56 protein-coding genes and 4 tRNA genes (1 of these 60 only partly in view) are annotated in these 55,074 nt (G+C 66.9%); 32 read left to right on the top strand and 28 right to left on the bottom strand.

What is annotated here, in order from left to right:
• Positions 1-387: the start of a glutamine--tRNA ligase/YqeY domain fusion protein gene (locus CKY51_RS16145; RefSeq protein ID WP_022972045.1), read on the bottom strand. It extends 1,353 nt beyond the left edge of the window; the window shows 387 of its 1,740 coding nt (coding positions 1-387); it begins with the start codon at positions 385-387; the stop codon falls past the left edge of the window.
• A gap of 408 nt (positions 388-795) precedes the next feature.
• Between CKY51_RS16145 and CKY51_RS16140 the strand changes: the two genes are divergently transcribed.
• A complete protein-coding gene (locus CKY51_RS16140; protein WP_022972044.1) occupies positions 796-1,026 on the top strand; it encodes a putative signal transducing protein in 231 nt (76 codons plus the stop codon).
• A gap of 6 nt (positions 1,027-1,032) precedes the next feature.
• Here CKY51_RS16140 and CKY51_RS16135 read toward each other — a convergent pair whose 3' ends face one another.
• The 3 genes from CKY51_RS16135 to CKY51_RS16125 are packed head-to-tail and all read right to left on the bottom strand — an operon-like array spanning position 1,033 to position 4,123.
• Positions 1,033-1,512 (bottom strand): response regulator, encoded by a 480-nt coding sequence (locus CKY51_RS16135; RefSeq protein ID WP_022972043.1) that lies wholly within the window; start codon positions 1,510-1,512, stop codon positions 1,033-1,035.
• On the bottom strand, positions 1,509-3,419 hold the full coding sequence (locus tag CKY51_RS16130) for a hybrid sensor histidine kinase/response regulator (protein WP_022972042.1): 1,911 nt from the start codon (positions 3,417-3,419) through the stop codon (positions 1,509-1,511). The genes CKY51_RS16135 and CKY51_RS16130 overlap by 4 nt, the downstream gene beginning before the upstream one ends.
• Complete coding sequence (locus CKY51_RS16125; RefSeq protein WP_022972041.1) at positions 3,416-4,123, bottom strand: helix-turn-helix transcriptional regulator; 708 nt, start codon at positions 4,121-4,123, stop codon at positions 3,416-3,418. Before CKY51_RS16125 ends, CKY51_RS16130 begins: the two co-directional genes overlap by 4 nt.
• 125 nt (positions 4,124-4,248) lie before the next feature.
• On the opposite strand from CKY51_RS16125, the gene CKY51_RS16120 reads away from it, so the two are divergent.
• Positions 4,249-4,761: an SgcJ/EcaC family oxidoreductase gene (locus CKY51_RS16120; RefSeq protein ID WP_152249496.1), complete on the top strand. Its 513-nt coding sequence runs from the start codon at positions 4,249-4,251 to the stop codon at positions 4,759-4,761.
• 93 nt (positions 4,762-4,854) lie between these two features.
• On the top strand, positions 4,855-5,505 hold the full coding sequence (msrA, locus tag CKY51_RS16115; RefSeq protein WP_022972038.1) for a peptide-methionine (S)-S-oxide reductase MsrA: 651 nt from the start codon (positions 4,855-4,857) through the stop codon (positions 5,503-5,505).
• Positions 5,506-5,692: 187 nt separating this feature from the next.
• Here msrA and CKY51_RS16110 read toward each other — a convergent pair whose 3' ends face one another.
• The 6 genes from CKY51_RS16110 to ahpC form a co-directional block, all read right to left on the bottom strand.
• Complete coding sequence (locus CKY51_RS16110; RefSeq protein ID WP_022972037.1) at positions 5,693-6,262, bottom strand: type 1 glutamine amidotransferase family protein; 570 nt, start codon at positions 6,260-6,262, stop codon at positions 5,693-5,695.
• Positions 6,263-6,705: 443 nt separating this feature from the next.
• On the bottom strand, positions 6,706-7,674 hold the full coding sequence (locus tag CKY51_RS16100) for a transaldolase (protein WP_022972036.1): 969 nt from the start codon (positions 7,672-7,674) through the stop codon (positions 6,706-6,708).
• Positions 7,675-7,726: 52 nt separating this feature from the next.
• Complete coding sequence (rnk, locus tag CKY51_RS16095; protein WP_022972035.1) at positions 7,727-8,164, bottom strand: nucleoside diphosphate kinase regulator; 438 nt, start codon at positions 8,162-8,164, stop codon at positions 7,727-7,729.
• Between the two features lie 106 nt (positions 8,165-8,270).
• Positions 8,271-9,212 carry a DNA-binding transcriptional regulator OxyR gene (gene oxyR / locus CKY51_RS16090; RefSeq protein ID WP_022972034.1) on the bottom strand — a complete coding sequence of 314 codons (942 nt, stop codon included), beginning with the start codon at positions 9,210-9,212 and terminating at the stop codon, positions 8,271-8,273.
• 83 nt (positions 9,213-9,295) lie between these two features.
• Positions 9,296-10,888, bottom strand: coding sequence for an alkyl hydroperoxide reductase subunit F (gene ahpF, locus CKY51_RS16085; protein ID WP_022972033.1), 1,593 nt, complete (start codon positions 10,886-10,888; stop codon positions 9,296-9,298).
• Positions 10,889-11,065: 177 nt separating this feature from the next.
• Entirely contained in the window at positions 11,066-11,629 is a 564-nt protein-coding gene (gene ahpC, locus CKY51_RS16080) for an alkyl hydroperoxide reductase subunit C (protein WP_022972032.1), read from the bottom strand.
• A gap of 195 nt (positions 11,630-11,824) precedes the next feature.
• Between ahpC and prmC the strand changes: the two genes are divergently transcribed.
• Together prmC and pip are read left to right on the top strand one after the other, a co-directional pair.
• Positions 11,825-12,673, top strand: coding sequence for a peptide chain release factor N(5)-glutamine methyltransferase (gene prmC, locus CKY51_RS16075; protein WP_022972031.1), 849 nt, complete (start codon positions 11,825-11,827; stop codon positions 12,671-12,673).
• 56 nt (positions 12,674-12,729) lie between these two features.
• Positions 12,730-13,674 carry a prolyl aminopeptidase gene (gene pip, locus CKY51_RS16070; protein ID WP_022972030.1) on the top strand — a complete coding sequence of 315 codons (945 nt, stop codon included), beginning with the start codon at positions 12,730-12,732 and terminating at the stop codon, positions 13,672-13,674.
• Between the two features lie 102 nt (positions 13,675-13,776).
• On the opposite strand, the gene CKY51_RS16065 is transcribed toward pip, so the two are convergent.
• From CKY51_RS16065 to CKY51_RS16050, 4 genes are read right to left on the bottom strand one after another with little or no spacing between them, the layout of a single operon-like run.
• A complete protein-coding gene (locus CKY51_RS16065) occupies positions 13,777-14,565 on the bottom strand; it encodes an N-formylglutamate amidohydrolase (protein ID WP_022972029.1) in 789 nt (262 codons plus the stop codon).
• A complete protein-coding gene (locus tag CKY51_RS16060; RefSeq protein WP_022972028.1) occupies positions 14,558-15,109 on the bottom strand; it encodes an NUDIX hydrolase in 552 nt (183 codons plus the stop codon). Before CKY51_RS16060 ends, CKY51_RS16065 begins: the two co-directional genes overlap by 8 nt.
• A complete protein-coding gene (locus CKY51_RS16055) occupies positions 15,096-16,091 on the bottom strand; it encodes a 5'-3' exonuclease (RefSeq protein ID WP_052172246.1) in 996 nt (331 codons plus the stop codon). Before CKY51_RS16055 ends, CKY51_RS16060 begins: the two co-directional genes overlap by 14 nt.
• Entirely contained in the window at positions 16,088-16,663 is a 576-nt protein-coding gene (locus tag CKY51_RS16050) for a nitroreductase family protein (protein ID WP_022972026.1), read from the bottom strand. Before CKY51_RS16050 ends, CKY51_RS16055 begins: the two co-directional genes overlap by 4 nt.
• A 572-nt stretch (positions 16,664-17,235) precedes the next feature.
• Here CKY51_RS16050 and CKY51_RS16045 point away from each other — a divergent pair.
• The gene (locus CKY51_RS16045; protein ID WP_152249495.1) at positions 17,236-19,587 is read left to right on the top strand and encodes a DUF1631 domain-containing protein; all 2,352 of its coding nucleotides are present in this window, start codon (positions 17,236-17,238) and stop codon (positions 19,585-19,587) included.
• Positions 19,588-19,823: 236 nt separating this feature from the next.
• On the opposite strand, the gene CKY51_RS16040 is transcribed toward CKY51_RS16045, so the two are convergent.
• Positions 19,824-20,723, bottom strand: a complete 900-nt coding sequence (locus CKY51_RS16040; RefSeq protein WP_022972023.1) for an alpha/beta fold hydrolase — start codon at positions 20,721-20,723, stop codon at positions 19,824-19,826.
• A gap of 118 nt (positions 20,724-20,841) precedes the next feature.
• On the opposite strand from CKY51_RS16040, the gene CKY51_RS16035 reads away from it, so the two are divergent.
• On the top strand, positions 20,842-21,447 hold the full coding sequence (locus tag CKY51_RS16035; RefSeq protein WP_152249494.1) for a TetR/AcrR family transcriptional regulator: 606 nt from the start codon (positions 20,842-20,844) through the stop codon (positions 21,445-21,447).
• A gap of 448 nt (positions 21,448-21,895) precedes the next feature.
• On the top strand, positions 21,896-22,996 hold the full coding sequence (locus CKY51_RS16030) for an NAD(P) transhydrogenase subunit alpha (RefSeq protein ID WP_022972021.1): 1,101 nt from the start codon (positions 21,896-21,898) through the stop codon (positions 22,994-22,996).
• Between the two features lie 60 nt (positions 22,997-23,056).
• Here CKY51_RS16030 and CKY51_RS16025 read toward each other — a convergent pair whose 3' ends face one another.
• Genes CKY51_RS16025 through CKY51_RS16015 form a run of 3 tightly spaced genes read right to left on the bottom strand, consistent with a single transcriptional unit; the run spans position 23,057 to position 24,449 of the window.
• Positions 23,057-23,539, bottom strand: coding sequence for a DUF3106 domain-containing protein (locus tag CKY51_RS16025; RefSeq protein ID WP_031339525.1), 483 nt, complete (start codon positions 23,537-23,539; stop codon positions 23,057-23,059).
• Between the two features lie 5 nt (positions 23,540-23,544).
• Positions 23,545-23,892, bottom strand: a complete 348-nt coding sequence (locus CKY51_RS16020) for a hypothetical protein (protein ID WP_152249493.1) — start codon at positions 23,890-23,892, stop codon at positions 23,545-23,547.
• On the bottom strand, positions 23,889-24,449 hold the full coding sequence (locus CKY51_RS16015; RefSeq protein WP_031339335.1) for an RNA polymerase sigma factor: 561 nt from the start codon (positions 24,447-24,449) through the stop codon (positions 23,889-23,891). Before CKY51_RS16015 ends, CKY51_RS16020 begins: the two co-directional genes overlap by 4 nt.
• Positions 24,450-24,571: 122 nt before the next feature.
• On the opposite strand from CKY51_RS16015, the gene CKY51_RS16010 reads away from it, so the two are divergent.
• Together CKY51_RS16010 and CKY51_RS16005 are read left to right on the top strand one after the other, a co-directional pair.
• Positions 24,572-24,877 (top strand): NAD(P) transhydrogenase subunit alpha part 2, encoded by a 306-nt coding sequence (locus CKY51_RS16010; RefSeq protein ID WP_031339334.1) that lies wholly within the window; start codon positions 24,572-24,574, stop codon positions 24,875-24,877.
• Positions 24,874-26,331, top strand: coding sequence for an NAD(P)(+) transhydrogenase (Re/Si-specific) subunit beta (locus tag CKY51_RS16005; RefSeq protein WP_022971791.1), 1,458 nt, complete (start codon positions 24,874-24,876; stop codon positions 26,329-26,331). Before CKY51_RS16010 ends, CKY51_RS16005 begins: the two co-directional genes overlap by 4 nt.
• Before the next feature lie 191 nt (positions 26,332-26,522).
• Here the strand turns inward: CKY51_RS16005 and CKY51_RS16000 are convergent, their stop codons facing one another.
• Complete coding sequence (locus CKY51_RS16000) at positions 26,523-26,942, bottom strand: hypothetical protein (RefSeq protein WP_022971790.1); 420 nt, start codon at positions 26,940-26,942, stop codon at positions 26,523-26,525.
• Between the two features lie 123 nt (positions 26,943-27,065).
• On the opposite strand from CKY51_RS16000, the gene sufT reads away from it, so the two are divergent.
• From sufT to CKY51_RS15975, 5 genes are all read left to right on the top strand, one after another.
• The gene (sufT, locus tag CKY51_RS15995; protein WP_022971789.1) at positions 27,066-27,620 is read left to right on the top strand and encodes a putative Fe-S cluster assembly protein SufT; all 555 of its coding nucleotides are present in this window, start codon (positions 27,066-27,068) and stop codon (positions 27,618-27,620) included.
• Positions 27,621-27,684: 64 nt separating this feature from the next.
• Positions 27,685-28,770 (top strand): branched-chain amino acid aminotransferase, encoded by a 1,086-nt coding sequence (locus tag CKY51_RS15990; protein ID WP_022971788.1) that lies wholly within the window; start codon positions 27,685-27,687, stop codon positions 28,768-28,770.
• 311 nt (positions 28,771-29,081) lie between these two features.
• Positions 29,082-30,815 (top strand): S8 family peptidase, encoded by a 1,734-nt coding sequence (locus CKY51_RS15985; RefSeq protein ID WP_031339330.1) that lies wholly within the window; start codon positions 29,082-29,084, stop codon positions 30,813-30,815.
• Between the two features lie 232 nt (positions 30,816-31,047).
• A complete protein-coding gene (locus tag CKY51_RS15980) occupies positions 31,048-32,457 on the top strand; it encodes a S8 family peptidase (protein ID WP_022971786.1) in 1,410 nt (469 codons plus the stop codon).
• Between the two features lie 313 nt (positions 32,458-32,770).
• The gene (locus tag CKY51_RS15975) at positions 32,771-34,468 is read left to right on the top strand and encodes a S8 family peptidase (protein WP_152249491.1); all 1,698 of its coding nucleotides are present in this window, start codon (positions 32,771-32,773) and stop codon (positions 34,466-34,468) included.
• Positions 34,469-34,562: 94 nt separating this feature from the next.
• Here CKY51_RS15975 and ybaK read toward each other — a convergent pair whose 3' ends face one another.
• Together ybaK and CKY51_RS15965 are read right to left on the bottom strand one after the other, a co-directional pair.
• Positions 34,563-35,036: a Cys-tRNA(Pro) deacylase gene (gene ybaK / locus CKY51_RS15970; RefSeq protein WP_022971784.1), complete on the bottom strand. Its 474-nt coding sequence runs from the start codon at positions 35,034-35,036 to the stop codon at positions 34,563-34,565.
• Positions 35,037-35,040: 4 nt separating this feature from the next.
• Positions 35,041-35,526: an asparaginase domain-containing protein gene (locus CKY51_RS15965; protein ID WP_031339326.1), complete on the bottom strand. Its 486-nt coding sequence runs from the start codon at positions 35,524-35,526 to the stop codon at positions 35,041-35,043.
• 384 nt (positions 35,527-35,910) lie between these two features.
• On the opposite strand from CKY51_RS15965, the gene CKY51_RS15960 reads away from it, so the two are divergent.
• Complete coding sequence (locus CKY51_RS15960; protein ID WP_031339324.1) at positions 35,911-37,185, top strand: glycoside hydrolase family 30 protein; 1,275 nt, start codon at positions 35,911-35,913, stop codon at positions 37,183-37,185.
• Positions 37,186-37,264: 79 nt separating this feature from the next.
• On the opposite strand, the gene CKY51_RS15955 is transcribed toward CKY51_RS15960, so the two are convergent.
• On the bottom strand, positions 37,265-37,585 hold the full coding sequence (locus CKY51_RS15955; RefSeq protein ID WP_022971782.1) for a DUF2069 domain-containing protein: 321 nt from the start codon (positions 37,583-37,585) through the stop codon (positions 37,265-37,267).
• Between the two features lie 20 nt (positions 37,586-37,605).
• Complete coding sequence (wrbA, locus tag CKY51_RS15950) at positions 37,606-38,202, bottom strand: NAD(P)H:quinone oxidoreductase (protein ID WP_022971781.1); 597 nt, start codon at positions 38,200-38,202, stop codon at positions 37,606-37,608.
• Positions 38,203-38,314: 112 nt separating this feature from the next.
• Here wrbA and CKY51_RS15945 point away from each other — a divergent pair, with 112 nt between their 5' ends.
• The 4 genes from CKY51_RS15945 to CKY51_RS15930 all read left to right on the top strand — a co-directional run bounded on the left by CKY51_RS15945 (position 38,315) and on the right by CKY51_RS15930 (position 41,791).
• Positions 38,315-39,592, top strand: coding sequence for a YihY family inner membrane protein (locus CKY51_RS15945; protein WP_022971780.1), 1,278 nt, complete (start codon positions 38,315-38,317; stop codon positions 39,590-39,592).
• On the top strand, positions 39,589-40,203 hold the full coding sequence (locus CKY51_RS15940) for a TlpA family protein disulfide reductase (RefSeq protein ID WP_022971779.1): 615 nt from the start codon (positions 39,589-39,591) through the stop codon (positions 40,201-40,203). The genes CKY51_RS15945 and CKY51_RS15940 overlap by 4 nt, the downstream gene beginning before the upstream one ends.
• On the top strand, positions 40,203-40,478 hold the full coding sequence (locus tag CKY51_RS15935) for an acylphosphatase (protein WP_022971778.1): 276 nt from the start codon (positions 40,203-40,205) through the stop codon (positions 40,476-40,478). Before CKY51_RS15940 ends, CKY51_RS15935 begins: the two co-directional genes overlap by 1 nt.
• Before the next feature lie 86 nt (positions 40,479-40,564).
• A complete protein-coding gene (locus CKY51_RS15930; protein WP_022971777.1) occupies positions 40,565-41,791 on the top strand; it encodes a hypothetical protein in 1,227 nt (408 codons plus the stop codon).
• Here CKY51_RS15930 and ppk2 read toward each other — a convergent pair.
• The 5 genes from ppk2 to hemA all read right to left on the bottom strand — a co-directional run bounded on the left by ppk2 (position 41,773) and on the right by hemA (position 47,371).
• Positions 41,773-42,555 (bottom strand): polyphosphate kinase 2, encoded by a 783-nt coding sequence (gene ppk2, locus CKY51_RS15925; RefSeq protein ID WP_022971776.1) that lies wholly within the window; start codon positions 42,553-42,555, stop codon positions 41,773-41,775. The two genes, CKY51_RS15930 and ppk2, sit on opposite strands and share 19 nt — an antisense overlap.
• A gap of 30 nt (positions 42,556-42,585) precedes the next feature.
• On the bottom strand, positions 42,586-43,104 hold the full coding sequence (gene moaB, locus CKY51_RS15920) for a molybdenum cofactor biosynthesis protein B (protein WP_031339323.1): 519 nt from the start codon (positions 43,102-43,104) through the stop codon (positions 42,586-42,588).
• A gap of 202 nt (positions 43,105-43,306) precedes the next feature.
• Positions 43,307-45,013, bottom strand: a complete 1,707-nt coding sequence (locus tag CKY51_RS15915) for an O-linked N-acetylglucosamine transferase, SPINDLY family protein (protein ID WP_022971774.1) — start codon at positions 45,011-45,013, stop codon at positions 43,307-43,309.
• Positions 45,010-46,095 carry a peptide chain release factor 1 gene (gene prfA, locus CKY51_RS15910; protein ID WP_022971773.1) on the bottom strand — a complete coding sequence of 362 codons (1,086 nt, stop codon included), beginning with the start codon at positions 46,093-46,095 and terminating at the stop codon, positions 45,010-45,012. Before prfA ends, CKY51_RS15915 begins: the two co-directional genes overlap by 4 nt.
• Positions 46,073-47,371, bottom strand: a complete 1,299-nt coding sequence (gene hemA, locus CKY51_RS15905; RefSeq protein ID WP_022971772.1) for a glutamyl-tRNA reductase — start codon at positions 47,369-47,371, stop codon at positions 46,073-46,075. Before hemA ends, prfA begins: the two co-directional genes overlap by 23 nt.
• Before the next feature lie 65 nt (positions 47,372-47,436).
• Here hemA and CKY51_RS15900 point away from each other — a divergent pair, with 65 nt between their 5' ends.
• The 12 genes from CKY51_RS15900 to CKY51_RS15845 all read left to right on the top strand — a co-directional run.
• Positions 47,437-49,125, top strand: a complete 1,689-nt coding sequence (locus CKY51_RS15900; RefSeq protein WP_022971771.1) for a tetratricopeptide repeat protein — start codon at positions 47,437-47,439, stop codon at positions 49,123-49,125.
• Positions 49,125-49,778 (top strand): lipoprotein insertase outer membrane protein LolB, encoded by a 654-nt coding sequence (gene lolB / locus CKY51_RS15895; protein ID WP_022971770.1) that lies wholly within the window; start codon positions 49,125-49,127, stop codon positions 49,776-49,778. The genes CKY51_RS15900 and lolB overlap by 1 nt, the downstream gene beginning before the upstream one ends.
• The gene (gene ispE, locus CKY51_RS15890) at positions 49,760-50,647 is read left to right on the top strand and encodes a 4-(cytidine 5'-diphospho)-2-C-methyl-D-erythritol kinase (RefSeq protein ID WP_022971769.1); all 888 of its coding nucleotides are present in this window, start codon (positions 49,760-49,762) and stop codon (positions 50,645-50,647) included. Before lolB ends, ispE begins: the two co-directional genes overlap by 19 nt.
• Before the next feature lie 3 nt (positions 50,648-50,650).
• Positions 50,651-50,727: transfer RNA gene (locus CKY51_RS15885), tRNA-Gln, on the top strand.
• Positions 50,728-50,851: 124 nt separating this feature from the next.
• On the top strand, positions 50,852-51,811 hold the full coding sequence (locus CKY51_RS15880) for a ribose-phosphate diphosphokinase (RefSeq protein ID WP_022971768.1): 960 nt from the start codon (positions 50,852-50,854) through the stop codon (positions 51,809-51,811).
• A gap of 106 nt (positions 51,812-51,917) precedes the next feature.
• Positions 51,918-52,544: a 50S ribosomal protein L25/general stress protein Ctc gene (locus CKY51_RS15875; protein WP_152249489.1), complete on the top strand. Its 627-nt coding sequence runs from the start codon at positions 51,918-51,920 to the stop codon at positions 52,542-52,544.
• A 51-nt stretch (positions 52,545-52,595) separates the two neighbouring features.
• Complete coding sequence (gene pth, locus CKY51_RS15870) at positions 52,596-53,180, top strand: aminoacyl-tRNA hydrolase (RefSeq protein WP_022971766.1); 585 nt, start codon at positions 52,596-52,598, stop codon at positions 53,178-53,180.
• A gap of 73 nt (positions 53,181-53,253) precedes the next feature.
• Entirely contained in the window at positions 53,254-54,345 is a 1,092-nt protein-coding gene (ychF, locus tag CKY51_RS15865; RefSeq protein WP_022971765.1) for a redox-regulated ATPase YchF, read from the top strand.
• 154 nt (positions 54,346-54,499) lie between these two features.
• Positions 54,500-54,585, top strand: a tRNA-Tyr gene (locus CKY51_RS15860).
• 29 nt (positions 54,586-54,614) lie between these two features.
• Positions 54,615-54,688 (top strand) — tRNA-Gly (locus CKY51_RS15855).
• A gap of 33 nt (positions 54,689-54,721) precedes the next feature.
• A tRNA-Thr gene (locus CKY51_RS15850) sits at positions 54,722-54,797 on the top strand.
• Positions 54,798-54,842: 45 nt separating this feature from the next.
• The coding region (locus CKY51_RS15845) for a GTP-binding protein (protein ID WP_244952546.1) at positions 54,843-55,074 on the top strand (232 nt) is incomplete at its 3' end.

The raw sequence follows: 55,074 nt of genomic DNA, 5'->3' as shown, positions 1-55,074 counted from the left end.
GCAGACGAAGGCGTGCCCGTCGCGGATCAGCTGCTCGGCAGCCAGGTAGTACACCGCGAAGTAATCCGAGGCATGGCGCAGCTCGGCCCAGTCGAAGCCCAGCCAACGCACGTCGTCCTGGATGGCGGCGACGAACTCGGGGTCTTCCTTGGCCGGATTGGTGTCGTCCAGGCGCAGGTTGCAGCGCCCGCCGAATTCCGCAGCGATGCCGAAGTCCAGGCAGATGGCCTTGGCGTGGCCGATATGCAGGTAGCCATTGGGCTCGGGCGGGAAGCGGGTGCGGATGGCGGCATGCTTGCCGCTGGCCAGGTCCTCGCGGATGATCTGGCGAATGAAGTCTTTCTTCTCGGCCGGGGCGGTGGCGTCGGTAGCGGGGGTCTCGGACATGCGTGCATCGGCAAGAGGTAAACCGCAAGTTTAGGCGGTGGGGGCGGCCAGGGGTAGGCGGCGCGCGCGTGGTGGCGAAAATTCCCGGTGCTGAGCGGTGGCTGGCACGCTGGCAACAGCGCGAGGACTGCCGTCCACTGGCGCGGAATGAGGCCGCCGTCGCGCCCGGTTGGCGCACGTGCTGGCCATGCCGGGCTGCATGCAGGCAAACCGGAAGTGCGCGCGCTCAGGCGCAGCGCGCTACCGGCATCGCCACCGCGGTGTCCACCGCTGCGCCGGCGGTGCGGGCCAGGCGTGCACAGGAGCGCTCCCGCGCGCGAATCGCGCTACGCTGCGCCGATCGCGGGACGTACGCGGCATGGCCTGCGCCAGGCGCGAGCTCTCCGCACCCTGGAGCAGATCGATCCCATGCAGATTGCCTACCGCGCCGCGCACCTGATCGATGCCCATCTGGCCAAGCACGCGCTGGAGGATGCCGGCCTGACCGCCTTCGTGTTCGGCGAATCCCTGCTGGGGGGCGCGGGCGAGTTGCCGGCCTTCGGCATGGTGCAGGTCTGCGTGGCCGATGAAGACCTGGCGCAGGCGCAAGCGGTGCTGGCCACGCTCGGGCTGAGCGGTCAGGTCAGCCTGGCGTTGTGAGGCCGCTCAGGCCGTCGTCGCGGAATCGGGGTGGCGCCATCCAGGCGGCGCTGGATCCGGCGCCGCCAGCGCCCGCAGTCGCTTGAACAACACCGTGGTTTCGGCCACGTTCCACACCCGCAGCGCGACTTCGAAGGTATCCAGCGGCTTGGTCAGGAAGTCCTTGGCGCCCAATCCCAGGGCGCGATGGCGCGCGCTGCGGCTGGGGTCTGCGGTGAGTACGATCACCGGCAGGAACTGCCCCGGATCGGTCAGGCGCGATAGTTGCTCCAGCAGCGCGTAGCCGTCGAGCCCGGGCATCATCAGGTCGAGCAGGATCAGGTCCGGCGCGAAGGCCGACACCAGGCCCATAACCCGCAGGGGATCGGTGGTGGCGATTACCTGTTGGAAGCCCTCGCGCTGCAACAAGTCCTCCAACAGGCGAACGTTGGCCGGCTCGTCGTCGACGATGAGGATACGTGTGCTCAGGATCTCGTCGCGGGTCATGCCAGTAATCCATCGATGACGCGGAAGAATTCGGCCACGTCCAGCGGCTTGGTCAGATACGCGCGAACGCCGTGCGCCCCCACCCGCGCGACGGTGGCGGCAGTGGCATCGGCGCTGATGACCACCACCGGCACCGCGGCGATCTGCGGCTGGTTCTGCAGTTCGCGCAGCAGCTCTTCGCCGTTGCCGTCGCTCAAGTGCAGATCCAGCAAGATCAGATCGGGCACGCTGTGCTCCAGCAATGCGCGTGCCTGCGCCAGGCTGTCGGCCTCCAATAGTTGCCATTGCGGCCGGCGTTCGGTGAGCGTGCGGATCAATGCCTGATTGGAAGGGTTGTCCTCGATGCTCAGCAGGCGACAGACACCGCTACCGCCCGCCGGCGCCGGCAGCGCAGCCGGCGTCGGTTCGCTGGAGGGGCGGTCGCCCTGCGGCAGCGCGATCCAGAAGCGCGCGCCCTCGCGGCTGCTGTCCACGCCGATGCGGCCCCCCATCGCCTCGATCAGCCGCTTGCTCAAGGCCAGGCCCAGGCCGGTGCCTTCCACGGCCGAGCGCTCGGCGCCCAGGCGCTCGAACGGGGTGAACAGCCGTTCGATCTGTGTCTCTGTCAGGCCGGCTCCCTGGTCGGCAACGACGAGACGTACCTGCGCGTCCTCTCTGCGCGCGCTCACCTGGACCTGACCGCCGGCACGATTGAACTTGACCGCGTTGGACAGCAGGTTGAGCAGGACCTGTCGCAGCCGCTGCGCGTCGGCGCGCACCGTCAGCGGGCCGTCGATGCTGGGCGGTAGCAAGCCGATGCCACGGCTGGTCGCGTCCGGCGCCACCAGCGCCAGCGCCTCCTGCACGGCCGCCTGCACCTGGATCGGTTCGGGGCTGAGATCCAGTTGATCCGCTTCGATGCGGGCGATGTCGAGCAGCTCGGTGATCAAGCCCAGCAGGTGACGCCCGGCGCCGAGGATGTGCTGCAGATGGCGACGATGGGCCGGCTCGGGCAGGTCCAGTTCCAGCACCTGGGCGTAGCCGAGAATGGCATTCAACGGGGTGCGCAGTTCATGGCTGCTGCGCGACAGGAATTCGGTCTTGGCGTGGTTGGCTGTTTCGGCTTCGCGGCGCGCCAGCTGCGCTTCGGCCGCGCGTGCGGCGAGCAGTTCGCTGGCCTGGGCCAGGCGTTGGCCGACCTGTCCCAGTTCGTCGCCGGCACCCGGCTGCGGTGCCAATGGGAGGCCCTCGCCCAGGCGATCGGCGTTGGCGGCCAGGGTTCGCAGCCGTTTGGACATCCCCGATGCGAACACTGCCACCGCGAACACGGCACCCAGTCCGCCCAGCATCGCGGCGCACAAGGTGATGATCAGGTTGCGTTGCCGCAGCGCCTGCGCCTTGGCGGTGCGCAACTGCAACTGCGCGGTCTCGTAGTTGCGTAGCTCACGCAGCTCGGCGCGCAGGATGTCGAGCTTGTACTTGCCATCCCACAACTGCCGGATCTCTTCCTCGCGGCTCAGATCCGGCGCCAGTAAACGCCGCCATCCCTGCATCTTCTCGGCGAACAAGGGTTTGATGCCGGCAAAACGCCGTGCCTGGGCAGGATCGGTGATGCGTTGCGAGAGCCGGTCCACCACCCGCTGCAGACGCGGCTCGGCATCGCGGTAGGGGGTGAGGAATTCGTCGCGGCCGACCAGTCGATAGCCGCGCACGCCGGCGGCGGTTTCTGCCAGCAGTGCATGCGCTTCGTACAGGTCGCTGAGCACTTCCAGCGTCTGCCGCACATCGCTTTCGGCGGCGATGTTCTGCCGCTCCACGCTGTAGATCGCCATCAGCGCCACCGCCAGCAACAGCAACGGCAAGGTGACCACCGCCAGGCTCTTGCGGGTGATCGGCCAATCGTTCCACTGCCTCGCCCATGCAGTCATAGCGCCAATCCGGATTGGACCGCGTACACCGCGGCCTGCGTGCGATCTTTTACCTCAAGTTTCTGCAGGATTCGCTCCACGTGCACCTTGACCGTGCCGGCGGAGATCCCCAGTTCAGCGGCCAGTGCAGCGTTGGTCAGGCCGCGTGGCAATAGCGCCAGCACTTGTTTTTCGCGTCGGCTCAACGCGGTGAGGCGATCGTCCGGCAGTTGCTTGCGGCGACGTGTCGCCACCGGCTTGGGCGGCTCGGCGACCAGCATCGGCAGTAATAGCGCGAAGGCCTGCACGGCTTGCGCATCGTCGCTGGCGGGTGCCGCCTGGCCGTCGTGCCAGGCGAGGCACAGCATCCCGTGGGTGGCGCCGAGCGCCTGGATCGGGAGACGAAGCTCGCGCAGGTTGGTTGGGCGGGGCGGCAGGAGCCAGGCCGCCTCCTGGCTATCGCCGGCAGCGCTCGCGCCAGGCGGCAGCGCACGACCGCGGCTGGCCAGCACCTGGGTGCGCGGGCCGCGTTGCGCCAGCACGGCGCCATCGTCCAGGCCCAGCAATTGCAGGACGCGTCCAAGCACCTCATCGCAGGCCTGGGCCGGGTTGCTGGCCTGCTGCAAGACCTGGGTCATCTCGAGCAAGGCCTGCCAGCGCGCGCTGGCCGAGGCTTCGCGTCGCAGTGACTGCCGCCAATCGCCCGCATTGGTTGGGGTTTGCATGCGTACGCCTCTATGCCGATCAGCATATTCGAGTATACGCCGCTCGGCAGCATTGTCGCGGCCGCTTGATGGAGACACTGGGCTCGCCCACTGAGGCAACCCCCAACCAACACGGAGATTCCACCATGCGTCGCACCCTGTTCTCTCTGGTTCTGGCTCTGGCTGCCACCCCGGCGCTGGCTGGCGGCGTGATGCACTACACCGACAAGGCCGCGCTGCCGGCCGGCGGTGAGGAGCGCGAGGTCGCCCGACTGTTCGATACCTGGAACGCGGCGCTGGCCAGCGGCAACCCGCACAAGGTCGCCGACCTGTATGCGCCGGACGGTGTGCTGTTGCCGACCGTCTCCAATGAAGTGCGCACCTCGCGTGCGCAGATCGAGAACTACTTCGAGATGTTCCTGGCCAAGAAACCGCAAGGGGTGATCAATTACCGCACCGTGCGTCTGCTCGACGAAGACAGCGCGGTGGATGCGGGCGTGTACACCTTCACCTTGACCGATGCGCACGGCAAGAAGAGCAACGTGCAGGCGCGCTACACCTTCGTCTACGAGAAGCGCGACGGCAAGTGGCTGATCATCAACCACCACAGCTCGGCCATGCCCGAGGTCGATGCGCCGCGGGTCGCCACCAGCAAGTAAGCGGAGCGGTGTCAGGCGAGCACCGGGCGGGGTTGAAAGCCGCACCGCCCGGCGCCATCCAGCAGGCAACCTCTCGATCCGCGGAGTTGCACCATGTTGGGAATCGGCGCCTTCAAACAACGCATGCCCCGTCCGGGCGAGGCCTTGCCCGGACGCGAGCAGCCGCTACCGCTGCACAACGCGCATTTGATCCACGGACACCCGTTGCGCGCAGACTTCGCCGGCCTGGCGCAGGTGCAGTTCGGGCTGGGGTGTTTCTGGGGCGCCGAGCGCAAGTTCTGGAGCCTGCCAGGCGTGCATACCACCGCGGTGGGTTACTCCGGTGGCGAAACGCCGAACGCGACCTATGCGGAAGTGTGCTCCGGGCAGACCGGTCACACCGAGGCGGTGTTGGTGGTGTACGACCCGCAGGCGGTGTCCTTCGACAGCTTGCTGCGGACCTTCTGGGAAAGTCATGACCCTACCCAGGGCATGCGCCAAGGCAACGATGTCGGTACGCAATACCGGTCGGCGATTTATTGCACTACCCAGGCGCAGTACGACAACGCCATTGCCAGTCGCGATGCCTACCAGCAACGGCTGGACGCGGCCGGCTATGGCGCCATTACCACCGAGATTCGCTTTCCGGCGCCCACGTTCTACTACGCCGAGGACGATCACCAGCAATATCTCGCCAAGCATCCCAATGGGTATTGCGGGCTTGGAGGTACAGGTGTGAGCTGCCCGATCGGGCTGGAAGCCTGACGGAAAGGCGGGCCGGATCGCGGCGGTCGCCAGGGGCCGACTACGTCCCGGCGACCGGCCGATGGCCAAGCGACCGGCAGCGTTTCACGCGCGGGCAGCATGGGAGTGCATGCCAGGCAACGTCATGGCTACGTCGGCGACGGCGTGGCCATTTTTTTGTACATCGGCAGCGTGCCGGTGCCTTGGCTCACACGAACTCGCCGGCGAACATGCCGCGCAGCTGCGCCAGCAGTTCGGGACGATCGGGATGCAGTGCGCGCATGCAGGCCACGGCGAAGCCCACTGGGCTGGTGCCCGGGGCCGTGATCACGCTGTCGGCGCTGACCACCTTCTCGTGGCGGAAATGCTCGGCACCGGCATAGGGCAGCACATGCTCCTGCAGGAACGCCAGCGAGTTGCTGGTGTGTGGGCGGGTATCGAGCAGGCCGGTGTAGGCCAAGGCCAGGGTGGCGCCGCAGATCGCGGCCACCGGGCGCTGCTGCTGCACACGTTCGCGCAGCAGTGCGCTCAGTCCTGGGATCTCGCCGGCCTGCCAGCGCTCGCTGCCCGGCAGGATCCACAGATCGGCGTCGAGCGGCGCCAGATCGGATAACGCGAACTCGGGCACGATCCGCAATCCGCCGATCGACTGCACGGGTTGGCCGTCGATGCTGGCGATGGCGAGCTGGTCGCCAAACCATTCCCGTGCCGCAGGCAGGACCACACCGATCTCCCAATCGGCCACGCCATCGGTCATGACCACTGCGATCTTTGCCATTGTCTGTCGTCCGTCCTGTTCGCTACGAAATCCGGATTCTAGAGCGGGTGATGCAATTTGAGATGTGATGCGTTGGCCGGCCGCGATGCGGAGCGGCTGCTGGGTAGCGCCGGCTTGGCGGGCGCCAATGCAAGCGGCGCGGTGCAGCGCCCGCTGACGGCCAACCCTGCAGGAAGCGCCCTGTGGCGCGGCGATATCGCGTTGCGCGTCTTAACCAGGCGGCCAGCCCGCCCCGCAGCGTACGCCTTGTTTCGATGCATCACAGGCCGCTTCGCACTCACCTCAACGTCCATCACACCCTCTGGCTGGGCGGCGTTGCGGGGCGATGCGTGCCGGAGACCAGCTGCCATGGTGTCGTGTGCGGCGGCAGGCATCGTGTGGTGCCAGATACGACAACGCCCGCAGCCAACGGCCGCGGGCGTCGCTGAAACCGCCTGCTGCGCTCAGCCGGCGAGCTTGTCGGCGATGGTCTTGCGCAAGGCCTGCAGGTCCTTGGCGAAGGTATCGATGCCGCCGGCCAGCTTCTCGGTGGCCATCGGATCGGCGGCCAGGTCCTTGGCCAGCCGGGCACTGTCGATCGGGGTGATCTTGGCGTGGTCGGCCTGCACGGGCGACAGCTTGCGCGGCAGCGGGCCGTGGTCGGCGTCGAGCTTCTCCAGCAGCTCCGGCGAGATGGTCAAACGATCGCAGCCGGCCAGCGCCTCGATCTGCGCGGTGGAGCGGAACGAGGCACCCATCACCACCGTCTCCGAGCCGCGACGCTTGAATTCGTCGTAGACGCCACGGACGAACACCACGCCCGGGTCCTCGTCGATGGTGGCCGGGGTCTGGCCCTGGGCGACGTAGTAATCGAGGATGCGGCCGACGAAGGGCGAGATCAGGAACGCACCAGCCTCGGCGCAGGCCAGCGCCTGCGAGCGATTGAAGATCAGCGTCAGGTTGCAATCGATGCCTTCGCGCTGCAGCTGACGCGCAGCGTCGATACCTTCCCAAGTGGCGGCGATCTTGATCAACACCTTGTCCTTGGAAACGCCGCGCTCGCCATACATGGCGATGAACTTGCGCGCCTTGGCGACCGTGGCGTCGGTGTCGTGCGCCAGGTCGGCGTCCACTTCGGTGGAGACGCGGCCGGGCACCAATGCCGACAGCATGGTGCCCACGCCGACGGTGAGCCGGTCGGCGACCTCATGGACAGTGGCGTCGCGGTCCTGGCCGCCGTGCTCGCGGCCCCAGGCCAGTTCGCGTTCGATCAAGTCGGCGTAGACCGGCAGATCCAGCGCCTTTTTCACCAGCGTGGGATTGGTGGTGCAGTCCACCGGCTTGAGTCGCTTGATGGCGTCGTAATCGCCGGTATCGGCGACCACCACCGACAGGTCGCGCAGTTGGGCGAGCTTGGAGGGGGATGCAGTCATGCGGGTTCTCTCGAATCGTTGAACGGGGTGAAGGGGGGCGCAGCGCGCTACGTTAGCGCGCCTCGCGCGGGAAGTCGCCCGCCGTCTGGGACGGCGCATGCACTGCGGTGACGCGCAGCCGCAGCGCGCGGCCATCGTCGCTGCGCCAGTCGATGCTTTGGCCGATCGACAGGCCAAGCAGGGCGCTGCCGACCGGTGCCAGCACCGAGACGCGGCCTTGCTGGATATCGGCTTCATGCGGATACACCAGGGTGAGCCGATGGCGTTCGCCATGCAGCTCGTCTTCGCACTCGATACGTGAGTGCATGGTGACGACATCGGCAGGAAGCTGTTCGGGCGGCACGCTGTGGGCACGCCCCAGTTCGTCGGCCAGCGCGGCGGCGGCCGGATGCGAGCGGTAGCTCGGGGACTCAAGCAAGGCCTCCAGGCGGGCCAGATCGCTGCTGGAAACGAGGAGGGACGGCGGTAGGCCGCTGTGGTGCGTGGTCATGGCAATCTCCGCAAGATGGAATACGCAAAGGGCGACATCTGCATGTCGCCCGTCTCCATTGTCGGCAAGATTGCGCGGTCAAGCGACCGCGGCGGCATGCTGGGATTCAGGCAGCCACCGCGGTGGGGTTTGCGGGAGGCTGATCGAGCGAGAACAGGCTCGCCGGCAGCTCCTTGAACAACTGCGCCAATTGTTCCAGGAAGCCGGTCATCGCCGAGCTGCGCCGCCAGACCATGGCGATGCGGCGATTGGGCTGCTTGTCCTCGCGGAAGTGAATCAGGCGGATGTTCTCCGAACGCGCCACCGGCGGCTTGACCGCCAGCAGCGGCAGCAAGGTGACGCCGACATTGGCGGCGACCATCTGTCGCAGCGTCTCCAGGCTGGTGGCCTGGAATTCGGACTTCTCGCTGGCGCCGGCCAGGTGGCAGACATCCAGTGCCTGCTCGCGCAGACAATGGCCGTCTTCCAGCAATAGCAGGCGCTGATCGGACAAGTCGTCCAGCGTCATGCTGTCGCGCTGTGCCAGCGGATGGGCCTCGGGGACTGCCAGCACGAAGGGTTCTTCGAACAGGAACTCGGCGTGCAGTTGTTCGTCCTGGATCGGTAGCGCCAGCAGCGCGGCATCGAGTCGGCCTTCGCGCAGCTGGTGGAGCAGCTGATCGCTTTTTTCTTCCACCAGCAACAGTTCCAGCCGGGGAAAACGGGCGCGAATGCGCGGCACCACATGCGGCAGCAAGTAAGGCGCCAGGGTGGGGAAGATGCCCAGTCGCACCGTGCCTGCTTCCGGATCCTGGCTGCGACGGGCGGCTTCCTTCATCTGCTCGACCTCGGCGACGATGCCGCGTGCGCGCATCGCCGCTTCACGCCCGGCCGGGGTCAGCATCACCTTGCGCGGTGCGCGTTCCACCAGCGGCACGCCGAGCTCTTCTTCCAGTTTCTTGATCTGGGTCGACAAGGTGGGTTGGCTGACGAAACACGCCGAGGCGGCACGACCGAAATGCTTGTGGTCGGCCAAGGCGACCAGGTACTTCAGGTCACGCAGATTCATGCTGTAGCCCTCTGGATCGTGACGGGAGGCGAACGCGACACCAGCTTAGCGCCCGGGCCGGCCGGGCGCTTATCTGGCGGTCGTCAGGCCGCCTGCGCCACGGCGGCGTTGTCGACTGGTGCGCTGGTGCGAATCAGATAATCGAAGGCACTGAGCGCAGCCTTGGAACCTTCGCCCATCGCGATGACGATCTGCTTGTACGGCACGGTGGTCGCATCGCCGGCAGCGAACACACCGGGCACGTTGGTCTGGCCGCGGTCGTCGACGATGATTTCCCCGCGCGGCGACAACTCGACCGTGCCCTTGAGGAACTCGGTATTGGGCAGCAGACCGATCTGCACGAACACGCCTTCCAGTTCCAGGTGCTGGGTGTCGCCGCCGGTACGATCCTTGTAGGTCAGGCCGGTGACCTTTTGCCCATCGCCGAGCACTTCGGTGGTTTGCGCGCTGGTGATGATGCGCACGTTGTGCAGGCTGCGCAGTTTGCGCTGCAACACTTCGTCGGCGCGCAGCTTGTCATCGAACTCGATCAGGGTGACATGGGCAACGATGCCGGCCAGGTCGATGGCCGCCTCCACACCGGAATTGCCGCCTCCGATCACCGCCACGCGCTTGCCCTTGAACAGCGGGCCATCGCAATGCGGGCAGTAGGCCACGCCCTTGTTCTTGTACTGGCCTTCGCCGGGCACGTTCATCTGCCGCCAGCGCGCGCCGGTGGACAGGATCACCGTCTTGCTCTTGAGCGAAGCGCCGTTGCTGAGCTTGACCTCGATCAGGCCGTCGGCACCGGCCGGAATGAGTTGCTCGGCACGCTGCAGGTTCATGATGTCCACGTCGTACTGGCGCACGTGCTGCTCCAGCGCGGCGGCCATCTTCGGGCCTTCGGTTTCCGGCACCGAAATGAAGTTCTCGATCGACATCGTGTCCAGCACCTGGCCACCGAAACGCTCGGCAGCCACGCCGGTGCGGATGCCCTTGCGCGCGGCATAGACCGCCGCCGCCGAGCCGGCCGGGCCACCGCCCACCACCAGCACATCGAAGGCATCCTTGGCAGCGATCCGGGCGGCATCGCGCTTGGATGCATTGGAGTCGAGCTTGGCGACGATCTGCTCCAGCGTCATGCGGCCCTGATCGAACAGCTCGCCGTTCAAATACACGGTCGGCACCGACATGATCTGGCGGGTTTCGACCTCGTCCTGGAACAGCGCGCCATCGATGGCCACGTGTTTGATGCGCGGGTTGAGTACCGCCGCCAGGTTCAGCGCCTGCACCACGTCCGGGCAGTTCTGGCAGGACAGCGAGAAATAGGTTTCGAACTGGTAGTCGCCATCCAGGTGCTGGACCTGTTCGATGACCTCCGCTGCGGCCTTGGACGGATGCCCACCCACTTGCAGCAGTGCCAGCACCAGCGAGGTGAACTCATGGCCCATCGGCAGGCCGGCAAAACGCAACGAGATGTCCTGGCCAGGCGTGCTCAATGCGAACGACGGCTTGCGCTGGTTGTCGTCGCGATGGACGTCCAGGCTGATCTTGTCCGACAGCAGGACCAGATCCTCCAACAGTTCGAGCATTTCACGCGACTTGGCGCTGTCGTCGATGGAGGCGTGGATCTGGATCGGCCGGGTGACCCGTTCCAGGTAGGCGGTCAGCTGGGTCTTGAGGGTCTCGTCCAACATGGGGAACTCCTGGCGTGGGCAAGGGGAGGGCGTCGACGCGCTGCATCAGCAGGGCGATACGGAGAAAGGAGATGAACCGCAGCCGGCGCGGAAGGCGGCGTGCTGGCGATGGCTGGCGGGCTGCCAGCACCGGCTCCGGTTCATCCCCGGCCCCGAAGGGCCGAGGATGCGGGCGACTTAGATCTTGCCGACCAGGTCCAGCGACGGTGCCAGGGTCTTGGCGCCTTCCTTCCACTTGGCCGGGCAGACCTGGCCAGGGTTGTTGGCGACGAACTGGGCAGCGGTCAGCTTGCGCAGCGTCTCGGTGACGTCGCGTGCGATGGAGTTGTCGTGGATTTCCAGCGTCTTGATCACGCCCTCCGGATTGATGATGAAGGTGCCGCGCAGGGCCAGGCCTTCTTCCTCAATGTGCACGCCGAACGCGCGGGTCAGCTGGTGGGTCGGATCGCCAACCAACGGGAACTGCGCCTTGCCCACGGCCGGCGAGGTCTCGTGCCACACCTTGTGCGAGAAGTGCGTGTCGGTGGTGACGATGTACACCTCGGCGCCGGCCTTCTGGAAGGCGGCGTAATTGTCGGCGGCGTCTTCCACCTCGGTCGGGCAATTGAAGGTGAAGGCGGCCGGCATGAAGATCAGCACCGACCACTTGCCCTTCAGGCTGGCTTCGGTGACTTCGATGAACTTGCCGTTGTGATACGCGTTCGCCTTGAACGGCTGGACCTGGGTGTTGATAAGGGACATTGCGTTTCCTCTAGCGGTGAAGGGGGGCGGGGGATGGAACAGGCGCCATGGTAGGCAGCATTGATAGATCGCGCAAATCGATTGATGGAATTAAATAGATAGCCTGCGGCTATCGATTTCTCAGGTTGCGTCTGCCGACGCGCGGGCGCACTACCCGATAATGGTCAGCCGATGTTGCCCACGAGTGAATTTCCGATGTCCAATGCCGCATTGCCGATGACCACCGAAGTCGCACTACGGCAGGCGTCCGCCAGGATTGGGCGGGTCGACGCCGAGCCCTTGCTGCTGCATGCGCTCGATCGCGACCGGGCGTGGCTGTTCGCGCACGGTCGAGAGCCGCTGGCGACCGCGGTGGCGGAGACCTTCGAGCGCCTGGTTGAGCGGCGCGTCGCTGGCGAGCCGGTGGCCTACCTGACCGGCGTGCGGGCGTTCTGGACCTTGGATCTGGTGGTCTCGGCCGCCACGCTGATTCCGCGCGCCGATACCGAAACCCTGGTCGAGCTGGCGCTGGCTCGGATGGACACGCAGCGCGCCTGGCAGGTCGCCGACCTGGGGACCGGCAGCGGTGCCATTGCGTTGGCGATCGCCAGCGAGCGGCCGCAGGCGCAAGTGACGGCGACCGACCTGAGCGCGGCGGCGTTGGCGGTGGCGCAGGCCAATGCGCGCCGCCACCGGCTGGACAATGTCCAGTTCGTCCAGGGCTCCTGGCTCGCGCCCCTGGGCGACCAGCGCTTCGACCTGATTGCCAGCAACCCGCCTTACATCGCCGCCGGGGATCCGCACCTGCTGCAGGGCGATCTGCGCTACGAGCCAGCGAGTGCGCTGGCCTCCGGCCACGACGGCCTGGACGATATCCGCCAGATCGTGGCTGCAGCGCCCGCCCACCTGCTGCCAGAGGGCTGGTTGTTGCTGGAGCACGGCTGGGACCAGGGCGCCGCCGTGCGCGCACTGTTGGTGGCGGCTGGTTTCGCGCACGTGAGCAGTGCGCAGGACCTGGAGCGACGCGATCGGGTCACGCTGGGGCAGTGGCTGCTGGCCGCTTGAGCCCCGGACCACGGCGGGCTGCCGATACAATGCGGCCTTTCCCGCAGGACCGACGCATGCGCACGCTCTATCCCGAGATCACGCCCTACGACCAGGGCCGCCTCCAGGTTGATGACCGCCACACGATGTACTTCGAGCAATGCGGCAATCCGCACGGCAAGCCGGTGGTGATGCTGCATGGCGGGCCCGGCGGTGGCTGCAACGACAAGATGCGGCGCTTCCATGATCCGGCCAAGTACCGCATCGTGCTGTTCGATCAGCGCGGCTCCGGCCGCTCCGTGCCGCACGCCGATCTGACCGCCAATACCACCTGGGATCTGGTGGCCGATATCGAACGGCTGCGCGAGCATCTGGGTATCGACCGTTGGCAGGTATTCGGCGGTAGCTGGGGATCGACGCTGGCGCTGGCCTATGCGCAGACCCATCCGCAGCGTGTGACCGAGCTGGTGCTGCGCGGCATCTTCCTGCTGCGCCGCTGGGAGTTGGAGTGGTTCTACCAAGAAGGCGCCAGCCGGCTGTTCCCGGACGCATGGCAGCACTACATCAATGCGATTCCCCAAGAGGAACGCGGCGACCTGATCGCCGCCTTCCATCGCCGCCTCACCAGCGATGACGAAGCGACGCGGCTCGCGGCCGCCAGGGCCTGGAGCGTGTGGGAAGGCGCCACCAGCTTTCTGCATGTGGACGAAGACTTCGTCACCGGGCATGAGGATGCGCATTTCGCGTTGGCGTTCGCGCGCATCGAGAACCACTACTTCGTCAACGGCGGCTTCTTCGAAGTCGAAGGCCAGTTGTTGCGCGATGCGCATCGCATCGCCGAGATTCCGGGTGTGATCGTGCATGGCCGCTACGACGTGGTCTGCCCGCTGCAGAGCGCCTGGGATCTGCACGAGGCATGGCCGAAGGCTCAGCTGCAGATCAGCCCGGCGTCGGGGCACTCGGCGTTCGAGCCGGAAAATGTCGATGCGCTGGTGCGCGCCACCGACGGCTTCGCCGGCTGATTGCACTGGCGCCGGCACTGTCGGCGCCAGCAGTGCACAAGCGCGCCGATGTCATTGCACGCGCGTGCCGCCACTGGCGCCGGCGCGCGCCGGTGGGCCGCCTCAGTGCTGCAGCAACCCCTCGGCCAACGGCGGCAGTAGCCGCGCCAATCGCTGCGCCCAGGCCAATTGCCCAGCCGCATCGGCGATCAGATCCTGGCGGATTTCCAGTTCCACGTGCGGCAGGCCGCGGCGTTCGCCGTGTACCGGGATGGCGTAGTCGGTGGCGTCGCTGACCGCATACGGCTGATTGTCGCCAACCACCAGGTCCGGCTCGGCACGCAATGAGTGCAACAGGCGATGCGCCAGCCGGGTGTCGCGGTGGTACAGCACGCCAGCGTGCCAAGGCCGCGCGCTGCCGGCCATCACCGGGGTGAAGCTATGCATCGACACCAGCAAGGTCGGGTGCCCGCGCTGCTGGCGTGCATCCAGCTCGTTGGCGATCCGTGCGTGATAGGGCGCAAAGATCGCCTGCACGCGTTGTTGCCGGGCGTCCTCACTCAAACCGCGGTTGCCGGGAATCAGCGTGCCGTCGCTCACTTCCGGAATGCGGCTGGCGGCATCCTGCGGCCGGTTGCAGTCGATCACCAGGCGCGAATAGGTCTGGGTGATGGCCCAGGCATCCAGCAGCCGGGCCAAGTGCCGGGTGACTCCGGCGATGCCGATGTCCCAGCCGATATGACGGTCCAGTTCCTGCTGCGGTAGCCCCAACTGGGCCAGCTGCATCGGCACGCGCTGGCCAGCGTGATCGGCGATCAGCAGCCAGGGCGAACGGGCTTGCGCGCCGATCACCTCGAACGGGGCGGGATCGTCCGGGCCGAGCAGCGACGCCGACGCCGCGGCCTCAAGCACGCGGGGTGCCGTCCAGCGCGTGGTCTGCCAGATACAGGCCGGCCCACAGTTTGGGATCCATCTGATAGCCCTCGGCCAGCTTCTGCGCCAACCAGGCCGCTGCCTGGGAACGCGGAATCGTGTGCACGGTGATGTCCTCGCTGGCATCGCCGCCGCCGGCGCCGACCTTGCGCAGGCCGCTGGCGCGCACGAAGGCGATCTTTTCGCTGCTGGCGCCGGCCGAAGTCGGCCCGATCATCAGCACTTCGGCGTGGTCGGCGGTCCAACCGGTTTCTTCTTCCAGTTCGCGAATGGCCGATAGCTCGATCGATTCGCCGGCATGCACGTCGCCGACCAGGCCGGCCGGCATTTCGATGGTGCGTGCCTGCAGCGGTACCCGAAACTGCTCGACGAACAGCATCGCATCGTCGGGTGTCACGGCAATGATGATCGCGGCCAGGCCGCCGGCATGCACGCGTTCGGAATACTCCCAGGTCCCGCGCACGACCATGCGTTGGTACTTGCCTTCGTAGACGACGGTGGGCTGGGTGTCAGCTTGGTTCATGAGCGTTGCCTTGGGACAGGGAAGCGGGAGGGGACGACAGCGGCGTGATGGCGCCGGCGGCCTGCAGCCGGCGCCGGGTCAGCGGGCCGAAACGCAGGCTCTCGCACAAGCCGGCCAGCATGTCCGCATCGGCGGGCGCACGGGCGAAGCCGTTGGCGGTCAACGCCAGCGGCGCGTCCAGCGCGATGGTGGTCAGCTGCCGCCACAACAGCGCATGTTCGCGTTGCTCGCGCAGTCGCACGGCCATCTGCGCGGCGCCGCGCAAGCGCAGGAAGGGCAACTCGTCCAGCCGCTCCAGCAAGGCGTCCAGGCTGCCGAAATGGCTCAGCAGCACCGCCGCGGACTTGGCGCCGATGCCGGTCACGCCAGGGATGTTATCGATCGCATCGCCGCACAGCGCCAGATAGTCGGCGATCTGATGTGCATGCACGCCATGCCGCGCCTTCACGCCGTCCACGCCCCAGCGCAGGTTGCGGGCGTAATCCCATTGTTCGTCGTGGTCCAGCAGCAACTGCGACAAGTCCTTGTCGGCCGAGACGATCACGCCGCGCAGGCCCTGTCCGCGCATGTTGTGCAGCGCGCTGCCGATCAGGTCGTCGGCCTCATACTCGCGATGCGCCAGCACGCTCAGTCCCAGGGCCGCGCACAAGGCTTTGCAGTGGGCGAACTGCCGTCGCAGCGCATCCGGCGCGGGGTCGCGGTTGGCCTTGTAGGCCGGGTACAGCGTGTTGCGGAAGCAACTGTCCAGCGCCTCATCGAAGGCAATGGCGATCTGTGTGGGGCGTTCGCGTTCGAGCAGGTCCAGCAGGAAGCGTGCAAACCCATGCACGGCGTTGGTCGGCCAGCCTTGCGCGTCCTGGAATTCGTCCGGCACCGAGTGCCAGGCCCGGAACACATACAGGCTGGCGTCGACCAGATAGAGCGGGGCCGGACGCAGGGCGGCGGCCGTGGCCACCGCCAGCGGAGCGGGGGCGTTGCTCACGGCGTCCAATCGCGCAACAGCGCGCGCGGGTCCGGCCGCTCCCGCTCGGGCGCCTCGGTGCGTGGGGTGCCGATATGGATGAAGCCGACGACGCGCTCGTGCTCGCTCAGGCCCAGATAACCGGTCACGACCGCGTCGTAGGCCATCCACGCCGTGAGCCATTGCGCGCCAAAACCGCAGGCCTGGGCCGCTTGCAGCAAGGCGAAACACACGCAGCCGGCGGTCAGCAGCTGCTCCTGCTCGGGCACCTTGTGCTCCGGTTGCAGGCGGGCGATGACCACCACCACCAGCGGCGCGTGACTGAAACGCTCGCGATCCTTTTCCACCACCGCCGGTGGCGCGAACGGGTCGCCCGCCAGGGTGCGCTCGGCCAGGAAATCGCCCAGTGCCTGCCGTGCCTGGCCAGCGATCCGCAGTAAGCGGAACGGCACCAACTTTCCATGGTCGGGGACGCGGACGGCCGAGGCGAGCATCCGCAGCAACGTGGCCTCGTCCGGACCGGGTTCACCGAGTTGCTTGGAGGGAACGGAGCGGCGCGCGTCCAATGGCGCGAGCGGGTCGTCTGCGTGCATAGATCGGAAGCGCGGAGGAGGGGGTGGCAGTATAGACGGGCCGTTCTGTCCGCCTGCTGGACGCAGGCCGGTAAGCCGCGCGAACGCCTTTGGCGCCCCGATCCGCGGTGGTGCTGGGGCGGCGGACGCAGGGAGCGAAGACGGTATGCGGGTGGCGCCGGCCAACCCAACCTTGTTCAACGCAGCGGCGAGAGGATGACGGCGGAACGTTCAGCTATGCCAATGCCGACTGAGTGGCGCGCCAACGGATGATCGGCAGCTGTACACCAGGCCGAGTGGGGCCGGAATGGTCGCAAGATTGCGTCTGCGCGGCCGCTGTCAGCAATACGGAGGGTTGCTTAACCCCGCCGCTATGCGTCCTTGTTCAGTCGGCGCCACCGGAGTGGAGCACGCTAGGATGGCTGTGCGACTCGCAAACAGAGCGGTCTCTCATAGGTCACTAGCAAAGTGAGATATGCGTCACAATTAATGGGTGTGGCAACCGCCTACCATGCGTGGGCGGAATTTGGGGCCGCGCCTGTTGCATCTCGTTTGACTATTTTCGCGCCTGCAGAGGCGGGGAGCCTTTGCGCATGACCTTTCAGCCCAGTCCCACGGGACACCCGGGGCGCGACCAACGCTTGCTCGAACAGGCGCATGCCGCGTTCGTGCCGCCGTTGGCCGAGGTCTTTGCTGCAGCGATCGCGCATTTCGATGACGTGCTGTTCGATCGTGCCGAATCTGCAGGCGCCTCGCAGCTGCTGTTCCTGGACGGCATGCGCGAACTGCGTCGCAAGCGCGACGAGGTCGCCGTTCAATTCCGCCGGCAGCTGGATGCCGCCTGGCAGGCCTTGCTGGACGGCGCGCCGCTGTCGGCCGAAGTCGTGCTGGCGGGTGAGGTGGGGCGCGGTCCCTTGAGCCTGGTGCCCGAGCATGTGCTCGAATCGCGCCTGGCGGTGCGCAACCTGGCCACCGTGCTGCTGCGTGAGTTCAAACCGGTGCTGGCGCGGGTGGACCGCCGCCTGGGCTGGATCGCCGGTGGGTTGGAGCTGGTGGCCGACACCAATCCGGTCGGCCCCGAACATCTGGGCGTGGCGATCCACGAAGCGTTCGGCACCTGCGACCTCGCACCGGAAGTGCGCCTGGTGCTGATCAAGCTCTGCGAGCGCGATCTGGCAGAGCCGATCGGCAAGTTGTACGCACGCCTGGACGACACCCTGGCCAAGGCCGGCGTGATGCCCGAGATTTCCCAGCCGAAGCGGCCGCTGCAGCGGCCCGCGCGCAGCGAGGCGCTGGAAGCGCGCAGGAACCCCGACGGACAAGGCGGCAACGACGCCGACGCCGATGGCGAGGAGCATGGCGAACAGTACGCGCCGGCCTGGGCCAATCGCTTTCTCGATCGCTGGGCGCATAGCCGCGGTCGGATGCAGGCCGCGGCCCAACGCGGCGGTTATGCCAGCGCTGGCGGCGGCGAAGGCGGCGAGTCCGATTACCCGGGCGGTACCCAGGGCGTGCTGCTGGATGCCTTGCACGAACTGCTGCAGCAGACCCGCAGCGAGCGCGAGAGTGCCGCTTCGGCGGCGTCGGTGGCGGTCGGTCAGCAGCGCCCGCTGAGCCAGCGCGAAATGATGTCGGTGTTGTCGCTGCTGCAGGCCACGCCCAGTGCAACGCTGCAGTCGACCATCGGCGAAGAAGGTGAGTCGCTGGCGCAACGGCTGAAGAACGAGGTGTTGACCAACGCCACCCGTCTGGGCGTGGACCCGGCGAGCGCGCGGCTGGATCCGATGGACGAGGACGCCATCGACCTGGTCGGAATGCTGTTCGACGTCATGCTCGACGAGCGCGATCTGGAGAACCGCTCGCGCGAGATGATCGGCCGGCTGGTGGTGCCGTTCGTCAAGGTGGCGATGCTGGACCGCAAGATGTTCGTGCAGAAGACCCATCCGGCGCGCCGTTTGCTCAACTCGCTGGCCGAAGCCTGCGAAGGCAACACCGGCGACAGCCCGGCAGAGCGCGTGCTGATGGGCAAGGTCGAAGAGATCGTCGATCGCCTGGTGGCCGAATTCAACGAGAACCTGGCGATCTTCATGACGTTGGAGGAGGAGTTCCGCGATTTCCTCACCCAGCATCGGCGCCGGGTGGAGATTGCCGAGCGCCGCGCCACCGAGACCCAGCGTGGTCAGGAAAAGCTGGAACTGGCGCGCAGCCGGGCGCTGGCGGAACTGGAGCAGCGGGTGCAGGCCGGCGCACTGATGCCGAAGGCGATCGAGGACTTCCTGCGGCAGCCGTGGCTGCACCATCTGACCATGGCGATCCTGCGCGATGGCGAGGAGGGCCCTGGAACGCAGGAGGCCCTGGCGCTGGCCGATAGCGTGCTGGAAGAACTCGCCGAAGCGCGCCGCCATATCATCGGCAAGCCGTGGTTGCAGGCGCTGCAGCCGGCGTTGCATCGGGTGTTCGCCAGTGTGGGATTGCATGGCGATGCGGTGATCAGCGCGATTGGCGCGCTGCACGACACCCTGCAATCGGTTGCCGAGGCGCGTCCAGAACTGGAAAAGGCATTGCCCGAGCTGCCGCAGGTCAATCTGCCGCCACCGGCGGCCGAGAGCGTGAGCGTGGTGCTGGGCGCAGACATGGCCGGCCAGCGCATCGACACCGCCGATGCCGAGCGCTTCCGCACCATGGAGATCGGCACCTGGCTGGATTTCGTCGACAAGGACGGCAAGGTGCAGGCCGGCAAGCTGTCGTGGGTCAGCCCGATCTCGCAACGCCTGCTGTTCGTCAATCGCCGCGGCGTGCGCTTCTGCGTGGCCTCGCCTGAGGAGCTAGCGGTGATGGTGCGGCTGGGCCGACTGCGCGACCACAGCAACGATGGCGCATTCGACAGCGCGATGCAGGGCGTGATCGACCGCCTGGACCCGCTGAACAACGGCACCCTGCACTGAGCTGCGCTGTCGTTGCGTCGCGTCCGCTGGTGCAATCCACAATCGATGAACACAGACGCGGCAGGTGGTGCAAGCTGCCTCGTCGTCTATGGCCTCAGGAACTCGTGACCGTCGATGACGATCGCAGTGCCACAGCACGGCAGCGAACAGCAGGCGTCTAGGCTAATGCGCGTGGTTGTGCGCCGCGAACCACGCACGATCGCATTGCACATCCATTCGCGCCCGCGGCGGCGTACCTACGTCAAAGGCACGTGTGGTGGAAATGCTTGCGATCCCTGTGTCGCTGTGCCGATGAATTCCAGCGCCCGTGCGATCACCGACGGGTGATCGACCATCCGGTTATGGCCCAATCCCTCGGTTGTGAACAGCTGCGCGTTCGGCCAGAGTGCGGCGAAGAGTGCGCCTTCCTCCCACGGTGTTTCGCGGTCGCGGCGGTCATGGATGATCAGCGCTGGGCGATCAAAGCGCGGCAGACGCGGGCTGGCGTCAAAGTCGGCGAAGCGTTTGCCGGTCAGCTGGATCAGCCAGTTCTCGAACGGGGCGAAGGCCGCGGGCGCGATGCCGGCGGCGGCAAACTGCCACTGTGCGCTGCCGGCCGGCGCTATCAGCGGTGCGATCAGCACATAGCGCGCTGGCCGCCATGCCGCATCGTCGGCGAATACCGCTGCGGCCGTTCCCAGCGAGTGGCCGATCAATGCCGCGGGGTGCCCGAAGCGGACGCCGACGTGGGTGAGGATTTTCGCAAAGTGAGGCAGATTGCTGATCTTCCCGCTGCTCAGCCCATGCGCGGCCTGATCGAACGCGACCACCGCGTAGCCAAGCGCACGCAACTGCGGCACCCAGGCGACAAAACGCATGCCGTAACTTGCCCAGCCATGTGACAGCAACACATACGGTTGCTCGCCGGGATTGCCCCAGGCATACACCGCAATATCGCAGCCGTCGATGCGCACGGTCTGGCGTTGCACATCGTCCAGCATGGCGACGATGGCCGCGGCCTGCCGACGGCCGGTGGATCCGGGGGTGACAAAGCGACGCGCCAGGTAGCGCCCGGTCGGGCCGGGGGCGAAGCGGCTGGCCGCAGCCAGCAGGCCGCGCAGCAGCCGCACGCGAAGCTTGGAGATGGACGAGCTCATGAGTCTTCCTGGCGACTGAGGGAATCTTGTCAGTGACAAGATGCAGGAAAGTTTTGCGGCTGGATCTTGTCGCCGTCAAGATTGTGTGCTGCACTGACGTATCGATAAACGAACCGCCATGCCGCCATCTGATCCCTCTAGCTCCGCCGCGTATCACCATGGCGACCTGCCAGCCGTATTGCGGCAGGCCGGTTGGGAACTGCTTGGCGAATCCGGCCTTCGGGGAGTTAGCCTGCGCGAATGCGCGCGGCGTGCCGGCGTGTCGCATGCTGCGCCGGCGCATCACTTTGGCTCGTTGGATGGTTTGTTGGCGGAACTGGCCGCTGACGGTTATGAGCGCATGCTCAAGTGCATCCGCGCTACCCAGCGGGAATTCGATGATCCATTGTTGGCCTGCGGATTGGGCTATATCCGCTTCGCCGTCGAATTTCCGCAGCAATTCCGGCTGATGCTCGGACTGGATGTGCGCGCGTGCGGACTGCCACGGCTGGTGCAGGTTAGCGAGGCGGCAATGATTCACCTGCGCGAAACCGTGCGAGCTCGTTGGATCGCTCTTCACGGCAGCGATCCGGGTGTGGACTTGCTCGAGCAGCGTACCCTGCTCGCGTGGAGCGCGGTGCATGGCTATGCCTCGCTGGCGATTGACAGCAGGCGGGAGAAATTGCGCGCCTTTGCCCCAGAGGTCGTGCTCGCTCCGCTGCTGAAAAGTTTGCTGGAGCCCTAGTGCGAGATGCACAGATCTAGGCGAGCTAAGCGGTGAGCCCCCGCCGTACGCGTAAGCTGCCGTCCAGGTTGTCCCCTCGGGCAGGCCTCAGCACGCAGGATCGGTGTGCGGGGGCCGCTCCCCAGCGAGAGAGCCAACCGCGCCGCGGAGCATCCACCGAGCTGCCGGTCTGGGCGGAAGCTACACCGGCCTGCCCTTCACCGCTGACGATCGCTGTAGCGCTCAGGTCACTTCATCCAACGTGGGTCACGCGTGGTGGTGTGGCCCGCCAGCTCGGCAAACGGGCGCCTCGGGCTTGCCGGCGTATGCATCCTCCACACGCGCTGGGCGCTTGATTCCGAGGTTGTCTGCGGTAGATGCGACGTGTATCGCGCACGTGGGTCACCGCCGGCGTAGGCGAGGTCCTCTGCTAGCATCGCGGCCACTGGAGCGCGCGACGGAGCAGACCATGGCGGTGCAGGTACTGGTGCTGAAAGAACGGGCGCCTGGCGAGCGGCGTGTCGCCGCCACGCCGGAGACGGTGAAGAAGTTGGGCGCGCTGGGCGCGCAGGTCTGGGTCGAGGCCGACGCCGGTCGTGCCAGCGGCTTCGACGACGCGGCCTACCAGCAGGCCGGTGCGCAGCCCGCCGCTGCCGAGGCGCTGGCGCAGGCCGATCTGCTGGTGTGCGTGCAGCCGCCGCCGTTGGATCTGCTGCAGCACTGCAAGCCGCAGGCGGTGTTGGTCGGCATGCTCTATCCCGACGCCGATCCCTCGCGTGCGCAGACGCTCGCCGCGCGCGAGCTGATCGTCTTTCCGCTGGAGCGGTTGCCGCGCACCACTCGCGCGCAGTCGATGGACGTGCTGAGTTCGCAGGCCGGCATGGCCGGCTACAAGGCCATGTTGATTGCCGCGCAGTTGGCGCCGCGCTTCTTCCCGATGCTGACCACCGCCGCCGGAACGATGCGGCCGAGCAAGGTGCTGGTGATCGGTGCCGGCGTGGCCGGCTTGCAGGCGATCGCCACCGCCAAGCGGCTGGGCGCGCAGGTCGAGGGCTTCGATGTGCGGCCGGAGACGCGCGAACAGATCGAATCGCTGGGCGGGCGTTTTCTCGACCTGGGCGTGAGCGCAGTTGGCGAAGGCGGCTATGCGCGGCAACTCACCGACGCCGAGCGGGCCGAACAGCAACGCCGTTTGGCCGAGCATCTCAAGAGCATCGATGCAGTGGTGTGCACGGCGGCAGTGCCGGGCCGGCCGGCGCCACGCATCCTCAGCGAGGAAATGCTGCAGGGTATGCGCGCCGGCAGCGTGATCGTGGACCTGGCGGCGGAGACTGGCGGCAATTGCGCGGCCACCCGGCCGGGCGAGACCTACGAGCGCGATGGCATCACCATCGCCGGCCCGCTCGATCTCGCCAGCCTGGGCGCCATCCACGCCAGCGAGATGTTCGCGCGCAACGTGCAGGCCTTCGTCGCCCTGCTGATCAAGGACGGCACGCTGGTCTTCGACTGGGACGATGAACTCCTGGCCAAGACGCGTTGGCAACCGGCAGTCGCCGGCAGCGCCGGCTGACCGGGGCAGCGACGAGCGAATCGCCGCTGGTGCCGGCGGTTCTCGAGCGGTGTTGCCGGCTCAGTCGTCGGATGGCGGATTGGCGCGCAGCCAGGCGTCGCGTTCGGCCGGGCTCATCTTCTGCCAGCGCTGCTGCAACGCGGTGCGCTGGGCCGGAGTCAGCGTGCGCATGCGATCGAACAAGGCCTTGGCCTGGCGGCGCTGGTCCGGACTCATGCTGCGAAAGCGCTCCATGCCGGCCTTGGCCTGCTCGCGCTGTGCCGGGGTCATGTTCAGCCAGCGACGGGCGTGGCGGTACATCCGCGGGCGATCTTCGGGAACATCGTTCCAGCGCTCGCGCAGGGCATCGATCAGCACCTGGCGCTGTTGCGGCGACAACTGATCCCACGCCGGCATCGGCGTCTCCGGCGGCCGCGGCCCCGGCGCGCCTGGAGGCGGGCCGGGTGGCGGGCCTTCAAGCGGTGGCGGGGCATGCTGGGCCCAGAGCGTGGCGGGGCCTGCGCACAGCAGCAGGGTCAGCAACAGGCGAGTCGAACGGGTCATCGGCGTCATTCCATGGCCAGGGCGTTTTCGGAGCCGAGCCAGACATAGAGGTCCGGGTTCTGCGCCAATAAATCATCGGTGTCGCTACTGGCCAGCGACGCCACCGCCGTTGCGGGGGGGGGCGTGGTCGTGGCGGGGGTGTCGGCGTACTGCTGCACGCCGAGGCCGGCTGCCAGTACGGCGGCTGCCGCGGTCGCCAGCCACCAGCGACCGCGCGCCGCCGGGCGGCGCGTGGCGTCCTGGCGTGCCTGCCGCAGGCGGGCCAGCGTCTGCGGACTGAGCGTGGTCAGGGCATCGGCATGCAGCTGGCGGAGCTGCGCATCGAGCCGGACTTGGTTGGGAGAGAGGTTCACAGGAAATCCTCGAACTGTTTTTGCAGGGCGTCGCGGGCGCGCGACAGATGGGTCTTCACCGAGCCTTCGGAACAGCCCATCGCCTGCGCAGTGGTGGCCACGTCCAGATCTTCCAGCACGCGCAGGGTGAAGGCTTCGCGCTGGCGCGCCGGAAGTGCGCGCAGGGCCACGACCAGGCGTTGATAGGCCTGTTGCTGCTGTTGCTCGCCTACCGGCCCGACCCCGGGATCGGCCCAGTCGACGCCGCCGGCCTCGTCCGGACGCTCGGCGGGCGCCCAGAATTTCAGGCGGAAACTGCGGCGACGCTGCAGGTCGATGATGCGGCTGCGCAGGATGCTCCAGAACAGCGGCGTCCATTCGCTGGCCGGACGGTCGCGATAGGCCAGCAGGCGCACCATGCTGTCCTGCACGGCGTCCAGGGCGTCTTCGCGGTGCCGCAGGCCAGCCTCGGCAAAGCGGAACGCGCGCGGGCCGATGCCGGCCAGGAACGCGTCCAGCGACGACGGAGCAGCGCCAGGCGGTGCAACTTGCGGATCGAAAGGGGTTCCCACCAGCACAGCGTAAGCTTCCGCAGGGCGATACCACGTCAACGCATGGCGGCAGGAAGGGTTGACACCCCCCGTCATCGAGGTGGCATGGGTATGATCGGCAGGCCGCAGTGCCCTTGGGAGCCGAGACGATGAGCGACGGGTTCGTAGCGCTGTATATCTTCCTGCTGGCCGCCATCGCCGGCCACGTGATCATCTCGCGGGTGCCGGTGATCCTGCATACGCCGCTGATGTCCGGCTCCAACTTCATCCACGGGATCGTGCTGATCGGCGCGATGGTGGTGCTCGGCCACGCCGACACCGGCCTGGAGAAAGCGCTGGGCTTCATCGCGGTGATGCTGGGGGCCGGCAATGCCGCCGGTGGCTATGTGGTCACCGAGCGCATGCTGGACATGTTCAAGTCCAGCCGCAAGCCGCCCAGCAAGGACGCGCCATGAATCTATCGCTGCCGGAGTTGCTGGCGTGGCTGGTCAAGTCCAGCTACTTGGTGGCCGCCGCGCTGTTCCTGCTTGGCCTGCAGCGCATGGCCTCGCCGCTGACCGCGCGCAGCGGCATCCGCTGGGCCGGCCTGGGCATGCTGATCGCCACCGCTGCCACCTTCCTGCTGCCTGGCCTGCACAACCTGTCGCTGATCCTGCTGGCGATCGTGCTGGGTACCGGCGCGGCGTGGCTGTCGGCCAAGAAGGTGGCTATCACCGACATGCCGCAGATGGTGGCGCTGTACAACGGCATGGGTGGCGGCTCGGCGGCGGCGATCGGCGCGGTGGAGCTGCTGCGTTTTTCCGCATTGGCGCAGCGCGACACCAGCCATTGGAGCCAGAGCGCGATCGCTGCGCTGGCCGCGCGGCTGCCCGAGACAAGCACCCTGGTGCTGGCGGTGGTCGGTGCAGCGATTGGCGCGGTGTCGTTGTCCGGCTCGATCATCGCCTGGGCCAAGCTCGATGGCCGGCTGGATCGGCGGGTGACCTTCCCGGGCCAGCAAGCGGTCAACCTGCTGGTGTGCCTGGCAATGCTGGGATTGGGCGGTTGGGCGGTGAGCAGCCTGAGTTCCAGCGCCATCGTCGCCTTTTTCGCGGTGGCGCTGGCGCTGGGCGTGTTGATGACGCTGCCGATCGGCGGCGCGGACATGCCGGTGGTGATCTCGCTGTACAACGCCTTCACCGGACTGGCGGTCGCATTCGAGGGCTATGTGCTGGGCAACGAGGCCTTGATCATCGCCGGCATGATGGTCGGCGCGGCCGGCATCCTGTTGACCCGCTTGATGGCCAAGGCGATGAACCGGCCGATCAGTGGCGTGCTGTTCTCCAACTTCGGCGGTGGTGGCCAGGGTCAGGCGATCGCCGGCACGCAGAAGCCGATCGAGGCCGGCGACGTGGCGGCGATGATGGCCTTTGCCGAGCGGGTGGTGATCGTGCCCGGTTACGGCATGGCGGTGGCGCAGGCCCAGCACAAGATCTGGGAACTGGCGCAACGGTTGATCGCCCGCGGGGTCAAGGTCAAGTTTGCGATCCACCCGGTCGCCGGCCGCATGCCTGGGCACATGAACGTGCTGTTGGCCGAGGCCGGCGTGCCCTACGACCTGATCGCCGACATGGACGACATCAATCCCGAATTCGCCAGCACCGACGTGTCACTGGTGATCGGTGCCAACGACGTGGTCAACCCGGTCGCCCGCACCGACCCGGCCAGCCCGATCTACGGCATGCCGATCCTGGATGTGGTGCAGTCCCGCAACACGGTGGTGATCAAGCGCGGCAAGGGCACCGGTTTTGCCGGTATCGAGAATGCGTTGTTCTATGCCGACCACACCCGCATGCTCTACGGCGATGGCGCCGAAGCGGCCGGCGCGCTGGTCAGCGAGCTGAAGGCGCTGGATGGGGGCGGTCACTGATGGTCTGCCTGGTGGGTCGGAGCGACGCGTGTCCTGACAGCGGCGATGCGCGGAAGGCGCCGTGCCGAGCCGCAGGAACGCGTTGGCGCGGGTGACATCCTAAAGCGCGCTGGCGCCTGGCGCCTGGCGCCTGGCGGCCGGCGCCAGCGCGGGGCACGGTTACCGGCGCAACACACGTCCGTGCGGCTGGCTCAGCGCGACAGCCACCACGCCAGCACCAAGGCGCCGGCATAGCACGCCAGGTCGACGCCACTGGTGGCCAGTTGCAGCAGGGTCCAGGCCAGCATGGGACCCATCTTCAGCGCCGAGGTCCACGGGTCCAGGCCCAGCGAACCGCCCAACTGCGCCGACGCGATGCCCCAATTGGCGCCAATCGCGATCGCCATGGTCGTCGACACGGCCACGACCGACCGCAGCGTTCCGGCGCGCAGCGTGCCCAGGCGCAGCATCCAATTCACTTCCAGCGCGACCAACAACGCCATCCAACCAGCCATGCGGCCCAGCGCGAGCGCCACCAGCATCCAGGCGATCAAGGCGGTGACCGCTCCCAGCAGCAGGAGCGGGGGCCAGAGCCAGTGGACGGTTCTGGCGGACGCAGAAGTGGGCGGCATTGGAGCTCCTGACAGAGGCGACAGGATAAGCCCAGTGCCCTGTCGTGCCCAGCACCGGCGCGGCGGCGGGGTCGGCTAGAATGGGCGACTTGCGCGCCGCTGGCGCGGCCCCATATCTCACGCATGTATTCCCGTAGCAGCGAACCCGTCCAGTTCGAACGCGATTGCGCCGCCGTCATGGTGCCGCAGGGCGATTCGGTGACCCTGCCCGCCGGCAGTTATGGCTACATCACCCAGGCCCTGGGTGGTAGCTATACCGTGTTTGTCGAGGGCAATCTGTTCCGCATTGCCGGCAAGGACGGCGACGCCATCGGCAAGGAGGCCCCGCCGGGCCTGGAACTCCCGGAGAACGCCAGCGACGACGAAGTCGAGGCGCTGGTATGGCAGCAGTTGCGCACCTGTTTCGACCCGGAAATCCCGTTCAACATCGTCGACCTTGGCCTGGTCTACGAAGCGGTGCTGAGCCATCGCAGCGAGGACGACCAGCGCAAGGTCGAGGTCAAGATGACGCTGACAGCGCCCGGCTGCGGGATGGGCGAGATCCTGGTCGACGACGTCCGTAGCAAGCTGGAAATGATCCCCACCATCGCCGAGGCCGATGTCGAGCTGGTGTTCGACCCGCCGTGGGGCCGGCATATGATGTCCGAGGCCGCCCGTCTCGAGACCGGCATGCTTTGATCGCCAGGCGCCGGTGACGACACGGCGCCGTGTCCCTTCGCCCGCTCTAGAGGAATCCTGTCCGGTGCCCGTCCCCTTCGCTTCCAGCCGTTCTCCGTCCCCGCGCAGTGCCGACGAATTGTCGGTGATCCTGGCCGCTCCCGGCTTCGGTCTGCACTTCACTGATCACATGGTGGCCATTTCCTGGAACAGCGAGCAGGGCTGGCACGACGCACAGGTCCGCGCTTACGGGCCGCTGCAGTTGGATCCGGCGGCATCGGTGCTGCATTACGGCCAGGAGATCTTCGAAGGGATCAAGGCCTACCGCCATGCCGACGGCTCGATCTGGACCTTCCGTCCGCAGGCCAACGGCGAGCGCCTGCAGCGCTCGGCGCGCCGCCTGGCGCTGCCGGAATTGCCGGTGGAGCTGTTCGTCGAGTCGCTGCGTCAGTTGGTAGCCGCCGATGCACACTGGGTGCCGTCGGCGCCGGAGACCAGCCTGTACTTCCGTCCCTTCATGATCGCCGATGAGGCGTTCCTGGGCGTGCGCGCAGCGCAGAAAGCTTCGTACTACGTGATCGCCAGCCCGGCGGGTGCGTATTTCGCCAAGGGCGTGGCACCGGTCGCGATCTGGCTGTCCACCGATTACGCACGTGCGGCCAAGGGCGGCACCGGCGCGGCCAAATGCGGCGGCAACTACGCGGCCTCGCTGCTGCCGCAGCAGCAGGCGTATGCGCAGGGCTGTTCGCAGGTGCTGTTCCTGGACCCGGTGGAAGGCAAGTACATCGAGGAATTGGGGGGCATGAACGTGTTCCTGGTCTACAAGGACGGCACGTTGGTGACGCCGGAACTGTCCGGCAGCATCCTCGAAGGCATCACCCGCGACAGCATCCTGCAACTGGCGCGCGACCGCGGCATGCCGGTGCAGGAACGCAAGGTCAGCATCGACGAGTGGAAGCACGGTGTTGCCTCCGGCGAGATCGTCGAAGTGTTCGCCTGCGGCACGGCGGCGGTGGTGACGCCAATCGGTCAGCTGAAGGGCGAGGGCTTTGCGGTCGGCGATCTGTCGACGCCTCCGGGGGAAGTCACGATGGCGCTGCGGCAGGAGTTGACCGATATCCAGTACGGCCGGGTGCCCGACCGCCACGGGTGGCTGGTGCGCTTGTCTTGATCTGACACACAGCGCCACGAGAAAGGCCTCCACGCGGCTGCGTGGGGGCTTTTTTTTGTCCGTCGGCTCTCGCAAAGCAGCACAGACAATGGAAATGTGCGAGTTTGTGGCTGAACAATGTCGATCTTTGTCACAAAACGGAAAAATTATTCTCAAGAAGTCAACTTTTTATTGTCGCGTTTGTTTCGATTGCGTTAGGTTCACTGAACGGATCGATAACAGGGGACTCGGTCCGCGGATGCCCATCGGAGTCGTCAACCCGTCGGGCCATGACCGCCAAGGCGGTCCTCTCAATCGAGCAGGGAAATTCGATGTCCTACGCGTCTCTCCGTACACGTCCGCGCACGTTGGCCATCCTCGGTGGATCGGCCTTGACCTCGCTGCTGCTGGCCATGCCGGCCTTTGCCGGCGAGGTGTATCTGGACGGCCTGGCCAGTGCGACCACCCATCAGAAGTTCATCGTCACCTACAAGGACGGCAGCAGCGCCCTGGCCAGCCCGTCCGCGCTGGCAACGTCGCTGCGTTCTGCCGCACGTGCCATGCCGGCCAAAGGAGGCAAGGCGCTGGGCTTGAACAGTGTGCGGCGCCTGGCGTTGGGGCCGGAGTTGGTCAAGGCCGACCGCGCACTGGATCGTGCCGAAGCCGAGACGCTGATGCGCCAACTGGCCGCCGACCCCAACGTGCAGAGCGTGGAAGTCGACCAGATCCTGTATCCCACGCTGGTGCCCAACGACACCCGTTTTTCCGAACAATGGGCATTCGGTACCAGCAACGCAGGCATCAATATCCGCCCGGCCTGGGACAAGGCCACCGGCACCGGGGTGGTCGTCGCGGTCATCGATACCGGCATCACCAGCCATCCGGAGCTGGATGCCAACATCCTGCCGGGCTACGACTTCATCAGCGACGCGACCGCCGCGCGCGATGGCGATGGGCGCGACAACGATCCGTCCGATGAAGGCGACTGGAACACCAGCAGCAGTTGCTCCACGTCCAATTCCAGCTGGCATGGCACCCATGTCGCCGGCACGGTGGTGGCCGCCACCAACAACGGTGTCGGCGTGGCGGGAACCGCCTTCAATGCCAAGGTCGTGCCGGTGCGGGTGCTGGGCCGTTGCGGTGGCTCGCTGTCGGACATCGCCGACGCCATCGTCTGGGCGTCCGGCGGTACGGTCAACGGGATTCCCGCCAACGCCAACCCGGCAGAAGTGATCAACATGTCGCTGGGCGGCGGCGGCACCTGCTCGACCACGATGCAGAACGCCATCAATGGCGCGGTGTCGCGCGGGACCACCGTGGTGGTCGCGGCGGGCAACAGCAACGCCAATGTGTCCAACTTCATTCCGGCCAGCTGCGCCAACGTGATCGCGGTGGCTGCCACCACGTCGGCCGGCGCACGTGCCAGTTACTCCAACTACGGTGCCGGCATCGATGTGTCGGCACCTGGGTCGGGCATCCTGTCCACGCTCAATAGCGGCACCACCACACCGGGGAACCCCAGCTACGCCTCCTACAACGGCACCTCGATGGCTTCGCCACACGTGGCCGGCGTGGTTGCGCTGGTGCAATCAGTCGCGCCGACCGCACTCAGTCCGGCGGCGGTGGAGACCTTGCTGAAGAACACCGCGCGCGCGTTGCCGGGGGCCTGCTCGGGTGGGTGCGGTGCCGGCATCGTCGACGCCGATGCTGCGGTCACCGCAGCGCTCAATGGCAACAACGGCGGCGGTGGCGGCGGCAACGGCGACACGCTGAGCAACGGCACGCCGATCAGCGGGCTGGCGGCGATCACGGGCGGCGAACTCAATTACCGCATTACGGTCCCGGCTGGCAGCGGAACGCTCAGCGTATCGATCAGCGGGGGCAGCGGCGATGCCGATCTGTACGTGCGTGCCGGCAGCGCGCCAACCGATACTGCTTACGCCTGCAGGCCGTACCTCGACGGCAACAACGAAACCTGCACGATTGCCTCCCCGTCGGGCGCCTACTACGTCCGCGTGAAGGCCTACAGCAGCTTCTCCGGCGTCACCCTCAGCGCGACCTACTGACGCGTCTGGCAGCGCTCCCGCGCTTACAGCGGGGGAGCGCTGCACCTTCGCCGTAGACGCCAACGCCCACCCATCGGTGGCGACGGCGCTGTGTCGCCTCTGGTCGGGATGGAGATCGACCAGGGTGCACGCGTCCGTGGCGATGCCCCAGTTCCGTGCCGTCACTGCCGTGTGTGGTGTCGGCCGCCTCATGCCGCAAGCGCGGCTCCTCATCAGCAGAAGGGAACGATCGATGTTCACTGTGTCGCAACGTCGTGCGCCTGCGCGCGCGCTGGTAGTCCTGGGTGTCTCCGCACTGACCTCGCTGCTGGCCGTGCCAGCCTTCGCTGGACAGGTGAATCTGTCCGGACTGGATGCGCAGCCCACGCTCGATCGCTTCATCGTCAAGTACAAAGATGGCAGCGCCGCCTCGGTCAGTCCGACCAGTATGCGCGCCTCGCTCAACGCTGCGGCGACCGCCGTGCCCGCACGGGCCGGGCGCGTGCTGGGGCTGAATCACGTGCGGCGGACCGCGCTCGGCTCAGAGGTGCTCAAGACCAATCGCGACCTGGATCGGGCCGAGGCCGAAACGCTGATGCGTCACATCGCCGCCGATCCCAACGTGGAGTACGTCGAAGTCGACCAGATCATGTATCCGGTGCTGACGCCGAACGATCCGCGCCTGTCCGAACAATGGGGTTTCGGCACCACCAATGCGGGCATCAACGTGCGCCCGGCCTGGGATAGTGCGACTGGAGCCGGCGTGGTGGTCGCAGTGATCGACACCGGCATCACCAGCCATCCGGATCTCAATGCCAACGTCCTGTCGGGTTACGACTTCATCAGCGATGCGGCGCGCGCCCGCGACAACGATGGTCGCGACAGCAATCCCGCCGACCAGGGCGACTGGCGTACAGCCAATCAATGCGGATCCGGCGTTGCTGCGGCCAACTCCAGTTGGCACGGCACCCATGTCGCCGGCACGATTGCCGCGGTGACCAACAACAGCACCGGCGTCGCCGGCACCGCGTTCAATGCCCGCATCGTACCGATTCGCGCGCTGGGCCTGTGCGGCGGTACCACCTCGGACATCGCCGACGCCATCGTCTGGGCATCCGGCGGCAGCGTCTCCGGCGTGCCCGCCAACGCCAATCCGGCCGAAGTCATCAACATGTCGCTGGGCGGCAGCGGCAGCTGCTCGAGCACCTACCAGAACGCGATCAACAGCGCCGTCTCGCGCGGAACCACGGTGGTGGTGGCAGCCGGCAACAGCAACGCCAACGTGGCCAACTTCACCCCCGCCAGCTGTGCCAATGTGATTGCGGTGGCGGCCACCACCTCTGCCGGCGCGCGTGCGAGTTTCTCCAATTTCGGCAGCACGATCGACATTTCCGCGCCGGGCCAGGGCATCCTGTCCACCTTGAACAGCGGCACCACCACGCCGGGCAGCGCCAGTTATGCGTCCTACAACGGCACCTCGATGGCGGCTCCGCATGTGGCCGGGGTAGTGGCGCTGGTGCAGTCGGTGGCCAGTCGTCCGCTGACCCCGGCGGCGGTGGAAGCGCTGCTGAAGAACACCGCCCGCGCGCTGCCCGGCAGCTGCTCGGGCGGTTGTGGTGCCGGCATCGTCAATGCCGCTGCCGCGGTCGGCCAGACGCCATGACACCACACTGATCGGCCGGCGTCGGGGGCTCTCCGACCTGCCTGTCGGTGTTCCAATCCCCGCACAGCCCCGCTCCGGCGGGGCTGTGCGCGTTTGCGCTGCTGTCATTGCAAGGCTGCCCACTCGCCTGTGCAGGCGAGGGCTGAATGCCACGCACAGGTCGCGGTCTGCAGGCCTTCAGCGGCGAACGCCTCTGCCGATAGCCGGCCCACATGGGCAGAACGCAGCCGTGCGTCCCATGGCGAGGCCAGGCATGCGCAGGCAGCGAATGTGTGGCCGTGCGGATTCCAGATCCTTGGGGAGGAATTGATCCATGTGGGACGCTTCGGTTCGCGTGCTGTGCCACGCTGCAATCGCCTGTGCGCTGTCGTGGGGGTTCAACGCCGCTGCCGGCGAGGTCAATCTGCAAGGATTGACTTCCAGTGGCAGCTATCAACGCTTCATCGTCAGCTACAAGGACCGCGTCGGCAGTCGCCGAGCGACCGGGCTGTCGACGCCCTGGCAGGACATTGCCCGCGCCGTACCCACGCGGCAGGGGCAGCCACTGGGACTGGCGGCAACGCGCCGTCTCGACGCTGGCCCGACGGTCTTGGTCGCCGACCGCAAGCTGGATCGCGTGGATGCCGAGAGCCTGATGCGGCGGCTGGCCGCAGATCCTGCCGTCAAGCGGGTGGAGCTGGACGTGCTGATGCGCCCGATGCTGGTTCCCAACGATCCGGGCTTGTCGCAGCAGTGGGCGCTGGGCACCAGCACCGCCAGCCTCAATGTGCGCCCAGCCTGGGATCGCACCACCGGCAAGGGCATCGTGGTGGCGGTGATCGATACCGGCATCACCGCGCATCCGGATCTGGCGGCCAACGTGTTGCCTGGCTACGACTTCATCACCGATCCAGCGGTTGCGCGCGACGGCAACGGGCGCGACGGCAATGCCGCCGATCAGGGCGACTGGACGGCTGCCAACGAGTGCGGCCCCGGTGCAACCGCGGCCAATTCCAGTTGGCATGGCACGCATGTGGCGGGCATCGTGGCGGCGATCGGCAACAACGCCAGTGGCGTGGTCGGTACCGCGTTCAATGCCAAGATCCTGCCGCTGCGCGTGCTGGGGCGCTGTGGCGGCTATCTCTCCGATATCGCCGATGCGATCGTATGGGCCTCGGGCGGCAAGGTGAGCGGTGCGCCGGCCAATCCCAACCCGGCCACCGTGATCAACCTCTCGCTCGGTGGCTATGGCAGTTGTTCCTCGACCCTGAGCACTGCCATCAATGGTGCGGTGGCGCGTGGCACGGCAGTGGTCGTGGCCGCTGGCAACAGCAATATGGATGTCTCCACCACGGTGCCGGCCAATTGCCCCAACGTGATCGCGGTAGCGGCCACCACCTCGGTCGGGGCCAAGGCCAGCTTCTCCAACTTCGGCAACGGCGTGGATATCGCTGCCCCGGGTCAATCGATTCTGTCCACGCTCAATAGCGGTACCACGGTGCCAGGCAACGCGGCTTATGCGGTGTATAGCGGTACCTCGATGGCGGCGCCGCATGTGGCGGGCGTGGTGGCCTTGATGCAGTCGGTGGCGCTCAATCCGCTGGCGCCGGCAACGGTGAAAGCGCTGCTCAGGAGCAGTGCGCGTCCCTTGCCGGTGGCCTGTGCGCAAGGGTGCGGGGCGGGGCTGGCCAATGCCGAGGGGGCAGTGGCCGCCGTGATCGAGGCGACCACGTTGAGCAGGAACGTGGCACGTACCGGTTTGAGCGCGGCGCAATTCGACTCGCTGTATTTCCAGGTCAACGTTCCTGCCGGTACGCGCTCGCTCAAGCTGGCACTCAGCGGCGGCAGCGGTAATGCCGATCTGTCGCTGCGGGCGGGCGCGCTGCCGACCGACACCGCCTACGGTTGCCGCAGCATGGCCCCGGGCAATGCCGACAGCTGCACGCTCACGGCACCGCCCGCCGGCACGTACTACGTGCGGCTGAAAGCGACGTCGGCGTTCTCGGCGGTCAGCCTGGTGGCGACGTATTGAGTGCGCTGCGCGGCTGCAATGCATCGCGCGGGCAGATGGAGCGGCTGTGACCGTGCGGCTCTGCGTGCAGCGACGCAGCCGTGCAGGTGCGCACTCACTCGCAGAGCTGCGCAGGGCGTGCCTGCAGCGCGGCGACGATCTGGTCACCGCGCAGTTCCAGCAGGAGGCCGCGCTGGCCGGCATTGATCCACAGCGCCGGCGACGTCAGTGCGCTGCGCTCGATCAGCACCGGCACCGGACGTTGCTGGCCCAACGGGCTGATGCCGCCGACCTTGTAGCCGGTACGGCGTTCGGCATCGGCCACCTCCATCATGCGCGCGGATTTGCCACCGTGCGCGCTGGCCAAGGTCTTCAACGATAGCCGCCGATTGCAAGGGATCACCACGCAGACAGCCTGGTCGTCGACCCAGGCCATCAAGGTCTTCAAGACCGTGTCAGGCGCAAGCCCCAGCGCCTGCGCTGCTTGCAGGCCCTTCGCGTCGGCATCGGGCCGATAATCGTAAGGATGCAGCACATAGGCCACGCCAGCCGCGTCCAATGATTTAGTCGCGCGCGTCGCCTTGCTCATGGCCTCAAACCGCTTCGAAGCGGTTGGCGGCCACGTTCTTGCGCACTTTCTCCGGATTCCAGATGCGGCCGTTCATGGCGATGTAAACACCGGGTGGCAAGGATTGCACGGCGCCCACCGCGCAGCCGATATTGAACTCGGCATCGGAGCCGCGGAAGCGGGCTGGATTCAGCGCGCCCGTCATCACGATGGTCTTGTCGACGATCGATTGCAGTACCTTGCCGGTCTGTACCATCGAGTCGGTGCCGTGGGTGATGAGCACATGCCGCGCCGGCTGAGCCTGGATAGTGGCGCGGATCAGTTCGCGGTCGGCATCGGTGATGTGCAGCGAATCCTTGCGGATGATGGGGATCACCGTGAAGCGGAAGGTCACGCCGAGTTCCTTGAGGATCTGGCCGATCTGCGGGTCGCCGATCTGGTAGTCCGATTTGTCGTCGAAGTAGATCTTGTCGATCGTGCCACCGGTGGTGACGATCAGAAGGTCTTCCATTGCTTGGATCCTGTAGGGCTGGCGCGATCTGTCCCGCGCGAGGGCCGCCATGATACGGCGCCCGCGTGCGCGCTGCAGGCGGCGCCACTCCCGGCCTTGCGGCGCGGCATGCCAACGACCTCCAAGCGGGCGGGAGCTGGCGAGCGTCCGGTTCGCTGGACAGCACCGGGGCAGTGCCGAGCGCTGGCGTGGTGGGTGCCGGCGCGTTCTGCGGCAGCGCAAAAAGCGCCCGCGCCGATCGGTATGCAGTTCCGTGTGGCGCCGCGGACGCAGTCACAGTCGTGCATCTGCAGACTATTTATTTATTGATTTTCTCTTTTGCTGCTCATTGCTCGCCTAAGGTTCGCGCGATCGCCGCGCTGTCCCCGTCCCTAGGAGAGAAGCATGAATACGAAAGTGAGGCCGCTATTGCGGTCACTGGTGTTGCCACTGATCGGTGCGTTGTTCGCTGCGCAGGCAGCGGCACAAACGGTGACCATCGATCCAGGTCAGGTGTACCAGACCGTGCGTGGCTTTGGTGGGATGAACGGTGCCGGCTGGATCAACGACCTCACGCCAGCGCAGGTGGATCTTGCGTTCGGCAGCGGCGAAGGACAGATCGGGTTGTCGATCTTGCGCATGCGCATCGATCCCTCCAGCAACGGCTGGCAGACACAGGTGGCCACCGCGGCGCGGGCGCGCAGCCTGGGGAGCATCCTGTTCGCAAGCCCGTGGAGCCCGCCGGCTTACATGAAGTCCAACAACAGCCTGATCAACGGCGGCAAGCTACTGACCCAGTACTACCCGTCCTACACCACGCATCTGTTGAATTTCTCCCAGTTCATGTCCAGCCGCGGCGCGCCGCTGTACGCCATCTCGTTGCAGAACGAACCGGACTGGCATCCGGACTATGAGTCCTGCGACTGGTCTGGCAGCGATTTTGTGCGCTATCTCACCAGCGAAGGCGGCAAGTTCGGCAGTCTCAAGGTGATCGTCGGCGAATCGGTGGGCTTCAACTTCTCCATCACCGATCCGGTCCTCAACGATGCGACCGCCAACCAGGCGACGTCCATCGTCGCCGGCCACCTGTACGGCGCGCAGCCGCGCGACTATGCGCTGGCACGTTCCAAGGGCAAGGAGATCTGGATGACCGAGCACTTCACCGATAATACCGACGGCAACGCCTGGCCATCGGCGCTCGGCGTGGCCACCGAGCTGCACAAGAGCATGGCGGCCAACTTCAATGCCTATGTCTGGTGGTATATCCGTCGCAGCTATGGGCTGATGGGGGAGAACGGCGCCGTCAGCAAGCGCGGCTACGTGATGTCGCAGTACGCCCGCTTCGTGCGACCGGGCTCGGTGCGCATTGGCGCAACCGAGCGTCCCTATAGCGACGTGTCCACCACCGCCTACCGCACCCCGGACAATCGGCTGGTCGTGGTGGTGGTCAATACCGGAACCGCCCATCAGCGGCTGGATCTCGACGTCCCCGCTGGTCGCGCCAGTGCATTCGTCAAATACAGCACTTCCAGCAGTGCCAACGTGAGTTATGGCGGCCGTTACAGTGTCGTCAACGGCAAGACCTCGCTCTATGTGGATCCGCAGAGCATTGCGACCTTGGTGGGCGAAACGGCAACGACCGCCGCTGCCGACACCAGCATGCCGTTGGTACTTCACTGAGCGCACGGCCACTGCCTGGCCCGGCACACCGGGGTCGGGCAGCGGTGCTTGGGGGGGCGTGGCGGCCGCGTGCCGCTGGTCAGCGGCGCGCGCGTCGTTTGCCGAAACGCGCGGCCACGCCCGGGCCACTGACCAGCGCGATCACCAGCAAGGCCAGCACTACCTCGATCCACGCCAGGCCCCGCACGTGCGGCAGGCTCCAGGCGGCCATCACCCCGTGGCTGAACCAGCCCAACGCAAACACGCCTGCCCAGAAACGCGCGCGTGCGCTGCGGCCCGCCCAGATGGCGAGCAGTGCCGGCGGCAGCGCAAACACCAGCAGAGTTGCCAGCCAGTGCGGATCGTCGCGGAACCACGCCACGAACAGGACGGCCAGCGCCAGCAGCGCGATCCGCAGCATCTGGTGGGCGAGGCGGGGCCTCACGCGACCGACAACCGGCGCGCGATGTCGGCCAGGCGGCGGCCGAGCGCGCGCGCCAACGCCGCTTCATCGTCGGTCGGTTGCGGATCGCCGGCGGCGCCGGAGACGTGGCTGGCGCCATACGGCGTGCCACCGCCGGTGGTATGGCTCAGGGCGGCCTCGGTGAAGGGAATGCCGACGATCAGGCAGCCATGATGAAGCAGGGGCAGGTGCATCGATAGCAGCGTGGACTCCTGGCCGCCGTGCATCGAGGCGGTGGAGGTGAACACCGCCGCCGGCTTGCCGGCCAGGGTGCCGTTGGCCCATTCCGCGCCCAGGGTGTCCAGGTAATGCTTCATCGGCGCAGCCATGTTGCCGAAGCGGGTCGGGCTGCCCACTGCCAGGCCGGCGCACTCGCGCAAGTCGGTGGCCTCGACATAGGGAGCGCCTTCGTCCGGTACCGGGGGGGCGCTGGTCTGGGTCACCGCCGCCACCGACGGGACCGTGCGCAGACGCGCGCTCATGCCGGGTACCTCGCCGATCCCGCGTGCCATCTGTCGCGCCAGCCGTGCCACCGAACCGCCGCGGCTGTAGTACAGCACCAGGATTTCCGCCATCGTCTTCCGCCATCACGCATCAGGAACGCGCAGTATCGACCAAGGCACGGTCTGGCTGCACGTGGACGCGACGAGGCGGCCGCGACCACGGCGGTTCGGGTACCCTTGCGCGATGTCGCGTTCCACTGCCCTGGCTCATTGGAAGGACCGCCTGCGCGATCGCGCACGGACGGCCAGTTTCGGCCGTTTCCTCTGGCAGCGCTTCCTCGACGACCGTCTGTTCCAGGCGGCGGCGTCGTTGGCTTATACCACCGTGTTCGCGCTGGTGCCGCTGGCGATCGTGGTATTCGGCGTGTTGTCGGCGTTTCCCGCCTTCAATCAGTGGAAGGACGCGCTGACCGATTTCATCTTCACCAACTTCGTGCCGGGCGCGGCGCGCTCGGTGCAAAACTACCTCAATCGCTCGCTCGAGGATCTGGGCAAGTTCACCGTGGCCGGCATGATCGCGCTGGTGGTGTCGCTGTTGATCACCTTGCACAGCATCGAGCAGACCTTCAACAGCATCTGGCGGGTCGCCGCCGCGCGCCCGAAGGTGACCCGCTTCTTGATCTACTGGACGGTGTTGACCCTGGGCACGATGTTGGCGGCCGCGGCGATGGCGATGGCCGCGGCGGTGTTCGCGCTGCCGATGTTCCGCACCACCGAAGGGCAGTGGCTGGCCCATCTGGCTTGGCGGGCGGCACCGATGGCGGTGGAATGGATCTGCATCATGCTGATCTACCGGGTGGTGCCGCAGCATGCGGTGCGCCTGCGGCATGCGTTGCCGGGCGCGCTGCTGGCGGTGGTGCTGATGGAGATCGTCAAGTGGGGTTTCGGCTTCTACCTGGGCAATTTCCAGACCTACCAGCGCATCTATGGCGCGCTGTCGGCGTTGCCGATCCTGCTGCTATGGATTTACCTGAGCTGGGTCTCGGTGTTGCTCGGCGCCTCGCTGGCGTCTTCGCTGGCGGCCTTCCGCTATCAGCCCGAAGCGATGCGGCTGCCTCCCGGCTACGAGATCTACGGCCTGTTGCGATTGCTGGGACGGTTCCGCCAGGCGCGTCTGCAGGGCAATGGTCTGGACGAAGATCGCATCCTGGCACTGGAGCCGATGCTCACCGATACCTTGATGCAGGAGCTGCTGTGCGAACTCAAACGCATCCGTCTGCTGCGTCGCGACGAGCGTGGGCAGTGGCTGCTGGCGCGCGACCTGGATGCGGTGCCGCTGGCCGAGCTCTATGAAAGTTGTCAGTTGCGCGTACCGGTCGCAGACCGGCCCTTGCCGTGCCGCGACGATCCCTACGGCCAGGCCGCCGCCGCCGCACTGGCGCAGTTGCGCCAACCGCTGGCCCAGGTGCTGGCGCAACCGGTCGATGCCCTTTACACCCACCTGCCTGGAGATCCCCAATGAGCCTGCGCCTGTTGCGCGGCGCCTATGCGCTGTTGTTGCCGCTGCTGTTGTTGACCGCCTGCAACAAACCGGCCGGCGATACTGCGGCCGCGCCCGCCGCGGCACCAGCCGCTGCATCCCCGTCCACGCCTCCGGCGGCCGATGCTGCGGCAGCAGAGGCTGCACAGCCGCCGGCCTCGGCCGCCACCCAGCAGACGGCGGAGATGCCGACGTTGTCGCTGCCGACCGTGACCGGTGCGACCTATGATCTGGCCGCGCATCGCGGCAAGTGGGTGGTGGTCAATTTCTGGGCCACCTGGTGCGCGCCGTGCCTGAAGGAAATGCCGGAACTGTCGGCCTTGCACACCATGCGCGACAACGTGGAGGTAGTCGGCCTGGCCTATGAAGACATCACCGCGGCCGATATGCAGTCCTTTCTGAAGGACCATCCGGTGTCCTATCCGGTTGCCATTCTCGATCCCTATCAGCCGCCGCAGGACTTCGCCATTCCGCGCGGGCTGCCGATGACGTATCTGATCGGTCCGGATGGCAAGGTGGCCAAGCAGTTCCTCGGTCCGGTGACCGCCCACGACATCGAGGCAGCGGTCGGCATCACCGGCAAGGCAGGCTGATGCCAACCGCACGCTTCCGGGTCGAAGGCCGCGTGCAGGGCGTGAGCTTTCGCGCTGCCACCCGCGCGCAGGCCTTGGTATTGGGGCTGCGTGGCCACGCCCGCAATCAGCACGACGGCAGCGTGGACGTGCTGGCGACGGGCGAGGCAGCGGCACTGGATGCGCTTGCCGCGTGGTTGCGGCAGGGCCCGCCGGCTGCCCGCGTGGAGCGGCTGCAGCGCAGCGACGTCGAAGGCGACCCGGTCGCCGCGACTGAAGGGTTTGTGACCGGTTGACAGCCGCGCCGCCGGCCGGGCAACAGTGTTGCCATGCCGCGCCGATAACCCCCATGACAGCGCCATCGGGGGCGCAGGGGAACGGTATGGCAGCTTCATCACAACACCGCGACAATCGGCCAGCACTGTCGGCACACCGTCTGCGACGCCTTGGGGCACTGGCGCCCTGGCTCTACCTGACCGTCCTGCTGGGGAGCGGCTGGCTGCTGTTCCTTGCCCCGCAAACCCGCTTGTTGGCACCCGGCCAGGCCGGCACTGCCTGGTTACTGGGCTGGATGTTCGCCGGCATCGCGCTGGCGGCGGTAGCGGCCAGCCTGCGGTTAGCGCGCCGTGGGCTGGGCCAGCCGGCCGTGGCCTATGCGTTGTCCGCCCGTCTGCCCGATTCCTGGAACGCGGCCGTGGCCGCCTTGCTGCACCCGGCGCGGGCCAAGCCGACGGCGGTCGTGCGTGCGCTGCCGGCCGATGCCCAGCGTGGCGCCGCCTGGCATCGCTTCGGTGCCGGCATGTTGAGCGTCGATGCCTTCGACCCGGACGACGCCGAGCGTGCTCCTTGGCAGGCGCTGGACGCCCAGACCTGTATCGCCCGCCTGGAAGAACTACGCCTGCCCTGGCAGAACGCTGCGGCCAATCGGGCCGAACAGCAGGAGCGGCGTTACTGGCTGGACGTGGTGCTGTCCTTGCTCGACCACGGCGTGATGCGTCCGTTGCAGGATGGCTATCTGCCCGACACCGCTGCGCTGCGGACCGAGCGCCTGCTGCTGGGTGCCGATGCCGGGCCGCTGGTATTGGCGGAGGTGCCGGCGCTGTTCGCGCGTCGGCTGGCGTTGGCGGTTGACGCGCTGCCGCCGGGCCAGCGTGAGACCGCGCAGAACCAGTGGCGTCTGCTGCAGCAATTGCATGGCCTGATCACCGAAAGCCGCGTGCTCGATGAGCGCGCCCAGGTGATCCAGGTGCTGGCCTGGAATCCGGACGTGGACCTGGATCAGGTGGAGGTGGCCTATATCCTGGCCGCCGAGTACCGCAGCGGCATGCGCGACTGGTTGCGTCGCGCCTCCTGCGTGCGTTTGCCGGACACCGCCTTGCGCCTGGACGAAATGCTGTTGTCCTCCTGCAGCCGGCTCGGGCCGCAGGACGACGACGTCGACTACATCGAAGCGATGCGTCCGCTGCACAGCGGCCTGATGCAGCTCTATGGGCAGCGCATCAGCCAGTTGGTGGTACTGGCCGAACAGGTCGAACGCCAGGCCGGTCTGCAGCCGCTACCCCGCACGGCGGCCGCCAGCGACATGCTCTCTCAGGATTGGGCCGCGTAATCGTCGATCGGCTGCAGCACGCCGTAATGCTCCTTGTGCGGCTTGCCATGCAGAGGTGGTAGCGCAAGCTGTTCGTCGGGCACCTCGGTCTCGGGCAACCGGGCCAGCAGGTCGGCGATCAGGCTCAGCCGGCCACGGCGCTGGTCGTTGAAGTCGACCAACGTCCACGGCGCGTTCGCGGTATGGGTTTGCTGCAGCATGCGTTCGCGCGCGGCGGTGTAGTCGTCATAGCGGCTGCGTGATTGCAGGTCCACCGGCGAGAGTTTCCAGCCCTTCAGCGGATCGGCGTGACGCTCGGCAAAGCGCTCCTCCTGCTTGGCCTGGTCCACGCACAGCCAGTACTTGAACAGCAGGATGCCGTCTTCCACCAGCAGTTGTTCGAAGCGGGGCACCTGGGCCAGGAACGCATGGTATTGCGCGTCGGTGCAGTAGCCCATCACATGCTCGACGCCGGCGCGGTTGTACCAGCTGCGATCCATCAGCACCAATTCGCCGCCGGCCGGTAGATGCGTCACATAGCGTTGGAAGTACCACTGGGTGCTTTCGCGGTCGCTGGGCTTGGGGAGGGCCACCACCCGGCATTGGCGTGGATTGAGATGGCGGGCAATGGTCTGGATCACGCCGCCCTTGCCGGCAGTATCGCGGCCTTCCACCAGTACCAGCGCGCGCTGGTTGGTGTGCCGCAGCCAACGTGCCATCGCCACCAACTCCAGTTGCATGGGAGCCAGCAGCGCCTTGTAGGCCTTGCGTTTGAGATGCGACATGCCGGCTCCTGCGATAACGGAGCCGGCAGGCTATTCGCCCAGGCGTGGACGCAGCGTCGCCAGATTGCAGGGGCGGGTACGCGCATCCAGCTGCGCGCGCAGGATTTGCTCCCAGGCCGTGCGGCAGGCCGAGGTGGAGCCGGGCAGGCAGAACACGAAACTCTGGTTGGCCAGGCCGGCGAAGGCGCGCGACTGCAGCGAGGAGGTGCCGATCTCCTGCACGCTGATCGCGCGAAACATCTCGCCAAAGCCCGGCATCTGCTTGTCCAGCAGCGGCGCGATCGCTTCTGGCGTGCTGTCGCGGCCGGTGAAGCCGGTGCCGCCGGTGATCAGAATGCCGTCGACTTGCGTGTCGGCAATCCAGGCCGACACGATCGCACGCATGCGATAGCGGTCGTCCGGGCACAAGGCGCGCGCATGCAGGACATGGCCGGCGTCGCTCAGCGCCTGTACCAGATAGTCGCCAGAGCGGTCGTCGGCCAGACTGCGGCTGTCCGAGACGGTCAGCACGCACAGGCGGAGCGGAAGGAAGTCGGGAGTGGAAGGCATGCGCACAGCCTAACCAGCCGGGACGCCGCGGTACAGCGTCATGGCGTGTTGTGGCCGGCACTGGTGCGCGCGCGGCATGCGGTCGTCCGGGCGATTGCCTTCGTCGATCGGTATCGCCACACCTGCAGGACCCAAGCGCATGACGCGCTCTAAAACACTGCCGGCTGCGTCCCGGTATCAACCAGTGCGCGCCAGCGCTGCTTCACACGCCCTGCCACCCATGCGTGCGTGCCACCTCGCAGAGTCGGACTGCCAGTTCATCGGCAAATCCATCCATGTCGAATACGCCTGTCTGCTGTCGTTGCTGCTGCAGGCGTCCACGGACGTGCGCCAATGCATGCGCATCCGTTGCCAACGTCACGGCCTTCTCGACGAAGGCCGCGTCATCGGCCACATTCATGTCCTCCAGCCCCAGATGGTGATTGAGGCTGCCGGCCACGCGTGCGGCAAAGCTGTCTCCTGGTGTGGTCAGCACCGGGCAGCCGGCCCACAGGGCATCGGAGGCGGTGGTGTGGGCGTTGTAGGGAAGGGTGTCCAGGAACAGGTCGGCATGCCGGTAGCGCGCCAGGTACTGCGCATGTGGCAGTTTCGGCATGAACACCAGGCGTTGCGGATCCACGCCCTGCGCGTGTGCAGCGGTGCGCAGGCGTTGATCGGCCCGGCCCGGGCCGGACAACAGCCATAACACGCTATCGGGCACGGCGCGCAGCACCGCCAGCATCCGCGCCACGCTACGCGGCGTGAGTTTGTAGCTGTTGTTGAAGCAGCACAGCACCGCGCCGTGCTCGGGCAAGCCGCAGGCGGTACGCGATGGCGGCTCGGCAACGGTGCGGGTGGTGTCGGACGGCTGGAAGGCACGGTCCAGTCGCAGCACCCGCTCGCTGTAGTGCGGGGCCAACGCCGCCGGCAGCACGAAGGCATCGCCGAGCACGTAATCCAGCCAGGGCGCGCCGGAGGTGCCCGGATAGGCCAGCCAGTTGATCTGCACCGGGGCCGGCCGCAGTGCCAGCACTTCCGGGCGGCCACCGCCGCCCCAGCCACGCAGGTCGAACAGCACGTCGATGGCTTCGGCACGGATCCGGCGCGCGCTGTCCAGATGACCCAGCAGGGTGAGGTCGTGCACGCGGGCAGCCGCGGCCAGGCGCGCGCGGATGTCGCTGCCGTCGTCGTGACTGGTGGCGAACAGATGCAGCTGCAGGTCCGGCTGGCGTCGCTGCAGTGCCTCGATCACTGCCACGATCAGCAGCCCGGTGGGATGGGCGCCGAAGCCGTTGGAGAGCAGGCCGACCCGCAATGCTCCGCGCTGGCGTAGCGGGACCGGTGGCAGTGGACGCAGTCCGGCGGCCACTGCCTGCGCGCGGGCACGGGCGCAGGCCAATTGTTCGGCCGGACTGGCGTCCTCGCTGAGAAAGGCGAACGGCTCCACGGCCGCGGTGCCCTGCGCGACGGCCGTGCGCACTTGCGCGGACAGTATGTCCAGTTCCTGCCAGTCGCACAGACGGCGCCGCCAGTTGAGCAGTTGCGCGGCGATATACGGCTCCTCCGGCAGCAGGCGATGGGCCCGTGCATAGGCCGCCGCAGCCGCTTCGGCCTGGCCGGCATCTTCCAGCGCGTGACCGAGCCACAGCGCGATGCCTGGATGCTGCGGAACCTGGTCGGACGCCTGCTGCAACAGCGCGGCCGCCTCGTCGTGGCGCTGCTGCGCCCAGCGCACCCGGCCGAGCCGGGCTACCGCCTCGGGGTGGCCGGCTTGCAGCCGCAGCGCACGCTGTACCGCTGCCTCACCAGCCTGCACATTGCCCATGCCCAGTTCGCTGTCGGCCAACATCAGCCAGGCAACGAAGTCCTGCGGCTGGCGTTGCACGGCGGCACGCAAGTGCAGCAGTTCGTGCTGGCCTTCAGCCGTCACGCGCTCTCGCTCAGACGCGCCAGTTCGTCGGCCTGGTGCTCGTGCACCAGGCGGCCGATCAGGTCGTCAAGATCGCCTTCGATGATGTTCGGCAGGTCGTACAGGGTCAGTCCCTCGACCCGATGGTCGGTGATGCGGCCCTGCGGAAAGTTGTAGGTGCGGATGCGTTGGCTGCGGTCGCCGCTGCCAACCTGCAACTTGCGGGTCTGCGCTTCGGCGGCCGCCTGGCGTTGCCGCTCGCTGTCCAGCAGTTGCGCTTTCAGCCGCTTCATCGCCTTGTCGCGATTGGCATGCTGGCTGCGCTCGGTCTGGCACTCCACCACCACGCCGGACGGCACATGGGTGATGCGGATCGCCGACTCGGTCTTGTTGACGTGCTGGCCACCGGCGCCGGAAGAACGAAAGGTGTCGATCTTCAGGTCTGCCGGGTTGATCGCGATGTCTTCGACCTCATCGGCCTCGGGAATGATCGCCACAGTGGCGGCCGAGGTATGGATGCGTCCCTGCGATTCGGTGGCCGGCACCCGCTGCACGCGATGGGTGCCGGATTCGAACTTGAGCCTGGAGTAGGCGCCGCGACCGACCACGCGCGCCACGATTTCCTTGTAGCCGCCGTGCTCGCCGGGGCTGTCGGATTCGATCTCGACCTTCCAGCCCTGCCGCTCGGCGTAACGCGCATACATCCGGAACAGGTCGCCGGCGAAGATCGCTGCCTCATCGCCACCGGTACCGGCGCGCACTTCCAGGAACAGGTTTCCATCATCGCGCGGGTCGCGCGGTACCAGCAGCAGCGCCAGTTGTGATTCCAGTTCCTGCAGGCGCGCCTGTGCCAGCGCGATCTCCTCCTCGGCCAGCTCACGCATCTCCGGATCTTCGTGCATCGCTTCGGCGGCGGCCAGGTCGGCCTTGGCGCGCGCTTCGTCTTCCAGCGCAACGGCCACCGGCTCCAACTGCGCCAGCTCGCGCGACAAGCTGCGGAAGCGGTCGTTGTTGCCGACCACGTCAGGATCGGACAACAGGTGTTGCAGTTCTTCGCGGCGCTCGGCCAGCGCTTCCAGCTTACGGCGCAGGGTCGGCGTCATCGGTCCTCACGATCGGGGTATTCACAGGGGGATGTTGGTAACCGGGCCGGTCCGGGAACAGCCGGTCGGCTGCAGCGGTCAGGTCCAGGTCGTTGTTGAGCGCGGCTTCGCGCAAGGCGGCGGTGGGCGGATGCAGCAGGCGGTTGGTCAGCGCGTGCGCGAGTTGTTCGAGCACCTCGTCGGCCGGCTTGCCGTTGCCCAGCTGCTGGCGCGCCTTGGCCAGCAGTTCGTCGCGGGTGCTGTCGCCAAAGGCGCGCAGCCGCTTCAGCGGGGCCTGGCGCGCGGTGGCCTGCAAGGTCTCGACGTAGCGCGCCACCTGCAGGTCGATGATGGCTTCGGCCTGGTCGGCGGCCTCGCGGCGGCTGCGCCGGTTGTCCTCGACCGCGCGCTCCAGATCGTCCACGGTGTACAGGTAGGCATCGCTCAGCTTTGCCACTGCCGCATCGATGTCGCGCGGCACCGCCAGGTCGAACAACAACATCGGCTTGCGTTTGCGCGCGCGCAGCGCCTGTTCGACCTGCAGGCGGGTGACCACCGGCTCGGGCGCAGCGGTGGCGGAGAACACCACGTCGGCCTCGGCCAGATGGCGCTCCAGATCCGTCAATGGCAGGGCGTAACCGCCGTGCTGGCTCGCCAACGCCTGCGCCTTGGCCAGCGTGCGATTGGCAATCAGCAGGCGCCGCACGCGGCCTTCGCTCAAGTGCTTGGCGGCCAGCTCGATGGTCTCGCCAGCGCCGATCAGCAGTACCGTGGATTCGTTCAGACGGGCGAAGGAATCCTGCGCCAGCCGTACCGCGGTCGACGCCACGGACACCGGATTGGCGCCGACGCGGGTATCGGTCCTTGCGCGCTTGGCCACCGAGAAGGTCTGCTGGAACAGCCGATCCAGCCCGCTGCCCAGCGCGCCGTGAGCGCGCGCCACCGCCCAGGCGTCCTTCACCTGACCGAGGATCTGCGGCTCGCCCAGCACCATCGAATCCAGTCCGGTGGCTACGCGGAACAGATGGCGTACCGCGTCGGCGTCGTGGTGCCGGTACAGATGTCCGCTGAGGCCCGGCGCATGGGCATCCAGCCAGGCCACCAGGCTATGGGGCTCGTCGGCCATCGCATACAGCTCGGTGCGGTTGCAGGTCGACAGCAAGGCGGCTTCGCGCACCTGCGGCAGCGCGCGCAGCGACTCCAGCGCACGCGGCAGCGCCTCCCCGGCGAACGCCGCGCGTTCGCGCAGGTCGACCGGGGCGGTCTGGTGGTTGAGTCCGAGCACCCACAACGTCATTGTTCAGTTGCTTGCGATAAGCTGCTGGCCATTCAGGGCCCCATTTTACGGCCCGGTTGCCCCCGATGCCTGTATCGATTCGCATCCTGAGTGTTCTTTTGCTGGCTGTAGTCTCCACCGGCGCCCCTGCCGCACCGAAGAAGGCCGCGCCCGCCGCACCGTCCGGAAGTGCCGGCGGCAGCTCGTTGGAGCCGGTGTTGGCAGGTGAGTTCGCGCTGCAGGCCGGCCAGTTGGACGATGCCGCGCGCGCCTACCTGGACGCCGCCAAGGCCGAAGCCGGCGATGCCGGTCTGGCCGAGCGTGCCGCCCGTATCGCCATGCTGGCCAACGACGACGCCCGTGCCGTCGAGGCGCTGGCGTTGTGGCGTGCGCGTGCGCCGACCTCACTGGCCATGCGCAGCACCGAGGCTTCACTGGCGCTGCGCCGGAACGATCTGCGCACCGCGCGCCGTGACTTGCTGGGCTTGTTGAAGGAGCCCGACCCACGCGGCTGGCGCTTTGCGCTGATCGCCCTGGCCAATGGCGGGCGCGAGCCGGATGCGTCGGCCGATGTGCTGGAGGACCTGGTCAAGGCCGGTGCGATCCCCAACCAGCTCGAGGCATGGCAGGAATTCGGCCGGCTTGCTCTGCGCATGGAGCGCCCGGCGCTGGCCAAGCGTATCGTCGATGAGGTGGTGCGGCGCTTCCCCGAAGAGCCGCGGGTCGCACTGTTGCATGCCACCCAGCTGCAGCAGGAAGGCAAGGTCGACGAGGCGCTGGCGTTGCTGAAGGCCATCGAGCCACAGGCGGTCAGGGACTCGGAGCTGCGCGGTGCACTGGCGTTCGCCTATGACGCCATGGGCCAGACCGAAGCGGCCGCGCGGGTGCTCGCCACCGGTCCGCAGGACACCCAGACCTATGGTTTGCGCGCCTCGATGCTGGCCAAGGAAAAAGACAGTACCGCCCTGGCTGCGCTGTACAGCGAGCTGAAGGGCACTGCTACCAAGCCGGATCCGGACCGTCGCCTGCTGCTGGGCAAGATCGCCGAATTCCTCAAGCGCTACGACGAGGCGGTGGAGTGGTACCGCGGCGTGCCGGGCGGTCCGCAGCTCAGCGAGGCGCGCCTGCGGGCGGCCAGTGCGCTGTTCGAAGTGGGCCGCAAGAACGAAGCCCTGAACGAGGTGCGGGCACTCGAGGGCGACGCCACGGCCGACGACGATGCCCGCCGCGACGCGTATGTGCTGGAGGCGGAGCTGCAGCAGCGAGCCGGCGACGATGCCGGCGAGTTGGATGCCTTTGCGCGCGGATTGGCGGCGTATCCCGACGATGGCGCACTGCTGTATGCGCGCGGACTGGCCTGGGAGCGGCGCGATGATGTCGCCCGCGCCGAGGCCGACCTGCGCAAGATCCTGGTTGCCGAGCCGGAGAATATCGCTGCGCTGAACGCGCTCGGCTACACCCTGGCCGATCGCACCACGCGCTACAAGGAGGCGCTGGCGCTGATCGATCGCGCACGCACCGCCGAGCCGGACAATGCCGCCATCGTCGACAGCTATGGCTGGGTGTTGTATCGGCTGGGGCGTACCAAGGAGGCCCTGGTGCAGCTGCGCCGGGCCTGGGCGCTGGTCAAGGATCCGGAGATCGCCGCCCACATCGGCGAGGTGCTGTGGGTCAGTGGCAAGCAGGACGAGGCGCGGCGTTATTTCGATGAGGCGCGCCGGCTGGAGCCGGACAATCGTGCATTGCAGCGCGCAACCGAGAAGTTCGGGCTGTGATGGCCGCGGTTGGCCGATGGGCGCTGGCGGCCTCGCTGCTGGCCACGCTGGCCGGCTGCGTCAGCGTGCCGCGCGGGCGAGGCAGTGCTGCGCCGGTCGTCGTCGGCCCGGTCGACGCGGCGGCACAGCAGGCCGAGCGTGCGCGCCAGGCGTGGTTGCTGGCCCATCCGGCCTGGTCGTTCCAGGGCCGGGTGGCGATCAGCAAGGGGCGGGATGGTGGGAGCGGGCGCCTGGATTGGCAGCAGGACGGGCCGCGCTACCGGGTGCAGCTGAGCGCGCCGGTGACGCGGCAGAGCTGGGTGCTGACCGGCGATCGCGTCAGCGGCAGCGGTCGCCTGGAGGGCCTGGACGGTGGCCCGCGGGCGGGAGAGGACGCCGAGCAGGTGTTGCGCGACGCCACCGGTTGGACCATTCCGGTCAACCAGATGCCCGACTGGGTGCGTGCGCTCGGCGTGGCCGAGGCCGGTGCCGAGCAGGTCGATCTGGATGCGCAGGGGCGGCCGCGCACCGTGCGGCAGGACGGCTGGACCATCGAGTTCCTGGAATGGACGCCGGCCAGCGCCGAACAGCCGGCATTGCCGCGCCGGATCGAAGCGCACCGGGACGATGCCAAGGTCCGCCTGCTGGTCGATCAATGGACGATCGTGCCCTGATGCCGGCGCTGGATCCTGTCTGGTCGGCCTGGCCGGCCCCGGCCAAGCTCAACCTGTTTTTACGGATCGTGGGACGCCGCGCCGACGGCTACCATCTGCTGCAGACGGTGTTTCGGATTCTCGATTGGGGGGACACCGTTCACCTGCGGCTGCGCGCCGACGGCCGCATTCAGCGGATCGGCGAGAGTCTGCCAGGTGTGTCCGAAGATGCGGATCTGCTGATCCGCGCTGCGCGGCTGCTGCAATCAGTCACCGGCACGGCGGCCGGGGTCGACATCCGGGTGGACAAACGGATTCCCGCCGGCGGCGGTTTCGGTGGTGGCTCGTCCGACGCGGCGACCGTGCTGGTCGCGCTCAATGCCTTGTGGGGCCTGGCGTTGCCGGTCGACGTCCTGGCCGAGCTGGGATTGCGACTGGGGGCGGACGTGCCGGTCTTCGTGCGCGGGCACAACGCCTGGGCCGAAGGTGTCGGGGAACTCCTGACGCCGGTGGCCTTGTCGCCGGCCGCGTATCTGCTGGTCGACCCGGGCGTTCACGTGCCCACCCCGGTGCTGTTCCGATCAGAGCAATTGACGCGGGATGCTGCGCCCGCGAAAATAGCGGACTTCGCTTCCGGTTCTCTGCTCGACAATGCGTTCGAGCCGGTCCTGCGGAGCCGCGAACCGGCCGTCGAGGCCGCGTTCCAGGCCCTGTCCAGGATCGGAACGCCACGCTTGACCGGGTCGGGGAGCGGCTGTTTCGTGGAGCTGCCGTCGCGCACTGCTGCAGAGCAGGCGCTGGCGCAGTTGCCCGACGGTCTGCGGGCGTGGGTCGTGGAGGGTGCGCCGCACTCGCCGCTGCTCGACGCACTGGACGCGATGAAGGTTTGATGCAGGGGCGTCGCCAAGAGGCCCAAGGCACCAGGTTTTGATCCTGGCATTCGTAGGTTCGAATCCTACCGCCCCTGCCAATATGCAGATCCCTCTGCAAAGCCCGCACATCCATGTGCGGGATTCAAGAAAGAGTCCGGCATTAGGTCGGTTCTCCCGCTCCACCAACGCCCGCACGCTCTTCGCCGCCGCCCGAGAGATCCCATGCAAGACCAACGTAACCTGCTGGTGTTCTCCGGCAATGCCAACAAGCCGCTTGCCCTGAGCATCTGCAAGGAGCTGGGCGTGCGCATGGGCAAGGCGCTGGTGTCCAGCTTCTCCGACGGCGAAGTCCAGGTCGAGATCGAAGAGAGCGTGCGTCGACAGGAAGTCTTCGTGGTGCAGCCGACCTGTGCGCCGAGCGCCGAGAATCTGATGGAGCTGCTGGTGTTGGTCGATGCGCTCAAGCGCGCCAGCGCCGCCACCGTCACCGCGGTGATGCCGTACTTCGGCTATTCGCGGCAGGATCGTCGCATGCGCTCCTCGCGCGTGCCGATCACCGCCAAGGTCGCCGCCAAGATGATCAGTGCCATCGGCGCCGACCGCGTGCTGACCGTGGACCTGCACGCCGACCAGATCCAGGGGTTCTTCGATGTGCCGGTCGACAATGTCTACGCCTCGCCGCTGTTGCTGGCCGACATCTGGCGCGCCTACGGCACCGACAATCTGATCGTGGTGTCGCCGGACGTCGGTGGCGTGGTGCGTGCGCGCGCCGTCGCCAAGCGCTTGGACGATGCCGACTTGGCCATCATCGACAAGCGCCGCCCGCGCGCCAACGTCGCCACGGTGATGAACATCATCGGCGATGTGCAGGGCAAGACCTGCGTGCTGGTGGACGATCTGGTCGACACCGCTGGCACCCTGTGCGCCGCCGCCGCCGCCCTCAAGCAGCGCGGTGCCTTGAAGGTGGTTGCCTATATCACCCACCCGGTGCTGTCGGGTCCCGCTGTGGACAACATCAACAATTCCCAGCTCGACGAGCTGGTGGTGACCGACACGATTCCGCTCGCTGCAGCGGCGCGTGTCTGCCCGAAGATTCGTCAGTTGAGCGTGGCCGAGCTGCTCGCCGAGACCATCCGTCGGATTGCCTTCGGCGAATCGGTCAGCTCGCTCTACGTCGACTGACAGCGTACACGGTGCCCATCGCGGGCACCGCCAATCCGTCTCGCCTGGTCGCGGGTGAGACGCTTCGCCACCGTGAGGTGGCATTCTCAACTAGGTAGTTCATCCAATGGCAAAGACTCACGAAATCAAGGTCGAGCGCCGTGCAGACGAGGGGAAGGGTGCGAGCCGCCGCCTGCGTCATGCCGGCGTCATTCCGGCCATCGTCTACGGTGGCGGTATCGATCCTGTCAGCATCCAGCTCAATCACGAGCAGATCTGGCTGGCGCAGCAGAACGAGTGGTTCTACTCGTCGATCCTCGACCTGAACCTCGACGGCCACGTGCAGCAGGTGCTGCTGCGTGACATGCAGCGTCACCCGTACAAGCAGCTGATCATGCACATCGACTTCCAGCGCGTCAGCGCCAACGAGCAGCTCAGCGCTGCCGTGCCGCTGCACTTCGTCAACGAAGCGACGTCCCCGGCCGGCAAGGCTGCCGACGTGGTGGTCACCCATGAGCTCAACGAAGTCCAGGTGGTCTGCCTGCCGAAGGATCTGCCGGAGTTCATCGAAGTCGACCTGGGCAAGCTGGAAGTCGGCACCGTGATCCACTTGTCCGACCTGAAGCTGCCGGCCGGCGTGGAGATCCCCGAGTTGAAGCTGGGCAAGGAGCACGACGTGGCGGTGGTCATCGCCAAGCACGGCCGTGTCGAAGCCGAAGACGAGCCGGCCGCCGACGAAGGCGACGCCAAGTAAGAAGCGGTTCGACCTTGCGCCCACAGGCGTGGGGTCGGCTGCCTCGATGGCATGGCTGCACTCCGTCTGATCGTCGGGCTGGGCAACCCCGGTCCCGAACATGCGCAAACCCGGCACAACGCCGGGTTTCGCTTCGTCGATGCGCTCGCCGAGCGTGGCGGCGCCCGCTGGAACCTGGAGAGCAAGCTGTTCGGCGAGACCGCCAAGGTCGAGATCGCCGGCGAGACCGCCTGGCTGCTCAAGCCGGCCACCTTCATGAATCTCAGTGGCAAGTCGATCACCGCTGCCTTGCGGTTCTGGAAGATCGAGCCGGAGCAATTACTGGTTGCGCATGACGAACTGGACCTGGCGCCTGGTGTGGCGCGGCTGAAGTTCGACGGCGGGCACGGTGGCCAGAACGGGCTGCGCGACACCATTCGGTTGCTTGGTCACGGTAAATTCCATCGCCTGCGCGTCGGTATCGGCCATCCTGGTCACAAGGACCGTGTGGTGCCCTGGGTGCTGGGACGGGCAGGGCGCGAGGACGATGCGGCGATCGCAATAGCGGTGGATGCGGCCATCGACGTGCTCCCGCTGGCCATGGCCGGCAACTTTAACGAGGCGATGAAGCGCCTGCATACGACCAGGGACGCATGATTGGGGATTGCGGATTTCCAGCCCAGTGGGCGGCGAATCTTCAATCCCGAATCCCACATCCCGGACATGACTCATGGGTATCAAATGCGGCATCGTTGGCCTGCCCAATGTCGGCAAGTCGACTCTGTTCAATGCGCTGACCAAGGCCGGTATCGCGGCGGCGAACTTCCCGTTCTGCACCATCGAGCCCAACGTGGGCGTGGTGCCGGTGCCGGACCCGCGGCTCAATCAGTTGGCGGAAATCGTCAAGCCGCAGAAGCTGATCCCCACCGCGGTCGAGTTCGTCGATATCGCCGGATTGGTCGCTGGCGCGGCCAGCGGCGAAGGCCTGGGCAACAAGTTCCTGGCGCATATCCGTGAAGTGGATGCCATCACCCACGTGGTGCGCTGCTTCGAGCACGGCGACATCATCCATGTGAACAACAAGGTCGACCCGATTTCCGATATCGATACCATCGATACCGAGTTGGCGCTGGCCGACCTGGATAGCGTGGAGAAGGCGCTCAATCGCGCCGAGCGCAGCGCCAAGGGGGGCGACAAGGATGCAGCCGCGCGCAAGCCGGTGCTGGCCAAGTTGCAGGCAGCGTTGGCCGACGGCAAGCCGGGACGTGCTGCCGGCCTGGACGAGGAAGAGAAGGCGCTGGTGCGTGACCTGTTCCTGCTGACCCTCAAGCCGGTGATGTACATCGCCAACGTGCTCGAGGATGGCTTCGAGGGCAATCCGCATCTGGATGCGGTGCGCGCGCGCGCCGCCGCCGAGGGCGCCGAAGTAGTGCCGGTGTCGGCTGCAATCGAGGAAGAGCTGTCGCAGCTCGACGATGCCGATCGCGATACCTTCCTATCCGATCTGGGGCTGGAGGAGCCGGGTCTGAATCGGGTGATCCGCGCGGCCTATGCCTTGCTCGGCCTGCAGACCTACTTCACCGCAGGCGTCAAGGAAGTGCGGGCGTGGACGGTCAAGGCTGGATCCACCGCGCCGCAGGCGGCGGCGGTCATTCATACCGACTTCGAGAAGGGATTCATTCGCGCCGAGACCATCGCCTTCGACGATTTCATCAAATACCGCGGTGAAGCTGGCGCACGCGATGCTGGTCGACTGCGGTTGGAAGGCAAGGAGTACCGTGTCAAGGAAGGCGACGTGCTGCACTTCCGCTTCAACGTGTGATCGTCCCCGGCGGCGCGCGTGTTGGTCCGCGTATTCATCCGTGCACGCAGATGAAAATTTTTGTTGACACCATCTGCGTTCACCAACAAAATAACGGGCTGCTTCACCCCGAACCGAAAGCGCTCTCTGGCGCCTCGGGGCGGTAGTAAAAGCTGGAGGGATACCCAAGCGGCCAACGGGGGCAGACTGTAAATCTGCTGGCTTACGCCTTCGGTGGTTCGAATCCACCTCCCTCCACCAGTTTCATGTTGTGGCATGCGGTTCCCGGCGCGGGAGTAGTTCAACGGTAGAACCTCAGCCTTCCAAGCTGATGGTGCGGGTTCGATTCCCGTCTCCCGCTCCATTGAACGCAAATGCATGGCATAATGCGCAACTCGCTCACGTAGCTCAGTCGGTAGAGCACCTCCTTGGTAAGGAGGAGGTCGAAGGTTCGATTCCTTTCGTGAGCACCATACTCAATCGTCTTCACTTCAAACGATTACCGAGAACTTGCACCCATGGCAAAAGCTAAATTCGAGCGCACCAAGCCGCACGTGAACGTCGGCACCATTGGCCACGTTGACCATGGCAAGACCACGCTGACCGCTGCGCTGACCAAGATCGGCGCCGAGCGCTTTGGTGGCGAGTTCAAGGCCTACGACGCGATCGACGCGGCGCCGGAAGAGAAGGCGCGCGGCATCACGATCTCGACCGCACACGTCGAATACGAATCCCCGACCCGCCACTACG

Source organism: Xanthomonas maliensis (genome assembly GCF_009192945.1).
GTDB lineage: Bacteria > Pseudomonadota > Gammaproteobacteria > Xanthomonadales > Xanthomonadaceae > Xanthomonas > Xanthomonas maliensis.
Note: the sequence above shows the minus strand (reverse complement) of the source record. Positions and strands in the feature narration are given on the sequence as shown.

Coding starts and splice junctions, on each gene's coding strand:
- CKY51_RS16045 (WP_152249495.1), top strand. CDS start 17,236: ATGACCTTTCAGCCCAGTCCCACGGGACACCCGGGGCGCGACCAACGC.
- ispE (WP_022971769.1), top strand. CDS start 49,760: ATGGACGATCGTGCCCTGATGCCGGCGCTGGATCCTGTCTGGTCGGCC.
- CKY51_RS16110 (WP_022972037.1), bottom strand. CDS start 6,262: ATGGCAAAGATCGCAGTGGTCATGACCGATGGCGTGGCCGATTGGGAG.
- CKY51_RS16100 (WP_022972036.1), bottom strand. CDS start 7,674: ATGACTGCATCCCCCTCCAAGCTCGCCCAACTGCGCGACCTGTCGGTG.
- CKY51_RS16130 (WP_022972042.1), bottom strand. CDS start 3,419: ATGACTGCATGGGCGAGGCAGTGGAACGATTGGCCGATCACCCGCAAG.
- CKY51_RS15935 (WP_022971778.1), top strand. CDS start 40,203: ATGCCAACCGCACGCTTCCGGGTCGAAGGCCGCGTGCAGGGCGTGAGC.
- CKY51_RS16030 (WP_022972021.1), top strand. CDS start 21,896: ATGGCGGTGCAGGTACTGGTGCTGAAAGAACGGGCGCCTGGCGAGCGG.
- ppk2 (WP_022971776.1), bottom strand. CDS start 42,555: ATGTCGCATCTCAAACGCAAGGCCTACAAGGCGCTGCTGGCTCCCATG.
- CKY51_RS16025 (WP_031339525.1), bottom strand. CDS start 23,539: ATGACCCGTTCGACTCGCCTGTTGCTGACCCTGCTGCTGTGCGCAGGC.
- ybaK (WP_022971784.1), bottom strand. CDS start 35,036: ATGAGCAAGGCGACGCGCGCGACTAAATCATTGGACGCGGCTGGCGTG.
- CKY51_RS15960 (WP_031339324.1), top strand. CDS start 35,911: ATGAATACGAAAGTGAGGCCGCTATTGCGGTCACTGGTGTTGCCACTG.
- lolB (WP_022971770.1), top strand. CDS start 49,125: ATGGCCGCGGTTGGCCGATGGGCGCTGGCGGCCTCGCTGCTGGCCACG.
- CKY51_RS15955 (WP_022971782.1), bottom strand. CDS start 37,585: ATGCTGCGGATCGCGCTGCTGGCGCTGGCCGTCCTGTTCGTGGCGTGG.
- CKY51_RS16050 (WP_022972026.1), bottom strand. CDS start 16,663: ATGCACGCAGACGACCCGCTCGCGCCATTGGACGCGCGCCGCTCCGTT.
- msrA (WP_022972038.1), top strand. CDS start 4,855: ATGTTGGGAATCGGCGCCTTCAAACAACGCATGCCCCGTCCGGGCGAG.
- prmC (WP_022972031.1), top strand. CDS start 11,825: ATGTCCAATGCCGCATTGCCGATGACCACCGAAGTCGCACTACGGCAG.
- CKY51_RS16010 (WP_031339334.1), top strand. CDS start 24,572: ATGAGCGACGGGTTCGTAGCGCTGTATATCTTCCTGCTGGCCGCCATC.
- hemA (WP_022971772.1), bottom strand. CDS start 47,371: ATGACGTTGTGGGTGCTCGGACTCAACCACCAGACCGCCCCGGTCGAC.
- pip (WP_022972030.1), top strand. CDS start 12,730: ATGCGCACGCTCTATCCCGAGATCACGCCCTACGACCAGGGCCGCCTC.
- CKY51_RS16120 (WP_152249496.1), top strand. CDS start 4,249: ATGCGTCGCACCCTGTTCTCTCTGGTTCTGGCTCTGGCTGCCACCCCG.
- ychF (WP_022971765.1), top strand. CDS start 53,254: ATGGGTATCAAATGCGGCATCGTTGGCCTGCCCAATGTCGGCAAGTCG.
- rnk (WP_022972035.1), bottom strand. CDS start 8,164: ATGACCACGCACCACAGCGGCCTACCGCCGTCCCTCCTCGTTTCCAGC.
- CKY51_RS16040 (WP_022972023.1), bottom strand. CDS start 20,723: ATGAGCTCGTCCATCTCCAAGCTTCGCGTGCGGCTGCTGCGCGGCCTG.
- CKY51_RS15980 (WP_022971786.1), top strand. CDS start 31,048: ATGTTCACTGTGTCGCAACGTCGTGCGCCTGCGCGCGCGCTGGTAGTC.
- CKY51_RS15940 (WP_022971779.1), top strand. CDS start 39,589: ATGAGCCTGCGCCTGTTGCGCGGCGCCTATGCGCTGTTGTTGCCGCTG.
- CKY51_RS16035 (WP_152249494.1), top strand. CDS start 20,842: ATGCCGCCATCTGATCCCTCTAGCTCCGCCGCGTATCACCATGGCGAC.
- CKY51_RS15880 (WP_022971768.1), top strand. CDS start 50,852: ATGCAAGACCAACGTAACCTGCTGGTGTTCTCCGGCAATGCCAACAAG.
- oxyR (WP_022972034.1), bottom strand. CDS start 9,212: ATGAATCTGCGTGACCTGAAGTACCTGGTCGCCTTGGCCGACCACAAG.
- CKY51_RS16125 (WP_022972041.1), bottom strand. CDS start 4,123: ATGCAAACCCCAACCAATGCGGGCGATTGGCGGCAGTCACTGCGACGC.
- CKY51_RS16005 (WP_022971791.1), top strand. CDS start 24,874: ATGAATCTATCGCTGCCGGAGTTGCTGGCGTGGCTGGTCAAGTCCAGC.
- CKY51_RS16140 (WP_022972044.1), top strand. CDS start 796: ATGCAGATTGCCTACCGCGCCGCGCACCTGATCGATGCCCATCTGGCC.
- prfA (WP_022971773.1), bottom strand. CDS start 46,095: ATGACGCCGACCCTGCGCCGTAAGCTGGAAGCGCTGGCCGAGCGCCGC.
- CKY51_RS15900 (WP_022971771.1), top strand. CDS start 47,437: ATGCCTGTATCGATTCGCATCCTGAGTGTTCTTTTGCTGGCTGTAGTC.
- CKY51_RS15975 (WP_152249491.1), top strand. CDS start 32,771: ATGTGGGACGCTTCGGTTCGCGTGCTGTGCCACGCTGCAATCGCCTGT.
- CKY51_RS15985 (WP_031339330.1), top strand. CDS start 29,082: ATGTCCTACGCGTCTCTCCGTACACGTCCGCGCACGTTGGCCATCCTC.
- CKY51_RS16060 (WP_022972028.1), bottom strand. CDS start 15,109: ATGAACCAAGCTGACACCCAGCCCACCGTCGTCTACGAAGGCAAGTAC.
- moaB (WP_031339323.1), bottom strand. CDS start 43,104: ATGCCTTCCACTCCCGACTTCCTTCCGCTCCGCCTGTGCGTGCTGACC.
- CKY51_RS15930 (WP_022971777.1), top strand. CDS start 40,565: ATGGCAGCTTCATCACAACACCGCGACAATCGGCCAGCACTGTCGGCA.
- sufT (WP_022971789.1), top strand. CDS start 27,066: ATGTATTCCCGTAGCAGCGAACCCGTCCAGTTCGAACGCGATTGCGCC.
- ahpC (WP_022972032.1), bottom strand. CDS start 11,629: ATGTCCCTTATCAACACCCAGGTCCAGCCGTTCAAGGCGAACGCGTAT.
- ahpF (WP_022972033.1), bottom strand. CDS start 10,888: ATGTTGGACGAGACCCTCAAGACCCAGCTGACCGCCTACCTGGAACGG.
- pth (WP_022971766.1), top strand. CDS start 52,596: ATGGCTGCACTCCGTCTGATCGTCGGGCTGGGCAACCCCGGTCCCGAA.
- CKY51_RS15965 (WP_031339326.1), bottom strand. CDS start 35,526: ATGGAAGACCTTCTGATCGTCACCACCGGTGGCACGATCGACAAGATC.
- CKY51_RS16135 (WP_022972043.1), bottom strand. CDS start 1,512: ATGACCCGCGACGAGATCCTGAGCACACGTATCCTCATCGTCGACGAC.
- wrbA (WP_022971781.1), bottom strand. CDS start 38,202: ATGGCGGAAATCCTGGTGCTGTACTACAGCCGCGGCGGTTCGGTGGCA.
- CKY51_RS15945 (WP_022971780.1), top strand. CDS start 38,315: ATGTCGCGTTCCACTGCCCTGGCTCATTGGAAGGACCGCCTGCGCGAT.
- CKY51_RS16000 (WP_022971790.1), bottom strand. CDS start 26,942: ATGCCGCCCACTTCTGCGTCCGCCAGAACCGTCCACTGGCTCTGGCCC.
- CKY51_RS15875 (WP_152249489.1), top strand. CDS start 51,918: ATGGCAAAGACTCACGAAATCAAGGTCGAGCGCCGTGCAGACGAGGGG.